This window comes from Mesorhizobium sp. L2C084A000 (assembly GCF_000502875.1).
Taxonomy (GTDB): Bacteria; Pseudomonadota; Alphaproteobacteria; order Rhizobiales; family Rhizobiaceae; genus Mesorhizobium.
The window spans coordinates 226428-284098 of sequence record NZ_AYWX01000006.1 but is presented as its reverse complement, the minus strand read 5'-3'; the positions used below and the strand labels follow the sequence as shown (position 1 = coordinate 284098).

Annotated in this window: 55 protein-coding genes and 1 pseudogene (2 of these 56 cut by a window edge); 35 read left to right on the top strand and 21 right to left on the bottom strand. The window is 62.8% G+C overall.

All coding sequences use genetic code 11. From position 1 onward, the window contains the following. Positions 1-286: the final stretch of an ABC transporter ATP-binding protein gene (locus X735_RS150475; protein ID WP_023811429.1), read on the top strand. Its footprint begins 464 nt before the window's first position; only the last 286 of its 750 coding nucleotides appear in the window; its start codon lies beyond the left edge, outside the window; the stop codon is at positions 284-286. Between the two features lie 37 nt (positions 287-323). Beyond that, positions 324-653, top strand: coding sequence for a hypothetical protein (locus tag X735_RS1000000167555; RefSeq protein ID WP_023811428.1), 330 nt, complete (start codon positions 324-326; stop codon positions 651-653). Here the strand turns inward: X735_RS1000000167555 and X735_RS150480 are convergent. From X735_RS150480 to X735_RS150490, 3 genes are read right to left on the bottom strand one after another with little or no spacing between them, the layout of a single operon-like run. Beyond that, entirely contained in the window at positions 650-3745 is a 3096-nt protein-coding gene (locus X735_RS150480) for an efflux RND transporter permease subunit (protein WP_023811427.1), read from the bottom strand. The two genes, X735_RS1000000167555 and X735_RS150480, sit on opposite strands and share 4 nt — an antisense overlap. Continuing rightward, positions 3742-4821 (bottom strand): efflux RND transporter periplasmic adaptor subunit, encoded by a 1080-nt coding sequence (locus X735_RS150485; protein ID WP_023811426.1) that lies wholly within the window; start codon positions 4819-4821, stop codon positions 3742-3744. Before X735_RS150485 ends, X735_RS150480 begins: the two co-directional genes overlap by 4 nt. Further along, positions 4818-5957, bottom strand: a complete 1140-nt coding sequence (locus X735_RS150490; RefSeq protein ID WP_023811425.1) for an efflux RND transporter periplasmic adaptor subunit — start codon at positions 5955-5957, stop codon at positions 4818-4820. The genes X735_RS150485 and X735_RS150490 overlap by 4 nt, the downstream gene beginning before the upstream one ends. A 242-nt stretch (positions 5958-6199) precedes the next feature. Between X735_RS150490 and X735_RS150495 the strand changes: the two genes are divergently transcribed. Beyond that, on the top strand, positions 6200-7477 hold the full coding sequence (locus X735_RS150495) for a 4-aminobutyrate--2-oxoglutarate transaminase (protein WP_023811424.1): 1278 nt from the start codon (positions 6200-6202) through the stop codon (positions 7475-7477). A gap of 116 nt (positions 7478-7593) precedes the next feature. Here the strand turns inward: X735_RS150495 and X735_RS150500 are convergent, their stop codons facing one another. Further along, positions 7594-8847 (bottom strand): FAD-dependent oxidoreductase, encoded by a 1254-nt coding sequence (locus X735_RS150500; protein ID WP_023811423.1) that lies wholly within the window; start codon positions 8845-8847, stop codon positions 7594-7596. Between the two features lie 433 nt (positions 8848-9280). Here X735_RS150500 and X735_RS150505 point away from each other — a divergent pair, with 433 nt between their 5' ends. From X735_RS150505 to X735_RS150585, 18 genes and pseudogenes are all read left to right on the top strand, one after another. Further along, complete coding sequence (locus X735_RS150505) at positions 9281-10570, top strand: imelysin family protein (RefSeq protein WP_023811422.1); 1290 nt, start codon at positions 9281-9283, stop codon at positions 10568-10570. A gap of 114 nt (positions 10571-10684) precedes the next feature. Then, positions 10685-10996 (top strand): (2Fe-2S)-binding protein, encoded by a 312-nt coding sequence (locus tag X735_RS150510; protein WP_023811421.1) that lies wholly within the window; start codon positions 10685-10687, stop codon positions 10994-10996. After that, on the top strand, positions 10962-11447 hold the full coding sequence (gene bfr, locus X735_RS150515) for a bacterioferritin (protein WP_013527914.1): 486 nt from the start codon (positions 10962-10964) through the stop codon (positions 11445-11447). The genes X735_RS150510 and bfr overlap by 35 nt, the downstream gene beginning before the upstream one ends. A gap of 12 nt (positions 11448-11459) precedes the next feature. Beyond that, positions 11460-13061, top strand: coding sequence for a di-heme oxidoredictase family protein (locus X735_RS150520; protein WP_023811420.1), 1602 nt, complete (start codon positions 11460-11462; stop codon positions 13059-13061). Next, positions 13061-14140, top strand: a complete 1080-nt coding sequence (locus X735_RS150525; RefSeq protein WP_023811419.1) for an imelysin family protein — start codon at positions 13061-13063, stop codon at positions 14138-14140. The genes X735_RS150520 and X735_RS150525 overlap by 1 nt, the downstream gene beginning before the upstream one ends. Positions 14141-14492: 352 nt before the next feature. Next, entirely contained in the window at positions 14493-15599 is a 1107-nt protein-coding gene (locus tag X735_RS150530) for a DUF1513 domain-containing protein (protein ID WP_023811418.1), read from the top strand. 95 nt (positions 15600-15694) lie between these two features. Next, positions 15695-16372, top strand: a complete 678-nt coding sequence (gene tsaB, locus X735_RS150535; RefSeq protein WP_023811417.1) for a tRNA (adenosine(37)-N6)-threonylcarbamoyltransferase complex dimerization subunit type 1 TsaB — start codon at positions 15695-15697, stop codon at positions 16370-16372. Next, positions 16373-16867, top strand: a complete 495-nt coding sequence (gene rimI / locus X735_RS150540; RefSeq protein ID WP_023811416.1) for a ribosomal protein S18-alanine N-acetyltransferase — start codon at positions 16373-16375, stop codon at positions 16865-16867. Between the two features lie 21 nt (positions 16868-16888). Next, a complete protein-coding gene (locus X735_RS150545) occupies positions 16889-17689 on the top strand; it encodes a 1-acyl-sn-glycerol-3-phosphate acyltransferase (protein WP_023811415.1) in 801 nt (266 codons plus the stop codon). Positions 17690-17761: 72 nt separating this feature from the next. Beyond that, the gene (miaB, locus tag X735_RS150550) at positions 17762-19183 is read left to right on the top strand and encodes a tRNA (N6-isopentenyl adenosine(37)-C2)-methylthiotransferase MiaB (RefSeq protein WP_023811414.1); all 1422 of its coding nucleotides are present in this window, start codon (positions 17762-17764) and stop codon (positions 19181-19183) included. An 83-nt stretch (positions 19184-19266) separates the two neighbouring features. Beyond that, on the top strand, positions 19267-20259 hold the full coding sequence (locus X735_RS150555; protein WP_023758127.1) for a PhoH family protein: 993 nt from the start codon (positions 19267-19269) through the stop codon (positions 20257-20259). A gap of 18 nt (positions 20260-20277) precedes the next feature. Beyond that, the gene (ybeY, locus tag X735_RS150560; protein WP_023811413.1) at positions 20278-20778 is read left to right on the top strand and encodes an rRNA maturation RNase YbeY; all 501 of its coding nucleotides are present in this window, start codon (positions 20278-20280) and stop codon (positions 20776-20778) included. A gap of 28 nt (positions 20779-20806) precedes the next feature. Beyond that, entirely contained in the window at positions 20807-21919 is a 1113-nt protein-coding gene (locus tag X735_RS150565) for a hemolysin family protein (protein WP_023811412.1), read from the top strand. A gap of 134 nt (positions 21920-22053) precedes the next feature. Beyond that, positions 22054-22523 (top strand): annotated as a pseudogene (locus X735_RS01000000165870) (VOC family protein). A gap of 102 nt (positions 22524-22625) precedes the next feature. Continuing rightward, on the top strand, positions 22626-24218 hold the full coding sequence (gene lnt, locus X735_RS150570) for an apolipoprotein N-acyltransferase (RefSeq protein WP_023811411.1): 1593 nt from the start codon (positions 22626-22628) through the stop codon (positions 24216-24218). Positions 24219-24359: 141 nt separating this feature from the next. Continuing rightward, on the top strand, positions 24360-24779 hold the full coding sequence (locus X735_RS150575) for a helix-turn-helix domain-containing protein (RefSeq protein WP_023811410.1): 420 nt from the start codon (positions 24360-24362) through the stop codon (positions 24777-24779). Between the two features lie 168 nt (positions 24780-24947). After that, positions 24948-26213, top strand: coding sequence for a methionine adenosyltransferase (metK, locus tag X735_RS150580; protein WP_023811409.1), 1266 nt, complete (start codon positions 24948-24950; stop codon positions 26211-26213). A gap of 23 nt (positions 26214-26236) precedes the next feature. Further along, positions 26237-26938, top strand: coding sequence for a tRNA (guanosine(46)-N(7))-methyltransferase TrmB (locus tag X735_RS150585; protein WP_023811408.1), 702 nt, complete (start codon positions 26237-26239; stop codon positions 26936-26938). Positions 26939-26948: 10 nt separating this feature from the next. Here X735_RS150585 and X735_RS14925 read toward each other — a convergent pair whose 3' ends face one another. After that, positions 26949-27116, bottom strand: a complete 168-nt coding sequence (locus X735_RS14925; protein WP_013527898.1) for a hypothetical protein — start codon at positions 27114-27116, stop codon at positions 26949-26951. A 297-nt stretch (positions 27117-27413) separates the two neighbouring features. Between X735_RS14925 and rimP the strand changes: the two genes are divergently transcribed. The 10 genes from rimP (at position 27414) to X735_RS150635 (ending at position 39672) form a co-directional block, all read left to right on the top strand. Further along, the gene (gene rimP, locus X735_RS150590) at positions 27414-28058 is read left to right on the top strand and encodes a ribosome maturation factor RimP (RefSeq protein ID WP_013527897.1); all 645 of its coding nucleotides are present in this window, start codon (positions 27414-27416) and stop codon (positions 28056-28058) included. Positions 28059-28107: 49 nt separating this feature from the next. Continuing rightward, on the top strand, positions 28108-29703 hold the full coding sequence (gene nusA, locus X735_RS150595) for a transcription termination factor NusA (RefSeq protein ID WP_013527896.1): 1596 nt from the start codon (positions 28108-28110) through the stop codon (positions 29701-29703). A 38-nt stretch (positions 29704-29741) separates the two neighbouring features. Then, positions 29742-30392 (top strand): RNA-binding protein, encoded by a 651-nt coding sequence (locus X735_RS150600; RefSeq protein WP_023811407.1) that lies wholly within the window; start codon positions 29742-29744, stop codon positions 30390-30392. Beyond that, positions 30389-32965 (top strand): translation initiation factor IF-2, encoded by a 2577-nt coding sequence (gene infB, locus X735_RS150605; protein ID WP_023811406.1) that lies wholly within the window; start codon positions 30389-30391, stop codon positions 32963-32965. The genes X735_RS150600 and infB overlap by 4 nt, the downstream gene beginning before the upstream one ends. Positions 32966-33090: 125 nt before the next feature. Beyond that, complete coding sequence (gene rbfA, locus X735_RS150610; protein ID WP_023811405.1) at positions 33091-33531, top strand: 30S ribosome-binding factor RbfA; 441 nt, start codon at positions 33091-33093, stop codon at positions 33529-33531. After that, entirely contained in the window at positions 33531-34538 is a 1008-nt protein-coding gene (truB, locus tag X735_RS150615; RefSeq protein ID WP_023811404.1) for a tRNA pseudouridine(55) synthase TruB, read from the top strand. Before rbfA ends, truB begins: the two co-directional genes overlap by 1 nt. 44 nt (positions 34539-34582) lie before the next feature. Further along, positions 34583-35677 carry a magnesium/cobalt transporter CorA gene (gene corA / locus X735_RS150620; protein WP_023811403.1) on the top strand — a complete coding sequence of 365 codons (1095 nt, stop codon included), beginning with the start codon at positions 34583-34585 and terminating at the stop codon, positions 35675-35677. Between the two features lie 140 nt (positions 35678-35817). Next, a complete protein-coding gene (rpsO, locus tag X735_RS150625) occupies positions 35818-36129 on the top strand; it encodes a 30S ribosomal protein S15 (protein ID WP_269470859.1) in 312 nt (103 codons plus the stop codon). Between the two features lie 276 nt (positions 36130-36405). Next, positions 36406-38553, top strand: coding sequence for a polyribonucleotide nucleotidyltransferase (gene pnp, locus X735_RS150630; protein WP_023811402.1), 2148 nt, complete (start codon positions 36406-36408; stop codon positions 38551-38553). A gap of 99 nt (positions 38554-38652) precedes the next feature. Continuing rightward, complete coding sequence (locus X735_RS150635; protein WP_023811401.1) at positions 38653-39672, top strand: class I SAM-dependent methyltransferase; 1020 nt, start codon at positions 38653-38655, stop codon at positions 39670-39672. A gap of 74 nt (positions 39673-39746) precedes the next feature. Here the strand turns inward: X735_RS150635 and X735_RS150640 are convergent, their stop codons facing one another. From X735_RS150640 to fabA, 4 genes are all read right to left on the bottom strand, one after another. Then, positions 39747-41291, bottom strand: coding sequence for a bifunctional diguanylate cyclase/phosphodiesterase (locus X735_RS150640; protein ID WP_023811400.1), 1545 nt, complete (start codon positions 41289-41291; stop codon positions 39747-39749). A gap of 206 nt (positions 41292-41497) precedes the next feature. Then, positions 41498-42310: an enoyl-ACP reductase FabI gene (fabI, locus tag X735_RS150645; RefSeq protein ID WP_023811399.1), complete on the bottom strand. Its 813-nt coding sequence runs from the start codon at positions 42308-42310 to the stop codon at positions 41498-41500. Positions 42311-42323: 13 nt separating this feature from the next. Beyond that, entirely contained in the window at positions 42324-43544 is a 1221-nt protein-coding gene (gene fabB / locus X735_RS150650) for a beta-ketoacyl-ACP synthase I (RefSeq protein WP_023811398.1), read from the bottom strand. A 50-nt stretch (positions 43545-43594) separates the two neighbouring features. Next, the gene (gene fabA / locus X735_RS150655) at positions 43595-44110 is read right to left on the bottom strand and encodes a 3-hydroxyacyl-[acyl-carrier-protein] dehydratase FabA (protein WP_013527885.1); all 516 of its coding nucleotides are present in this window, start codon (positions 44108-44110) and stop codon (positions 43595-43597) included. A gap of 242 nt (positions 44111-44352) precedes the next feature. Between fabA and irrA the strand changes: the two genes are divergently transcribed. Both irrA and X735_RS1000000167550 read left to right on the top strand, forming a co-directional pair. Then, positions 44353-44784, top strand: a complete 432-nt coding sequence (irrA, locus tag X735_RS150660; RefSeq protein WP_024503471.1) for an iron response transcriptional regulator IrrA — start codon at positions 44353-44355, stop codon at positions 44782-44784. Between the two features lie 71 nt (positions 44785-44855). Next, complete coding sequence (locus tag X735_RS1000000167550; protein ID WP_023811396.1) at positions 44856-44972, top strand: DUF4260 family protein; 117 nt, start codon at positions 44856-44858, stop codon at positions 44970-44972. Positions 44973-45001: 29 nt separating this feature from the next. Here X735_RS1000000167550 and X735_RS150665 read toward each other — a convergent pair whose 3' ends face one another. Further along, entirely contained in the window at positions 45002-45418 is a 417-nt protein-coding gene (locus X735_RS150665) for a DUF302 domain-containing protein (protein ID WP_164892952.1), read from the bottom strand. 25 nt (positions 45419-45443) lie between these two features. Further along, positions 45444-45983 carry a carboxymuconolactone decarboxylase family protein gene (locus X735_RS150670; protein WP_023811394.1) on the bottom strand — a complete coding sequence of 180 codons (540 nt, stop codon included), beginning with the start codon at positions 45981-45983 and terminating at the stop codon, positions 45444-45446. A gap of 116 nt (positions 45984-46099) precedes the next feature. On the opposite strand from X735_RS150670, the gene X735_RS150675 reads away from it, so the two are divergent. Beyond that, positions 46100-46957, top strand: coding sequence for a LysR family transcriptional regulator (locus tag X735_RS150675; protein ID WP_023811393.1), 858 nt, complete (start codon positions 46100-46102; stop codon positions 46955-46957). Positions 46958-47068: 111 nt separating this feature from the next. On the opposite strand, the gene X735_RS150680 is transcribed toward X735_RS150675, so the two are convergent. Then, positions 47069-47629, bottom strand: a complete 561-nt coding sequence (locus X735_RS150680; protein ID WP_023811392.1) for an SH3 domain-containing protein — start codon at positions 47627-47629, stop codon at positions 47069-47071. Positions 47630-47848: 219 nt separating this feature from the next. Between X735_RS150680 and X735_RS150685 the strand changes: the two genes are divergently transcribed. Further along, positions 47849-48850: a D-glycerate dehydrogenase gene (locus X735_RS150685; RefSeq protein ID WP_023811391.1), complete on the top strand. Its 1002-nt coding sequence runs from the start codon at positions 47849-47851 to the stop codon at positions 48848-48850. Between the two features lie 33 nt (positions 48851-48883). On the opposite strand, the gene X735_RS150690 is transcribed toward X735_RS150685, so the two are convergent. The 9 genes from X735_RS150690 to X735_RS150730 all read right to left on the bottom strand — a co-directional run. Then, positions 48884-49372 carry a GNAT family N-acetyltransferase gene (locus tag X735_RS150690; protein WP_023811390.1) on the bottom strand — a complete coding sequence of 163 codons (489 nt, stop codon included), beginning with the start codon at positions 49370-49372 and terminating at the stop codon, positions 48884-48886. Between the two features lie 4 nt (positions 49373-49376). Continuing rightward, positions 49377-50132, bottom strand: a complete 756-nt coding sequence (locus X735_RS150695) for a molybdopterin-synthase adenylyltransferase MoeB (protein ID WP_023811389.1) — start codon at positions 50130-50132, stop codon at positions 49377-49379. Between the two features lie 31 nt (positions 50133-50163). Next, on the bottom strand, positions 50164-51309 hold the full coding sequence (recF, locus tag X735_RS150700) for a DNA replication/repair protein RecF (protein WP_023811388.1): 1146 nt from the start codon (positions 51307-51309) through the stop codon (positions 50164-50166). 184 nt (positions 51310-51493) lie between these two features. Then, on the bottom strand, positions 51494-52612 hold the full coding sequence (gene dnaN / locus X735_RS150705; protein ID WP_023811387.1) for a DNA polymerase III subunit beta: 1119 nt from the start codon (positions 52610-52612) through the stop codon (positions 51494-51496). Between the two features lie 304 nt (positions 52613-52916). Beyond that, a complete protein-coding gene (dnaA, locus tag X735_RS150710) occupies positions 52917-54392 on the bottom strand; it encodes a chromosomal replication initiator protein DnaA (protein WP_023811386.1) in 1476 nt (491 codons plus the stop codon). 924 nt (positions 54393-55316) lie between these two features. Then, positions 55317-55583 (bottom strand): 30S ribosomal protein S20, encoded by a 267-nt coding sequence (gene rpsT, locus X735_RS150715; RefSeq protein WP_013533694.1) that lies wholly within the window; start codon positions 55581-55583, stop codon positions 55317-55319. A 182-nt stretch (positions 55584-55765) separates the two neighbouring features. Beyond that, positions 55766-56539 carry an enoyl-CoA hydratase gene (locus X735_RS150720; RefSeq protein WP_023811385.1) on the bottom strand — a complete coding sequence of 258 codons (774 nt, stop codon included), beginning with the start codon at positions 56537-56539 and terminating at the stop codon, positions 55766-55768. 134 nt (positions 56540-56673) lie between these two features. Further along, positions 56674-57564 (bottom strand): bifunctional DNA-formamidopyrimidine glycosylase/DNA-(apurinic or apyrimidinic site) lyase, encoded by an 891-nt coding sequence (gene mutM / locus X735_RS150725; RefSeq protein ID WP_023811384.1) that lies wholly within the window; start codon positions 57562-57564, stop codon positions 56674-56676. Next, positions 57557-57671 carry the 3' portion of a phosphopentomutase gene (locus tag X735_RS150730; RefSeq protein WP_023811383.1) on the bottom strand. The gene runs 1127 nt beyond the window's last position, so the window shows 115 of its 1242 coding nt (coding positions 1128-1242); its start codon lies off the right edge, out of view; it ends in the stop codon at positions 57557-57559. Before X735_RS150730 ends, mutM begins: the two co-directional genes overlap by 8 nt.

Genomic DNA, 57671 nt, shown 5'->3' with positions numbered 1-57671 from the left:
ACCTTCGATCCTGCTGCTCGACGAGCCGACCTCGGCGCTCGATGCCTCGGTGCAGGCGGAAGTGCTCAACCTGTTGGAAGAGGTACGCAAGCGGCGCAAGCTGACCTTCCTGATGGTCAGCCACGACCTCGCCATCATCACCCATATGTGCGAGCGGCTGATGGTGATGCAAAGCGGCGAGGCGGTGGAGAATCTGGCGGCGGCAGACCTTGTCGAACGCCGCGTGACCAAGGATTATACGCGCAATCTGTTGCGGGCCAGCGACGGGTTTGTGAGAACCGGTTGAAATCTTTGCCACATGACCACTGGTTCAGGGAATTCCCATGGAGGAATGGAAGTTTGCAGATCCACCCAATGTCGCGGTGTTTTTGGACAGAGGCATAGTCACCCGCGGTGATTGGATTGCGTACGTTGTGCATGACGATGACGACGGTAGTTGGCAATTCCACAACAGCGAAACTGGACTTGTTGGCGAAGGCGAAATTATGATCGTCAGCTTGCAAAATGTTTTGCGGCGGGATGAAAGCATCCTGGAATTGGCCGACTTACCAGAGGGTTGGCATGCCTGGCGCAGCTCAAAATCGGCACCATGGCAACGCGCCAAGTCGCGCCAACACCCTCCAACGACAATAACTGATCCGGCAAAGCCTTAAGTCTGAGCTTGCACCGGTTCGCCGCTCTCCACGGGTGGGTCTTCCCGATCTTTCGGCTCCTTGATCCTGAACCACGTCACATAAAGCGCCGGCAGGAACAGCAGCGTAATCGCCGTGCCGGCAATGATGCCGCCCATCATGGCATAGGCCATCGGGCCCCAGAACACTTCGCGCGCGATCGGGATCAGCGCCAGGCTGGCGGCGGCCGCCGTCAGCGCGATCGGGCGCATCCTGTGTTCCGTCGCCTCGATGACGGCCGCCCAGCGGTCCTTGCCTTCTCGGACGAGATCCTCGATCTGCACGATCAGGATGACCGAGTTGCGGATCAGGATGCCGATCAGCGCCAGCACCCCGAGGATGGCGACGAAGCCGAGCGGCGCGCCGCTCGGCACAAGGGCCGCCACAACGCCGATCAGGCCGAGCGGCGCCACCGCCACCACCAGGAACAGGCGCTGGAAACTCTGCAATTGCACCATCAGGATCGTCGCCATGACGAACAGCATCAACGGCACGACGGCGGCGATCGGTCCTTGGCTTTTGGCACTCTCCTCGACCGAGCCGGCGGTAGCGATCGAATAGCCCGGCGGCAGGTTGGCGGTGAAGGCGTCGACCGAGGGCTTCAATTCGTTGACGACGGTGGCCGGCAGCACGTCGCCGACCAGTCCGGCGCGCACGGTGATGGTCGGGATGCGGTCGCGTCGCCACACCGTTGGCTGCTCCAGATCGTAGCGGAAGTTGGCGACGGCCGCGAGCGGGATCGCCTCGCCGGTACTGGTCGGCAGCTGCATGTTCTGCAACGTTTCGATCGAGCCGCGTTCGGACCCACGCGAGCGCGCCACGACATTGATCAGATAGGTGGCGTCGCGCACCTGCGTGATGGTGGCGCCGCCGACCGTACTGTTCAGCGCGCTGGCGATGTCGGAGGAGGTGATACCGAGCTGGCGTGCCTTGTCCTGTAGCACGTCGACCCTCAGCACACGCTGCGGCTCGTTCCAGTCGAAGGTCGGCGCGGCTAGCTTCGGATTGGCGGAGATGACACCGGCGAATTGCTGCGCCAGTTCGCGCACCGTCTGGATGTCGGGACCGCCGATGCGATACTGCACCGGGCGGCCGACCGGGGGCCCGAGTTCGAGCGGCTTGACGAAGGCGTCGGTGCCGACGAACTCCTCGCGCAGCAGTTTTTCAAGCGCCGGCTTGACCCGGTTGCGGGCCGCGATGCTCTTGGTGACGATGACGGTCTGGCCGAAATAGGGGTTGGCCGGCTGCACGTCATAGGCGAGCACGAAACGCACCGCGCCCTGGCCGATATAGGACGAAAAATGGTCGATGTCGGGATTGCCGACCAGCGCCCGCTGCTCGAACCGCTCCATCTGGTCGCGCGTATCGGCGATCGAGGCATTCTGCGGCAGGTTCCAGTCGACGATCAGCTCCGGCCGGTCCGATGGCGGAAAGAACTGCTGCTGCACCAGCCCGAAGCCGGCGATCGAGCCGGCAAACAAAAGCACGGTGACGATGATGGTCAGCCAGTGATGGCGCACCGAGCCGACAAGCACGCGCCGGAAAAGCGAGGTGAAGCGGCCGGGCTGGTCGTGATGCTTGGTTTTCATCGTCGCCGGCAGGATGGTGACGCCGAGCAGTGGCGCAAACAGCACCGCCACGACCCATGACACCAGCAGCGAAACGGCGATGACCACGAACAGGGTGAAGGTATATTCGCCGGCGGCGCTGTTGTTGAGGCCGATCGGGATGAAGCCGGCGACCGTCACCAGCGTACCGGTCAGCATCGGAAAGGCGGTCGATGTGTAGACATAGGTCGCCGCCTTGCGCAGATTGTCGCCGACCTCCAGCCGCGCCACCATCATCTCGACCGCGATCATCGCGTCGTCGACCAGAAGCCCGAGCGCGATGATCAGCGCACCCAGGGAAATACGCTGCAGCGAAATGCCGAGATAGGCCATGACCGTGAAGGTGATGGCCAGCACCAGCGGGATCGACAGCGCCACGACGAAGCCGGCGCGCATGCCGAGGCTGATGAACGACACCGCGAGCACGATGGCGACCGCCTCGAACAGCGCGCGCGTAAAGCCCGAGACGGCCTCCTCGACAATGACCGGCTGGTCGGCCACCAGATGCACGCCGACACCGACCGGCAGGTCGGCCAGCACCTTGTCCATCTCCTTGTGCAGCGCCTCGCCGAATTCGAGCAGGTTGGCGTTGGGTTTCATGCCGATGGCGAGCCCGATCGCGTCCTGGCCGTTGAAGCGGAATAGCGCCGTAGGAGGATCGACATAGCCGCGCGTGATCGTCGCCACGTCGCTGAGGCGGAAGAAGCGGTCATTGACGCGCAGATTGATGGCGCGCAGGCTGTCCTCGGAGGTGAACTGCCCGCCGACACGCACGCTGATGCGCTCCGGCCCGGACTGAATGACGCCGGACGGCGTAATCGCGTTCTGCGCCTGCAGGCTCGCCACGATCGCTTGCTGGTTGAGGCCGAGGGCGGCGATCTGGCGGGTCGAGAATTCGAGATAGATCGCCTCGTCCTGGGCGCCGACCAGGTCGACCTTGCCGGCGTTGGGCACGGTCAGGATTTTTGTTCTGGCGTCCTCGACATAGTCGCGCAACTGGCGCGGCGTCAGCCCGTCCGATGTGAAGGCGTAGATGTTGCCATAGACGTCGCCGAAGCGGTCGTTGAAGAACGGTCCCTGCACCCCCTGCGGAAACTGCGCCCCGATGTCGTTGACCATGTTGCGCACCTGAATCCAGTTCGGCACGACATCGCGTGCCTTGGTGGTGTCCTTCAGGTTGACGAAGATGACGGTCTGGCCGGCCGTGGTGACGGACTTGGTGTAGTCGAGGCTGTCGAGTTCCTCGAGTTTCTTCTCGATACGGTCGGTCACCTGCTGCACGGTTTCCTTGACCGAGGCGCCCGGCCAGTTGGCCTGGATGATCATCGTCTTGATGGTGAAGTTGGGGTCTTCTTCACGGCCGAGATTGAGGTAGGAGAACACGCCAGCCACGACGAAGACCAGCATGAAATACCAGACCATGGAGCGGTGGTTGAGCGCCCAGTCGGAGAGATTGAAGCCTTTCATGAGGCGCCTCCCTCGAGCACTTTCACCTTCTGGCCTTCGCTCAGGCTGTGGACGCCCGCCGTGACGACACGCATGCCCGCGTCAAGCCCTTCGGCCACGGTGAAGATAACGCCATTCTTCGACGCGATCTTGATGTCGCGTGCGTTCACGCTGGATGTCTGCGGGTCGACGATCCACACTTTCGCGGAACCGTTCTTTTCGAACAGCGCCGACATCGGCAGTTCGATCGTCGGTGCCACCTTGGTCACGCGGGTCGCCGTCACCGTCGAGCCGAGCCGGAAGGCCTGTGGCGGATCCGTGAGCGTCAGCTTGACGCGCCGCGTGCGGGTCGAGCCCTCGGATTGCGGTGCGATCTCGCGCAGCTTGGCCCCGGTCTGGATCGTCGGCAGCGACTGCAGGATCACCTGGAAGGGCGTGCCGGCCTCAAGATCACCGGTCAATTGATCGGGAATGTCGACCACCGCCTCGCGCAGGTCCGAACGCGCCACGGTGACGATGGTCTGGCCGGGCGAGACCGTCTGGCCAACTTCGGCGCCCACCGCGGTGACGACACCGTCGAAATCAGAGAACAGCCTGGCATAGCCGAGCTGCTCCTGCGATTTGGCAAGCGAAGCCTTGGCCCGCTCGACACCTGCCTCCGCAGCTTTGCGCGCCTGCTGCGCGGCATCGAAGACAGCTTGCGTGGCGTTGGCCGAGGCGAGCAACTGGCGCTGCCGTTCCTCGCTGGCGGCGGCGTTGGCGAGCTGCGCCTCGGCATTGGACAGTTCCGCCTTGGCCGCCTGGAGGCCCAACTCCAGCGCGGTCGGATCGAGTGCCGCTATCGTCGTGCCCTTGCTGACGATGTCGCCGACCTGGACGTCGCGCGAGACGACCCGCCCAAGCAGGCGGAAGGCCAGGTCGGCGCTGACCTGCGGTTCGACGGATCCGGCAAAACCGAAGATTTGCGTGGTGCGCGGCTCGATCACCATCGACAGCACCGGTCGGATGATCTCTGGCGGCTTTTCCTCCGACTTGGAGCAGGATGCCAGCGCGCCGAGCATGAGCACGCCGAGCAGGATGCGTGGCGTTCGGCTCATTGGCCCGCTCCCGATATTTCGATCGTCTGTCCAGGGCTGAGCAGCTGTCCTCCAGCGGTGACGACGCTCTGGCCCGCGTCCAGCCCCTTGGCGATCACGACCGTGCCCGAATTGAACGCCAGCACTTCGACCGGCGCCATCGTCACCGCCTTGGTCGAGGGATCGACGATCCAGACCGCCGGCTTGCCGCCGCTGGACGTCAGCGCCTGCCAAGGCAGCAGGATCGCCTTCGCCGGTTTGGCGCTTACCGAGCCGATGACGGCTGCCCCCAGCGGCATGCCGGCGGGCGTGTCGGGAATGGCGACTTTGACCCGGATCGAGCCCGAAGCCGGGTCGACCGCAGGCGAGATTTCGCGGACCTTGCCCGTCGCCCTGACCTGCGGATCGGACAACAGCGTGATCGTCACCGCAGGCGATGCCGGTGTCTTGGCGATCAGCGTCTCCTGCACGTTGAATACCGCGTCGCGGTCCCCGTCCTCGGCGACGGTGAAGACGGTTTGCGCGGCTTGCACCACTTGGCCGGTTTCGACTTGGCGGGCGGTAATCACGCCGGCGGCACCGGCCTTGAGTTCGGTGAAGGACAGGTTTTGCTGGGCGTTGGAGAAAGCGCTCTGCGCGGCATCGACGCTGCCTTGTGCCATCTTCAGGGCCTGGTCCGCGGCGTCATAATCGCGCCTGGTGGTGAAACCCTGGGCGAGCAGCGTCTTCTGCCGTTCGAAGGCGGCGGCGGACTGGGTCAATTGCGCCTGTGCCGCGTCGAGATCGGCCTGCGCCGAGCGCAAATCGGATTCCTGCTCCTGCGGATCGATCCGGGCAAGCACCGTGCCTTGATCGACATGCTGGCCGACATCGACAAACCGTTCGGCGACGCGACCGCCGACCCGGAACGACAGATTGTTCAGCGTACGCGCCGCGATCACCCCGGTCAGCGAGGTCCTTGGCGCATAGTCGGCCATCGCCACCGTTTCGGTGCGCACCATGATCTGCAGTTTCTTGTCCACCGCTTCCTGCTTCTGGCAGCCGACCAAAAGCAGCGCAGCCGTGCAGGCGAAAAGCGCCGGGGCGGCTGGAAAAGACAAAAGACCGGGAGCTTGGACCGACGGCTGCGAGACGGGCGAAGTCACGTTCCTGCTCATGGGCTCCCCCGCCGCGGCGGCTCGCTGGTCGCGATGCCTCGTGGACATCCAGAGGATAGTCGATCCCCGGGAAAAGGAAACCGGTCTCGTACGTGTATCGCCTGACTGGTTAAGCGCCGGGATCTGCCCACCGCAGGCCCAATCGCCTGCCGGTGGTGCCGACTTGAGGAAAACGTGAAATAAGGTCAGAAGATGTCTCAACGGCATCAAACAGGACGGGCGCCGGCCCGGTGAGGGATACGATGAAGAATTCAGCCATTTCCGAACGCAAGAACCAATCGATTTCCCGCGGTGTCGGCATGACCACGCAGATCTATGCCGACCGGGCTGAAAATTCGGAAATCTGGGATGTCGAGGGGCGTCGCTATATCGATTTCTCGTCGGGCATCGCCGTCGTCAACACCGGGCATCGCCATCCCAGGGTGATCGAAGCGGTCAAGGCACAACTCGACCGCTTCACCCACACCTGCCACCAGGTGGTGCCCTATGAGAGCTATGTGCGCCTGGCCGAACGGCTGAACGGCATGCTGCCCGGCAAGTTCGAGAAGAAGACGATCTTCGTCACCACCGGGGCGGAGGCGGTAGAGAACGCCATCAAGATCGCCCGCAATGCCACCGGCCGTCAGGCGGTCATCGCCTTCGCCGGCGGTTTCCATGGCCGCACCTTCATGGGCATGGCACTGACCGGCAAGGTCGTGCCCTACAAGGTCGGCTTCGGCGCCATGCCGGGCGATGTCTATCATGCGCCGTTCCCGGTGCCGCTGCACGGTGTCTCGGTCGCCGACTCGCTGGCGGCGCTCGACCGGCTGTTCAAGGCCGATGTCGATCCGGCCCGCGTCGCCGCCATCATCATCGAGCCGGTTCAGGGCGAGGGCGGCTTCTACGACGCGCCGCGTGACTTCCTGGTTGCGCTGCGCAAGCTTTGCGACCAGCACGGCATGCTGCTGATCGCCGACGAAGTGCAGACCGGCTTTGCCCGCACCGGCAAGATGTTTGCGATGGATCACCATGAGGTGGCCGCCGACATCACCACCATGGCCAAGAGCCTTGCCGGCGGTTTCCCGCTGGCGGCGGTCACCGGCCGCGCCGAAATCATGGATGCGCCCGGGCCCGGCGGGCTCGGCGGCACCTATGGCGGCAGCCCGATCGGCGTTGCCGCCGCGCACGCCGTGCTCGACGTGATCGAGGACGAAAACCTGTGCGACCGCGCCAACACGCTGGGCGCAAGGCTGAAGCAGCGGCTGCAGTCGATCCGCGACGACGTGCCCGAGATCGTCGACATCAGAGGCCTCGGCTTCATGAACGCGGTCGAGTTCAACGACGTCAAGAAGGGCCTGCCGTCGGCCGAGATCGCCAATGCGATCCGGTTGAAGGCGCTCGACAAGGGCCTGATCCTGCTGACCTGCGGTGTCTACGGCAACGTCATCCGCTTCCTGGCGCCGATCACCATCCAGGACGAAGTCATGAACGAAGCACTCGACATCCTGGAAAGCTCGATCCGCGAAGTCTGCGCCGCCTGAACTTCTACCTCCCCCCTGTGGGGAGGTCGGACCGAAGGTCCGGGTGGGGGCCTCGCACAGACCCCCACCCCGCTGCTTCGCAGCGACCCTCCCCACAAGGGGAGGGTAAGCGGGGGCTAGCCCGCAGCCCTGGCAGGCTCATCCTGCTGAAACGCGGCCAGCGCCGCCTTCAAACCGTCAGGTCCCTCAGCAACCGTTTCCTGCGTCGGCGAAAAGCCGGCGCCGAGCATCTTGCGGCCAAGCATGTGGTCGCCGGGGCGGTTGACCGATTCGATGCCGAGCAGCCGGTCGCCGGCATAGTGGTAGATCGAGAATTTGTTTTCGGGCAGGTCGCCCAGCACGACATGGCTGTCGCCGCCGGCGGTCAGGCCGACCATCTGCAATTTCATGTCGCCGATGTCCGACCAGAACCATGGCACCGCCGAATAGGCGTCGGTGTGGCCTGATATCGTGCGCGCGGCAAGCCGCGCCTGATCGGTGGCGTTCTGCACCGATTCCAGCCGCACGTCGCCGCCGGTGAACCAGTGACGGTAGGAGGCAGCATCGCCAATGGCGAGAATCTCCGGCATCGACGTGCGCATCTGATGATCGACGCGGATGCCGTTGGCGATGCCGAGGCCTGCAGACTGCGCCAGTTCGACATTCGGCATGGCACCAATGCCGACGATGACCATGCGCGCCGGCAGCCTTTCGCCTGACGAGGTGATGGCGGCCGTGACATGACCGTTTTCGCCATCGAGCCTGGCGATCGAGGTGCCGGTGAGAATGCGCACGCCTGTCGCTTCCAGCCGTTGCCGGACGTGGCTCGCCACCACCGGCGCCACGGCGCGGCCGAGTAGCCGGTCCACGGCCTCCACCACTGTCACCGTGCGGCCGGTGGCCCGCAGTGTGGCTGCTATCTCCAACCCGATGAAACCGCCGCCGAGGATGACGATTTCGTCGCTTTGCGCGCTGAGGTCGCGGATCAGCCGCGCATCGGCCAGCGAGCGCAGCGACAGCACACCGGACAGGTCGGCACCGGGCAGCGGCAGCGTGCGCGGGCGCGAGCCTGTCGCCAGGATCAGATGGTCAAAGGCCAGCGCACCACCGCCGGCAATATCCAAACTGCGGCGTCGGGTATCGATCCGATCGATCCTGACGCCAGGCCGGTAATCGATGGCGCTGCCGGTGTAAAAGGCCTCGCCGCGCAAGGGTTGCGGCTTGGCCTCGGCATCCTTGATGAAAGTCTTCGACAGCGGCGGCTTGTGATAGGGAAGTTCGTCCTCATCCCCGACGAGGATCACCGGCCCGTCATAGCCGTCTTCGCGCAGACTGGCGGCCGCTTGCACGCCCGCATGACCCGCGCCGACAATGACCACACCGTTCTTCATCGCATTCCAATCCCGCTTCTATCCTAGGATGTCTCGCCAAGTGGCAATTGTCTGGTGCCGCCGCAAGAGAGCTTTTGCGGGTCGCACCCGGAATGGCAGCTGTCAATCGTACAGTTCAACGGCAAGACCGGTGCAGAAAGACGCATAAGTTGACAGTCGTAGTTTAGAATAATTCTAAACTGTTGTTTCAATTGACTTTTCCTACGGATTGTCATTGACATCCGACGATGTCGCAGCTTTATGGAAGCTCGCGCGTCAGCGCATCCCTTTAATGTCTGGGCCTTGAACCCTTTCGATTGGAGGCATTTTGGTGTCTTTCTTCCGCGAACCGCGCGCTAGCGCGGCATCTCTTGCGCCCAATGGCCCGCAGATGGCCTGGCGCCGGTTGCTGTGCGCGCCGTTTACAGAATTTCCGAGAAACTGGAGAGTGATTATGACAGCACGATATGGCAGCAGGCTTGCGGCGATCGGCGCCACTGCCCTGCTGACGGCGGCGGTATTCGTGTTGCCGGCAAAGGCGGAAACCGATGCAAAGGCCGTCATCAAGACCTATTCCGACATCGCGCTCGCCAAATATGAGGATTCGCTGACCACCGCGCAGGCGCTCGACAAGGCGGTCGACGCGCTGCTCGCCACGCCATCGGCGGAAACCCTCAACGCTGCCCGTGACGCCTGGAAGGCATCGCGCGTTCCCTACCAGCAGACCGAGGTCTACCGCTTCGGCAACAAGATCGTCGACGACTGGGAAGGCAAGGTGAATTCCTGGCCGCTGGATGAAGGTTTGATCGACTACGTCGCCAAGAGCTACGGCACCGAATCGGACGCGAATGCGCTCTACACGGCCAATGTGATCGCCAACAAGGAGATCGAGATCAACGGCAAGAAGGTCGATGCATCGAAGCTTTCGCCGGAATTCCTCTCCGGCACGCTGCAGGGAGCCGGCGGCATCGAGGCCAATGTCGCCACCGGCTACCACGCCATCGAATTCCTGCTCTGGGGCCAGGACCTGCATGGCACCGGGCCGGGTGCCGGCGAGCGCCCCTATACCGACTACGACCTCCAGAACTGCACCGGCGGCAATTGCGATCGCCGCGCCGAGTATCTGAAATCGGCCAGCGACCTTCTGGTTTCGGATCTTCAGGAGATGGTCGGCAACTGGAAGGAAGACGGCGCCGCCCGCAAGGCTCTCGTCGATGGCGAGCCGAACACGGCGATCTCGACCATCTTCACCGGCATGGGCTCGCTGTCCTACGGCGAACTGGCCGGCGAGCGCATGAAGCTCGGCCTGCTGCTGCATGATCCGGAAGAGGAGCACGATTGCTTCTCCGACAACACGTACAATTCGCATCTCTACGACGCCATCGGCATTCGCGCGGCCTATCATGCGAGCTACACGCGTCTCGACGGCACCGTCGTTTCGGGTCCCTCGGTGGCCGATATGGTGAAGGCGGCCGATCCGGCGATCGACAAGGAACTGTCTGACAAGCTCGATGTTTCGGTCGCCAAGATGGAGGCGATCAAGGCGCGTGCACTGGCCGGCGAGGCCTATGACCAGCAGATCGCCGAGGGCAACATTGAGGGCAACGCCACCGTGCAGGCGGCGATCGATGCGCTGATCGATCAGACCAAGTCGATTGAGCGCGCCGTCGGCTCCTTGAAGCTCAGCACCATCGCCTTCGAAGGGTCCGATAGCCTCGACGCGCCGGACAAGGTGTTCAAGTAAGGGTCGCAAGACAGGTGACTGATCCGGGAGCCGGAAAACCGGCTCTGGAACGGCCTCCGCTAGAAAATCAAGCCACACGGCGCGGGAGACGCCGTCAGCCAGCCGAGCAAGCCAATGCTGATTTGTCATTGCAATATCATCACCGAGAAGGAGATCGAGCAGACGATCGTCGGGCTGCTGGACCAGGATCCCTGGCAGCTGATCGTGCCGGCGAAGATCTATCATGCCATGCAAAAGCGCGGTCGCTGTTGCGGCTGCTTCCCAAATGTGGTGGAAACGATCATTCGGGTCACCGAAAATTACCACGCCCGCTCGGAGGCGAGCGGCGTGGATGTCGTTTCACACCTGGATCGCGTCAGAGGCCTGCGCGTCCAATACGGGAGCAGAATTCATGAAAGGCGATCCGCAGATCATCGAGCGGCTTAACGAGGCCCTTTTTCTGGAACTTGGGGCTGTCAATCAGTACTGGGTGCATTTCCGCCTGCTCGAGGACTGGGGATACGCCAAGCTGGCAAAGAAGGAGCGGGCGGAATCGATCGAGGAGATGCACCATGCCGACAAGCTCGTCGCCCGCATCATCTTCCTCGAAGGCCATCCGAACCTGCAGTCCGTGGCGCCGCTGCGCATCGGGCAGAACGTCAAGGAAGTGCTCGAATCCGACCTTGCCGGCGAATATGACGCACGTACCGCCTACAAGCGCTCGCGCGAAATCTGCAACGACGCCGGCGACTACGTGACGATGAAGCTGTTCGAGGAATTGCTGGCCGATGAGGAGGGTCACATCGACTTTCTCGAGACGCAGCTCGACCTGCTTGCCTCGATCGGCGAGGAGAAATACGGCCAGCTCAACGCCGCATCGGCGGACGAGGCGGAGTAAGGGCATGCGGGAATGCGGCGCCTGCTAGAATTCGTGCGCCGCTCGCGGCGGGCCGACGGCTCGCCGCTCCCTGAGAAGACGCCGGCCGGATTGGCGCGTCGGCGCTGTGTCGTGCTCGTGTTTGCGCTTGCCTCTTCGGCGATGGCCGGTGATCTTCAGCCGGCCGGGCTCGCCACCACGCGCACCGACCTCAATGCGAAGGATCAGGCGCGCGTCATCGCCGTCACCAGGCCGACCATGGATTTTTCCAGGCCAGAGCAGTTCGAACTGATGCAAGGTGGCGCCGGCACGTCCCGAAAGGACGTCAGCCGCGATTCCTTCTCGCAATCCTCGGCCAACATCACCTTCGAGGAAGAGGGCGACTTCAAGCTCGGCAATGCCCTTTTCCGCAAGAACTGGGTGTCGTCGCCATCCTCGACGCAGGCTTCGGACGGGCTCGGCCCGCTGTTCAACGAACGTGCCTGCCAGAACTGCCATCTGAAGGATGGCCGCGGCCGCCCGCCGCAAGGCGACGCCGGCACGACCTCGATGTTCCTGCGGCTGGCACGGGAGGCCAGCAACGCGGAAGAGAGGGCAGCGATTGCCGAACACAAGGTGCTCAACTTCCCCGACCCGGTCTACGGCACGCAATTGCAGGAGCTCGCCGTACCCGGTCTGCGCGGCGAAGGTGGGATGCATGTCGACTACCAGGAACGTAAGGCGGAGCTGACGGACGGCACCGTGATTTCCTTGCGCAAACCGAGCTATTCGGTCGTCGACCCTGCCTATGGACCACTCGACCCGCGCACCACGCTGTCGCCGCGACTGACGCCGCCAATGATCGGCCTGGGCCTGATCGAACAGATCGCGCCGGCTGATATTCTCGCCCACGCCGATCCGGACGACAGGGACGGCGACGGCATTTCCGGCAGGCCGAACATCGTGCGCGATAGCTTGAGCGGGGAACTGACGCTCGGCCGCTTCGGCTGGAAGGCGCAGACCGCGTCGATCCGCCAGCAGGCAGCGGATGCCTTTGCCGGCGACATCGGCATCTCGACGCCCGAAGAGCCGAAGCATTGGGGCGATTGCACTGCTGCGGAGGCAAAATGCATCGCCATGCCGAACGGCGTGCAGCAGCGTCTTGGCCCGGTCGAGGCGCCGCCGCCGGTGATGGATCTCGTCACCTTCTATTCGCAGAACCTGGCCGTGCCGGCGCGCCGCGACCTCGACACGCCGCAGGTGCTCATTGGCAAGAAAATCTTCTACGAGATCGGCTGCATCGCCTGCCATACGCCGAAATTCGTCACCCGTCGCGGCACGGCCCACAAGGCGCAGGCCTTCCAACTGATCTGGCCCTATTCCGACTTCCTGCTGCACGACATGGGGCCTGATCTGGCCGACGGCCAGGCCGTGGGAGATGCGACGGGCAATGAATGGCGCACGCCGCCGCTGTGGGGCATCGGCCTGACCGAGACGGTCAACGGCAATTCCTTCTTCCTGCATGACGGGCGCGCGCGCAGCTTGACCGAGGCGATCCTGTGGCATGGCGGCGAGGCGCAGAAAGCGCGCGACCGCTTTGCCGCAGCCAATGCGGCCGACCGCAATGCGCTGCTCAAATTCCTGGAGGCACTGTGATGTTCAAGCGCTCTGCATTGTTTCTCGTTCTTCCGCTGGCTCTGCTGGGCGTCGTCCCGGCGTCGGCGGCGGTCAAAGCCTCCGACATCATCCAGCGGGCGATCGATGGCTTTGTCCGCCCGGCCTATGCCGGCCTGCATCAGCATGCGGAAGCCTTGACGAAAGCGATGCACAAGCTCTGCGAAGCGCCCTCGCAAGGAGAACTCGATGCCGCACGCGCCGAATTCTCCGCCACCGTCTATGCCTGGTCGTCAGCCGAAATCATCGCCTTCGGACCGATCAAGGAGAACAACCGGCTGGAACGCATGCTGTTCTGGCCGGATCGCAAGAGCATCGGCCTGAAACAGGTACAGGCGGCGCTGTCCGACAAGGATCCGACCGCGACCGATCCGGCACAACTGGCTGGCAAGAGCGTTGCCATGCAGGGGCTGGGCGCGCTCGAATTCGTTCTTTACGGCGACGGCGCCGATGCACTTGCCGGCAAGGATGATCCCTACCGCTGCGCTTATGGCACTGCTGTTGCCGGCAACATCGAAACCATGGCCGGCGAGGTCAGCGCCGCCTGGAACAAGCCGGACGGCTTTCCAGCCCTTTGGGCCAATCCGGGGACGCAGAACCCGCTCTACCGCGACGGCAACGAAGCGGTGACCGAACTGGTCGGCGTCTTCATCAATGAGCTGGAAATGGTCCGCGACGTGCGCCTGAAAGGGTTTTTCGGCGGCAAGCCGGATGCGGACAAGCCGAAACAGGCGATCTACTGGCGCTCGCAAAACACCACCAATTCGCTGGCTGGAAATCTCTCCGGCATCGACACGCTGTTCCAGGCCTCGAAGCTTGGCGACGCCCTGCCGCCCGATGCGCGCTGGATGGCCCAATCGATCCATATCCAATTGGTCAACGGTGTCGCCACCGCAAAGTCCATTCAGGGCCCGATCGACAAGGCGCTCGCCGATCCGACACTGCGTGACAAACTCGACCATTTCGCGCTGATCACCTCCAGCCTGTCGACCTTGATCGGCACCAGGTTGACCGCTGAATTCGGCCTGACCGCCGGCTTCTCGTCGCTGGATGGGGACTGAGCATGACCTTGAGATTGGCCGAAACGCCCATAGCTTCGTCATCCTGGGGCGAAGCAAGGAGCGAAGCGACGCAGCGCAGACCCCGGGATCCATGCCGCGACTTCAAAGCGCTGCCGCGGTCCAGAATTTTGCTCCGTTGCACCCGACGGTCAAGGTCACGGCATGGATCCTCGGGTCTCCGCGACGGAGCTTCGCTCCTGCTCCGCCCGTGGATGACGAAGTTCCGGAGGCGTCGGCCAACTTCCAATGTCTGCGATGGATCATTCCAAGAATCGGTAGGTGCCAAGCGTCAGCTCCGATCCGTAATAATCACCGTGTCCTGGAGCGAGCCAGTGCAGGGGAGGATAGTCTCTTGAAAACCTCCCTCATCGATCGCCGCGATTTCCTGAGGGCTGCGGGTATCGGCTTTGCCGCGGCAATGGCGCCGTCGGCCTGGGCAACGACGCTTGCGGCCGACGCCGTCTTCGCCACCGCTTTCGTCAAACGCGACGGCAGCTTTGGCGCTGCCGTCCTGTCCGAGGCCGGCAAGCTCCTGCATGCGATCGACCTGCCCGATCGCGGCCACGATGTCACCTTCGATCCCATATCGAAACGCTCGGTGGTCTTCGCGCGTCAGCCCGGCACCTTCGCCGTGGTTTTCGATCACTCGGGCCGTGACGCGCCGCTGACCATCGCCAGCATCGCCGGCCGGCATTTCTTCGGCCATGGCGTGTTCTCGCCCGACGGGGCGCTGCTTTATGCCACCGAAAACGACTTCGAGAATGCTGCCGGCGTCGTCGGCGTCTACGACGCGCGGGCGAAATTCAGCCGCATCAGTGAGTTCCCGACCTACGGCATGGGTCCGCACGAGCTTCTGCTGCTGGGCGACGGCAGGACGATCGCTGTTGCCAATGGCGGCATCGAGACCCATCCGGATTACGGCCGCGCCGAGCTCAACATCGCCACCATGAAGCCGTCCTATGTGCTGATAGACCGCGTTACCGGCTATGTCATCGAGAAACACGAATTGCCGGCCGCACTGCATCAGCTGTCGATCCGCCACATGGACACCGATCCGGCCGGAAGCGTCTGGTTCGGCTGCCAGTACCGGGGACCGGGCAGCGATCGTCCATTGCTGGTCGGTCGCGCCGCGCGCGGCAAGGATCTGCAGTTGCTCGACATGCCGCAGGACGTTTTGTCCGGCTTCCGCAACTACATAGGCTCGGTCGCGGCCAATCGGGCTGCCGGAACCGTCGCCGTTTCCTCGCCGGAAGGCAACTCGCTTGTCGTGATCGATGCGGCCAGCGGCCGGGTCGTTGCGAACAGCGCGTTGGTCGAGGTCTGCGGCGTGGCCCCCGATGGAACCGGCTTCATGGCCACCACCGGCGCCGGCGAGATCGTCGAGGGCAGCGGCGCGACACGCTCCGAACCGGACTATGTCTGGGACAACCACATGCTGCGCATCGAACAGGCCGCATAGTCTACCAGCGAAGCCGTTTAACGAATTATGCACTATCCCCTTGCGGTGGCGGGCCGTGGCGGGCACAGGGAATTGTTTTTCGAACCGGTTGCCTCATGAAATTGCTTGCCATCGACTGTGCCGCCAACCTTTGCGCCGCTTGCGTCTATGATGCTGTGGCGAAGCGGGAGCTTGGCCGCTCGGTGCTCGATCTCGGCAAGGGCCATGCCGAGCACCTGATGGCGGTCACAGCCGAAGCGCTGGAGGCAAGCGCAACCGACTATGCCGGTCTTGGCGCCATTGCCGTCTCTGTCGGCCCCGGTTCCTTCACCGGTCTGCGGGTCGGCGTCTCGACCGCGCGTGGCCTGGCGCTGGCGCTGAAGATACCGGCGATCGGGGTGACGACCCTGGAGGCGCTGGCCGCCGAAGCAGCAGCCGCATTTCCCGGTCGCGCCGTGCTGGCGGCGCTCGATGCCGGCCGTGAGGAGATCCACGCCGCCTTTTACGACGAAACGTCAGCCTTGGCTTACGGTCCGGCCGTGGCCACGCTGGCTGACGTGGTGGCCATGGCGATGGAAACGTCTCCGGTGCTTGCCGGCACCGCGGCAGCGCTCATCAGCGCATCGGCCGGGCGCGAATTTGATGTCGGCCCTCGGACAGCCACCGCCGACATTGTCACCTACGCCCGCCTGGCTGCCGCCAAGGGCGCAGGCGAACGGCCGAAACCACTCTATATGCGCGGCGCCGACGCCAAGCCGCAGGCTGGCTTTATTCTATCAAGGCAAGAAAGATAAATGCGCATACCTTTTCTCCAACCACGCCGCCGGGACTACGCGCTCGAGCCGCTGAGGATCGCCGACAGTCCGGCGGTCTCGCTGCTGCATCGCGAGGACTTTGTCCGCCCCTGGACCGATGGCGAATTCGCCGCCCTGCTCGAACAGGACACCGTGTTCGGCTATGCCGCGCGCGAAACCGGGCAGGGCTCCAAGCCGCCCGTCGGCTTCGTGCTGGCGAGGCTTGCGGCAGGCGAGGGCGAGATCCTGACCGTCGCGGTGGCGCGATCGCATCGTCGCCAGGGGTTGGGCTGGCAATTGATGGACGCGGTGTTGCGCGAACTGCACGCGCAGCGCGCCGAAGCGCTGTTCCTCGAGGTCGATGAGACCAATGTCGCGGCGATCGCGCTTTATCGTCGGCTGGGCTTCCATGAGGTCGGCAAGCGGCCGAATTACTACAGATCGGCCGAACACGGACCGACCGGCGCGCTTGTCATGCGCCGCGATCTTCGCTAGCGACACGGCCGGGATGAGGCGATGATCAAGAAAATCAGGATTTTCCTGGCGCTGGGCCTCGTTGTCGCCGGTTCGCTGGTCCTCGTGCCGTTACAGATCCTGTCGATGAAGACCGGCTGGTGGCCGGAAACCTTCATCCTCAAGATCTGGCACAGGCTGATCGTCAGGGCGCTCGGCATGCGCATCCATGTCAAGGGAACGCTGTCCGACAAGCGCCCGCTGCTGGTTGCGTCCAATCACATCTCCTGGACCGACATCATGGTGCTCGGCTCTTTTGCCGACGTAAAGTTCATCGCCAGGGCGGATATGGAAGGCTGGCCGCTGATCGGCATGCTGTCGAAGCTGCAGCGCACCGTGTTCATCGAGCGCGAGCGCAAGCGATCGTCGGGCGACCAGGCAAGCGAGATTGCCAGCCGCATGGCCAAGGGCGATGCGATGGTGCTGTTTGCCGAGGGCTCGACCGGCGACGGCAATATGGTCCTGCCGTTCAAGAGCACGCTGTTCGGCGCCGCCTCGATGGCGATTTCCGAAGGCGCGGCGGAACAGGTGTTCATCCAGCCGGTGGCGATCGCCTATACGCGTCTGCACGGCGTGCCGCTCGGCCGCCGGCATCGCCCGCTTGCCGCCTGGATCGGCGATGAGGATCTGATGCCGCATCTCAAGGTATTGCTCGCTGAGGGCGCGCTCGACGTCGAGGTGCATTTCGGCGAGGCAATCGCCTTTTCCAAGGGTTCGAACCGCAAGGAGACGTCGAAACTGATGGAAAGCCAGGTGCGTGAGATGATGCAGGCGGCGCTTGCCGACCCGCGGCCGAGCCGGTAGCTCCGGCATGCCCTTGCTGGCGCGCCGAGAATCGTCTGTTTTTTGTCACGGAAAGGCGTTAGAAGCCGCCTTATGGACTTGAACACGATAGAAAGCGACGACATCGGCACTACGGCTGGACAGCCGGCGGTGCTTCCCGCGGCAGCGAGAAAAGTCTTCATCAAGACCTATGGCTGCCAGATGAATGTCTATGATTCACAGCGTATGGCCGATGCGCTGGCTGCCGACGGCTATTCCGCGACCGATGCCATTGGCGAGGCCGACCTGGTGTTGCTGAACACCTGTCATATCAGGGAGAAGGCGGCCGAAAAGGTCTATTCCGAGCTCGGCCGTATCCGCGACATGAAAGCCGAGCGTGCCCTGGCCGGCCGTGAGATGCTGGTCGGCGTCGCCGGCTGCGTGGCGCAGGCCGAAGGCGCCGAGATCATCCGCCGTTCGCCTGCCGTCGACCTGGTCATCGGTCCGCAGACCTATCACCGGCTCCCGGACGTGCTGGCGCGGGTGCGCGGCGGCGAAAAGATCGTCGAGACCGACTACGCCATCGAGGACAAGTTCGAGCATCTGCCGCAGCCCAAGCGCGCCGAGGTCATCAAGCGCGGCGTCACCGCCTTCCTCACCGTGCAGGAAGGCTGCGACAAGTTCTGCACCTTCTGCGTTGTGCCCTACACAAGGGGCTCCGAAGTCTCCCGGCCGGTGGCGCAGATTGTCGCGGAGGCTGAGCGCCTGGCCGAAGCCGGCGTGCGCGAAGTGACGCTGCTTGGCCAGAACGTCAATGCCTGGCATGGCCGGGGCGAGGCCAAAGGGGGCAAGACCGAGGAGTGGGGCCTTGGCCGCCTGCTCTTCAGGCTGGCCGAAATCCCCGGGCTGGCGCGTCTGCGCTACACCACCAGCCACCCGCGCGACATGGATGACGAACTGATAGCGGCCCATCGCGATCTGCCGGCGTTGATGCCCTATCTGCATCTTCCGGTGCAATCCGGCTCCGACCGCATCCTCAAGGCGATGAATCGCCGGCACACGGCGAGGGATTATCTGGCGCTGCTCGACCGTATCCGTGCCGCGCGGCCTGACATCGCGCTCTCCGGCGATTTCATCGTTGGCTTCCCCGGCGAGACAGAAGCGGATTTCGAGGCGACGATGGAGTTGGTGCGTCAGGTGAATTACGCCTCGGCCTTCTCGTTCAAATATTCGCCGCGCCCCGGCACGCCGGGCGCCGAAATGTCCGATCATGTGCCCGAAACGGTCAAGGACGAGCGCTTGCAGCGGCTGCAGGCTCTGCTTGTGAAGCAGCAGCAGGATTTCGGCTTGAGCCTCGTTGGAAGCACCATCGACACGCTGATCGAGAAGCCCGGCCGTCAGGCTGGCCAGAAGGTTGGCCGCTCACCTTGGCTGCAGCCGGTTATTGTTGATGAAAAGGCCGGCGAAATCGGTGACATTATCCAGGTGCGAATCACGAAGACGGGCTACAATAGCCTGTTCGCCGAATTGGCCTGAGGGTCTCGGCAGATGAGGAGAGACGGTTGAGCGCAGCAGAGCTGAAGAACCTGCCCCCGGTACCGGCATCTGGGGCTTCTGACATGGCGCACATCGTTCTGACTTTCGACAACAACAAGCTTGCCAGCGCCCTTTATGGTCAGTTCGACGAAAACCTCGCCAGGCTGGAGCAGAAGCTTGGCGTCGACATCCGCTCACGCGGCAACCAGCTGACCATCAAGGGTTCGGCGTCGGCCGCCGAGCAGGCGCGCCGCGCGCTCGACAATCTCTACGGCATTCTCCAGAAGGGCGTCGATATCGGCCAGTCCGACGTCGATGGCGCCGTGCGCATGGCGATTGCCGCCGACGATCAGCTGACCCTGCCGACGCTGGAGCGTAAGGGCAAGGTTTCCGCCGCCCAGATCGCCACCCGCAAGAAGACGATCTATGCCCGTTCACTCAACCAGGACGCCTATATGCGGGCGCTGGAACGGTCGGAACTGGTGTTCGGCATCGGCCCGGCCGGCACCGGCAAGACCTATCTGGCGGTGGCGCATGCGGCGATGCTGCTCGAGCGCGGCATGGTCGAGCGCATCATTCTCTCGCGGCCTGCGGTCGAGGCCGGCGAACGGCTGGGCTTCCTGCCCGGCGACATGAAGGAGAAGGTCGATCCCTATCTGCGGCCGCTCTATGATGCGCTCTACGACATGATGCCCGCCGACAAGGTTGAGCGCGCCATTGCCGCCGAAGTGATCGAGATCGCGCCGCTCGCCTTCATGCGCGGCCGCACGCTGGCGCATGCCGCCGTCATCCTCGACGAGGCGCAGAACACCACGCCGATGCAGATGAAGATGTTCCTGACGCGTCTGGGCGAAAATTCGCGCATGATCGTCACCGGCGACCCGACCCAGATCGACCTTCCCTCCAACACCAAATCGGGCCTGGTCGAAGCCTTGCGCGTGCTGGACGGTGTGGCGGGCGCGGTCACCGTGCGCTTCAACGACGGCGATGTGGTCCGCCATCCACTGGTGGCGGAAATCGTCAGGGCCTACGACCGGGACGCCAAGCTGGCGCGCGGCCTCGGCGCCGAGAATTGATGTTGACGATGCGGCTTCATGCCTGAGGACATAATATCCGGCGACGGGAATGTTCCCGTCGACATCGACATATCGGTTGAGGCGGGCAACTGGCCCGACGAGGTAAGCCTGACGCGGCTGGTCGATGGCGCGGTCAAGGCGGCTTTTGCCGAAACCGGCGTGGCGGGCCGTTCCGAACTCAGCCTCGTTTTTACCGACGACGCCCATGTCCAGCTCCTCAATGCCGGCTGGCGCGGCAAGGACAAGCCGACCAACGTCTTGTCTTTCCCGGCTTTTCCGTTTGCGCAAGGCGGTCCGTTGCCGCCGATGCTGGGCGACATCGTGCTGGCCGCCGAAACGGTCGCCCATGAAGCGGCACTGGAAGACAAGCCGGTCGAGAACCATATCACCCATCTCGTCATCCACGGCCTGCTGCATTTGCTGGGCTACGATCACGAGACCGAGGCCGAGGCCGAGGCGATGGAAGCCGTCGAACGCGCGGCGCTTGCAAGGCTTGCCATTCCCGACCCCTACGCGTAACTACATCTGATCAATTGACCGGACGACGATGAACGACAAACCAGAGACTGCCGCCCGCCCCGACGCCGGCAGTGCGAACAAGGCTTCCGACACGTCGGAAGAGGGATCAAGTCCGAGTACCGTTACGTCTGGCGCTAGCAGTACCTCTGCTGCTGCCGGTGCTGGCAGCGCTGCCAGCGAGACGTTGCCTGCCGGTCCCTCACTGTTCGACCGCGTTCTGGGCCTGTTCAGGCAACGCAACGGAACCAGCCTGCGTGAGGAAATTGCCGGCGCGCTAGCCGAGACGACGAGCGATGCCGGCGCCTTCTCGCCCGGCGAACGCGCCATGCTCAACAACATCCTGCGGCTGCGCGAAGTGCGCGTCGAGGACGTCATGGTACCGCGCGCCGACATTCAGGGGGTCGAAATCACGACGACGCTCGGCGATCTCCTGGGCACTTTCGAACAATCCGGCCATTCGCGCATGCCGGTCTATTCCGAGACGCTCGATGATCCGCGCGGCATGGTCCATATCCGTGACGTGCTGGCCCACATCACCAAGATCGCGCGCGTCAAGAAGGGCCGCACGACCAGGAAAACCCCCGCTGCCACGGTTCTCGATCTTGCCCAGGTCGACCTCGCACGCACCATTGGCGACCTCAATCTGATCCGCCCGGTGCTGTTCGTGCCGCCGTCGATGCTTGCCTCCGACCTGATGGGCCGCATGCAGACGACGCGCACCCAGATGGCGCTGGTCATCGACGAATATGGCGGCACCGACGGCCTCGCCTCGCTGGAAGACATCGTCGAGATGGTGGTCGGCGACATCGAGGACGAGCATGACGACGACGAGCCGATGATCACCCAGAGCGGCGACGGCGTGTTCATCGTCGACGGCAAGGCCGAGATCGACGACGTCGCCAAGATGATCGGCGGGGATTTCGCCGCCGGTGAACATGGCGAATATGTCGACACGATCGGCGGCATGATTTTCAACACGCTTGGCCGTGTTCCGGCCCGCGGCGAGGTGGTGCAGGCCATACCCGGCTTCGAGTTCCACGTCCTCGACGCCGATCCGCGCCGCGTCAAGCGCGTGCGCATCGTGCAGAGCCAGAAGGGTGAGCGCCGCCGGCGCGCCACCGCGCGCACCGAACAGGCGTAAGCATGATGCCGAAAAGTTGCAGACTTTTTGGATGAACATCATGCGGCAAAACCAGGGCTTAAGCATGATGCCGAAAAGTTGCAGACTTTTCGAATGAACATCATGCGGCAAAACCAGAATCCAGGCGCTTAGGGATGGCGGTCGAGGACCCCTTCAAGCATCCAAGTCTGGGGTCCGGTGTTTTCTATAAGGACCCTCGTGCCGCGCTGGACTGGCTGGAAGCAGCCTTAGGCTTCGCGCGCAGCATGGTGGTCAGCGATGCCGAGGGAAACTCGTCCATGCAGAGATGCGATTCGGCGACAGCTACATCATCGTAGATTCCGAATGGAGCGATTATGTTGCCAGCCCGGCTTCGGTCTTGGGCAAGAACACGCAGTCGATCTATGTCAGGCTGAAGCGCGGCCTGGATGCGCATTGCGAGCAGGCGCGGGCGGTCGACGCTGATATAATCCAGGAGCCGGCGGATCAGTTCTACGGCGAGCGCCAGTATCGTGCACGCGACCCCGAAGGCCATGTCTGGACCTTCACGCAGACCATCCGTTCGGTTCCGCGCGAGGAGGCCGAGCGGCTGGGCGGCGTCCAAATCGAGGGTTGGCACCGGTAGGGCAGGGCCGAAGCTGTGCATCTCAGCCAGCCCATCCGCCGTTTGGAGCGCGGAGCGCAGCCTGTTAAATCTTGTGTCCTGATTCGCGACTCGGAAGTATGCATGGAGCGCCTCACCGGCCGGATAATTCTGCTTTGGGGTTGGCGGCGTGCGCTCGTGGCGTTTCTCGCAGGCGCTTTTGCCGTGCTTGGGCAGGCGCCTTACGATTTCTTCGCCGCCTGTTTCGTCTCGTTTCCGCTGCTGGTCTGGCTGCTCGACGGCGCCACCGGCGAAGCTTCCGGCAGCCTGTTCCAGCGCCTGCGGCCGGCTTTCGCCGTCGGTTGGTGGTTCGGTTTCGGCTATTTCCTCGCCGGCCTCTGGTGGATCGGCTCGGCGCTGCTGGTCGAGGCCGACAGTTTTGCCTGGGCGCTTCCCTTCGCGGTGGTCGGCATTCCTTTCATGCTCGCCTTTTTCTACGGCTTTGCGGCAATCGTTGCCCGGCTGCTGTGGAGCAACGACATTGGCCGCATCGCCGCCCTTGCCTTCGGCTTCGGCCTGGCGGAATGGCTGCGCGATTGCCTGTTCACCGGTTTTCCCTGGAATGCCGTCGGCTACGCGGCCATGCCCGTGCCGCTGCTGATGCAGAGCGTCTCGGTGACGGGCATGATCGGCATGAACGCGCTCGCGGTGTTCGTCTTCGCATTGCCGGCACTGCTGGCGGCACGTCGGCATCTGCGCCTCGGCGCGGCACTGTTTGTCGTGCTCGCCGCCGCCCATGTCGGCTTCGGCTATGTCAGGCTTGCCGCTCCCGAACCGCCAGCTTCACGCAGCCTGGATGTCCGCATCGTCCAGCCGGCCGTTGACCTGTCGGAAAAATGGGATGCCTCGGTGCGCGACCGCATCTTCGCGGTCCTGATGGGGCTCTCGGCCAAGGCGCCGGACCCAGGCCATCAAAAGCCGCAACTGATCTTGTGGCCCGAAACCTCGGTGCCGTTCCTCTTCACCGAGCGTCCGGACGCATTGACGGCGCTGGGGGACATGCTCGGACCCGGCCAGATGCTGATTGCCGGCGTCGTTCGCGAGGAAGGCGGTTCGGCCGCGAATGCCGACAGCCGTTACTACAACTCCGTGGTGGCGATCGACGACAAGGGTGAAATCGCTGACGCCGTCGACAAGGTTCACCTGGTGCCGTTCGGCGAATACCTGCCTTTCGCCGATCTGCTCCAGCGTTTCGGCATCGAGCAACTGGTTGCCGGGCCGATGAGTTTCGCGGCCGGCAATGAGCGCCACGCCATCACGCTGCCCGATGGCATCCGTGCGCTGCCATTTATCTGTTATGAGGTGATCTTTCCCGATCTTGTGGCAGTTGACGCTGCGTCAGCGCAGCTTATTGTGAACGTTACCAACGATGCGTGGTTCGGCGACACGCCGGGTCCGTATCAGCATTTCAGGCAGGCCCAGATCCGTGCGGTGGAAAATGGATTGCCATTGGTGCGTGCTGCCAACAACGGCATCTCGGCCGTCGTCGATCCGCGTGGGCGCATCGTCGATGCGCTTGCGATCGACGCACGCGGCGCCATCGACGCCCACATACCGATTTCCGGACAGGCGCTCATATCTCCCGGCCAACGGCGCATTAACGGAATGCTGATCATGTTGCTGTTTGCCGTTGGGGCAGCGCTGTTGAACGTAAGGCAAAGGCTACGGGTGAATTGACAGCCCACACATTAGAAACTCATACTGTAAGTGCCTGAAAATTTCTCGAAGCCGGTGGATCGTTCTGTTGGGGCAGTTGCCTCCGGCTTTGTTTGGGCAGGAAAAAAATAGAGAAAGCCGAAAAAATTCGGCGAGGAAAAAATGACAGAAGACAACAAGAAGAAACCGAATCCGATCGACATCCATGTTGGCAGTCGCATCCGGCTTCGCCGCAACATGCTGGGAATGAGCCAGGAAAAGCTGGGAGAAAACCTCGGCATCACATTTCAACAGATTCAGAAATATGAAAAAGGCACCAACCGCGTCGGCGCCAGCCGATTGCAGGCGATAGCGTCCATACTCGGCGTGCCTGTCGCCTTCTTTTTCGAGGATGCGCCCGGCCAGGAGCCCGTGGCGGGCCGCGGATTTGCCGAGGACGCGTCGATGGCTTTCGCCGTCGAATTCTGCGGCAGTCCCGAAGGACTCCAGCTCAACCGGGCCTTTGTCAAGATCGCGGACGCCAAGGTGCGCCGCAGGATCATAGACCTGGTCAAGTCCCTCTCCACCGACGATCCCGACTGATCGGCAATCACGCCAGGACTGGCGGCGTCTTGCCGCCGGTGGCACAAGATAACTGCATCGACATCATGCCAGAACCGAAGCACCGCTTGACGAGCGGCGCTTCGCCCCGCTAACACGTGGCGCGCCAAAATCGGCAGCCTGCCGATCGTTTTTCAAGAGGGGACACCCGTGACGCGGCAGAACTACTTCTTTACCTCGGAATCCGTTGCCGAGGGCCATCCCGACAAAGTCTGTGACCGGATTTCCGACGAGATCGTCGATCTGGTGTATCGCGAAGCCAAGAAGACCGGCATGGACCCGTGGAAAGTCCGTGTCGCCTGCGAGACGCTGGCCACCACCAACCGTGTCGTGATCGCCGGCGAAGTGCGTGTTCCCGACACGTTGCTCAAGCGGGACAAGGCCGGCAATATTCTCAAGGATGCCGCCGGGCATTCGGTCGTCAATCCGGCCAAGTTCAAATCGGTCGCCCGCAAGGCGATCCGCGAAATCGGCTACGAGCAGGCCGGCTTTCATTGGAAAACGGCGAAGATCGAGGTTCTGCTGCACGGCCAGTCGCCTGACATCGGCCAGGGCGTCGACAATGCCTCCGACCGTCAGGGCGAAGAGGGTGCCGGCGACCAGGGCATCATGTTCGGTTACGCCTGTCGCGAGACGCCGGATCTGATGCCGGCGCCGATCTACTACAGCCACAAGATCCTCGAACTGCTGGCTGCCGCCCGTCACGAAGGCAGCGGTGAAGCCGGCAAGCTCGGGCCGGATGCCAAGAGCCAAGTCACCGTTCGCTATGTCGACGGCAAGGCCGCCGAGGCGACGCAGATCGTGCTGTCCACACAGCATCTCGATGCGAGCTGGGATTCGAAGAAGGTCCGCAAGGTCGTCGAACCCTATATCCGAGAGGCGCTGGGCGACCTCAAGATCGCCGACGATTGCATGTGGTACATCAATCCGACCGGCAAGTTCGTCATTGGCGGGCCGGACGGCGATGCCGGACTGACCGGCCGCAAGATCATCGTCGACACCTATGGTGGTGCCGCACCCCATGGCGGCGGCGCCTTCTCCGGCAAGGACACCACCAAGGTGGATCGTTCGGCGGCCTATGCGGCGCGCTACCTGGCCAAGAACGTCGTGGCGGCGAAACTCGCCGACCGCTGCACCATCCAGCTTTCCTACGCCATCGGCGTTGCTCAGCCGCTGTCGGTCTATGTCGACTTGCACGGTACCGGCAAGGTCGACGAGGCAAAGCTCGAGGACGCGTTGCGCACGGTGATGGATCTGTCGCCGTCGGGCATCCGCCGTCACCTCGATCTCAACAAACCGATCTACGCCAAGACGTCGTCCTACGGCCATTTCGGCCGCAAGGCCGGCCGTGATGGGTCTTTCTCCTGGGAAAAGACCGATCTCGCCAAGGCACTCAAGGACGCGGTCGCCGCCTGACAGCGGCACCGCAAAGTCCCGCCATGGATCCGAAGGACAGACCAAGCCGCGCGACCGAAGCCTTTTTCGGTCGCCGGCGCGGCAAGACCATGCGCCCGCAGCAGGCGGCCGCGCTGGAAAGCGGCTTCGGCACATATCGGCTCGATCTGGCGGCCGAGCCGCCGGCTGATCTCAGCGCTTTGTTTGAGACGGATGTCCGCGCGGTTCGCCTCGAGATTGGCTTCGGCGGTGGCGAGCATCTCCTGCATCGTGCGACCGAGGCCCCAGCGATCGGCTTTATCGGCGTCGAGCCCTTCGTCAACGGCATGGCCAAGATGATGATGGCGGTGCGCGAGAAACCGCTCGGCAATTTGCGGGTTTATGACGACGACGCCACAAGGCTGCTCGACTGGCTGCCGCAAGCCTCGCTCGACGGCATCGATCTGCTCTATCCCGATCCCTGGCCGAAGAAGAAACACTGGAAGCGGCGCTTCGTCAGCCCGGTCAATCTCGAGCGGTTCGCGCGTGTGCTGAAGCCTGGTTCAAAATTCCGCTTTGCGTCCGACATCGACACCTATGTCAACTGGACCCTGCTGCATTGCCGCGCGCATGGCGCGTTCGCATGGCAGGCTTGCGAGGCGGCGGACTGGCACCGGCCCTATGAAGGCTGGCCGGGCACCCGTTACGAGGTCAAGGCCATTCGTGAGGGCCGGCGGCCGGCCTATCTTACCTTCATTCGGAAATAAGCTTGCAGTCTTAGAAGCGGCGGCCGATGCGATCGAAGGCGGCAGGCTCGACGCCGAGGTTGCGCAGGTCGTCGGCGCGCGGCCTGCGACCGGCTTCCACGGCCCGTGAAGCGGCCACGGCGCTGCCGAATACGGTGAAGAAGTCGCCTATTGCAGAAAATATCTTGCGATTGCTCATGATCATGTCCTTTCGCGCACGTGTGACCCACGGCCACATTTGTGCAGCGCAACATAGGTAGGTGCGTTTCGGCGCCAATCCCATGGGGGTCGCCGCATAGGCGCCATGCACCCCATGCAACGCTGGCGCGGGCCGCCTCGATGGCGGCGTTGCCCGACCAGCATAGCGGGCTTGAAACACAGGCCATGATCGTTTATATCAGCCTCAAATTCTTGGTCGGTATGACGAAGAGTGGGTCCACCCGGTCCCGCTCTTTTTTATTACCTGCCGATAACCTAGTAGAACGACAGGGCTTCAATGACTGCAACGGCAAGCGAGGGCGACGATCGCATCATCCGCGAAAGCGGCATCGATGCGCGCATCGCGCTGATCGTCCAGCCGGTCCTGCGTGGCATCGGCTTCCGCCTCGTGCGGGTGCATCTGTCGGGCCAGAACGGGCTGACGCTGCAGATCATGGCCGAACGCGAGGACGGCACCATGACCGTCGAGGATTGCGAAGAGGTCAGCCGCGCGGTGTCGCCGGCGCTCGACGTCGACGATCCGATCGAAAAGGCCTATCATCTTGAAGTCTCATCGCCCGGCATCGACCGGCCGCTGGTCCGCAAATCGGATTTCACGACCTGGACGGGTCATCTGGTGAAGATGGAAACATCGATCGTCGTTGCCGACCGCAAGCGCTTCAAGGGCAAGATCGCCGAAGCCGGCGAAGACGATGTGCTGATCGAGCGCGACAAGGCCGCCTATGGCGAGGAGCCGACGGTGCGCGTCCCCTATGATGCGATTGCCGATGTGCGCTTGATCCTGACAGACGATCTTATCCGCGATGCCCTGTCGAAGGACAACAGGGCGCGCAAGGAAGCCAAGAAACGCCGCGGCGAACCGGACGACGACGAGTCGGGTGCGGAAGCGGACGCCACGGAAGAACACGAACAGGAACTATGATTGAGCTGCCGGGCGCAAAGGTCCGGCAAACAGGCTCGGGAGAAAAACGATGGTTGTAAGCGCCAACAGACTTGAATTGCTGCAGATCGCCGACGCGGTCGCGCGTGAAAAGTCGATCGACAAGTCGATCGTCATCGCCGCCATGGCCGATGCGATCCAGAAGGCGGCGCGCTCGCGTTACGGTCAGGAGACCAACATCCGCGCCGACATCAACCCGAACACCGGTGAGATGAAGCTGCAGCGGCTGATGGAAGTCGTCGAGAAGGTCGATGACTACGCCACGCAGATCGCCATTTCCTCGGCGCGCGAGCGCAATCCCGACGCTCAGCTCGGCGACTTCATCGCTGAACAGCTGCCGCCCATGGATTTCGGCCGCATCGCCGCCCAGTCGGCCAAGCAGGTCATCGTGCAGAAGGTCCGCGAGGCCGAACGCGACCGCCAGTATGACGAGTACAAGGACCGCATCGGCGAGATCGTCAACGGTACCGTCAAGCGCGTCGAATACGGCAACGTCATCGTCGATCTCGGCCGCGGCGAAGCGATCATCCGCCGCGATGAGCTGATCCCGCGCGAGAACTACAAATATGGCGACCGCGTCCGCGCCTATGTCTACGATGTGCGCCGCGAGCAGCGCGGCCCGCAGATCTTCCTGTCGCGTACTCATCCGCAGTTCATGGCCAAGCTGTTCACCATGGAAGTGCCGGAAATCTATGACGGCATCATCGAGATCAAGTCGGTCGCCCGCGACCCGGGTTCGCGCGCCAAGATCGCCGTCATCTCGCGCGACAGCTCGATCGATCCGGTCGGCGCCTGCGTCGGCATGCGCGGCAGCCGCGTCCAGGCCGTCGTCGGCGAATTGCAGGGCGAGAAGATCGACATCATTCCGTGGTCGCCTTCGGCGGCGTCCTTCATCGTCAACGCGCTGCAGCCGGCGGAAGTCGCCAAGGTCGTGCTCGACGAGGATGCCGAACGCATCGAAGTCGTGGTTCCCGACGACCAGCTGTCGCTGGCCATCGGCCGCCGCGGCCAGAACGTGCGCCTGGCTTCGCAGCTGACCGGTTGGGATATCGACATCCTGACCGAGGCCGAAGAATCCGAGCGCCGCCAGAAGGAATTCGTCGAGCGTTCGTCGCTGTTCATGGAAGCCCTCGACGTCGACGAGATGGTCGGCCAGGTGCTGGCCTCCGAAGGCTTCACCAGCGTCGAGGAAGTCGCTTATGTCGATTCCGGCGAGATCGCCTCTATCGACGGTTTCGACGAGGACACCGCTTCGGAAATCCAGACCCGCGCTCGCGAATATCTGGAGAAGATCGAGGCCGAGCACGACGACAAGCGCAAGGCGCTCGGCGTTTCGGACGAATTGCGCGAAATCCCCGGCGTCACCACCGCCATGATGGTGACGCTTGGCGAGGACGGCGTGAAGACGATCGAGGATTTCGCCGGCTATGCCGCCGACGACCTGACCGGCTGGAAGGAACGCAAGGACGGCGAGACAAAAGTCTATCCGGGCGTGCTCGCCAATCATGGCGTGACCCGCGCAGACGCCGAACAAATGGTTCTGGCCGCCCGCCTCAAGGCCGGCTGGATCACCGAAGACGAGCTTGCAGCCGAAGAAGTCTCGGCTGACGAAGCCGTTGGTGCGTGAGGTGAAACCGCATCGCACCGAACCCGCCCTTGGACGAGATGAACGATCGCACCTGCATCGTTACGCGCAAACAAGCCGAACCGGATGATCTGATCCGGTTTGTCGTCGGCCCGGATTCGGCCGTCGTTCCCGACATCAAGAGAAATCTGCCCGGCCGCGGTTGCTGGGTGAGCGCCGACCGCCTACATATCGACAAGGCTGCGGCGAAGAACCTCTTTGCCCGCGCCTTCAAGGCACAGGTGGTCGTGCCGCCCGATCTTGGCGGCATGATCGACGGGCTACTTTCCAGGCACGCTCTGGGCATGCTTGGTCTTGCCCGCAAGGCAGGCGCAATTTCGCTTGGTGCTACCAAGGTCGAAAGTGCTGTCCGCGGTGGATTGGCGCTTTTCGTGCTCCACGCGACCGAGGCGTCCGACGACGGCGTGCGCAAGATCAGCCAGGCGCGACGGGCGACAGTCCATCTCGGCGGGCCCGCCATCCTTGCCTACAAACTTTTCTCCGAGGCCGAGTTGAGCTTGGCATTGGGGGGTACAAATGTGATACATGCTGCCGTTCTCGCGGGAGACGCGGGCAGGGCGGTCCAGAAGCGCATGGTTGCGCTCGACCGGTATCGGGGCGGTTCCCCGGACGATCTGGCAATGCTTGCGGCTGTTGCTGACGAAGATGATGCCGCAGAGGATATGGAATGAGCGATACGAAATCGGGTGACGACAATACGCTGAGTGTGACGCCGAAGAAGACCTTGACGCTGAAGCGGCCCGGTATGGAACAGGGCACTGTGCGCCAGAACTTCTCGCACGGCCGCACCAAGCAGGTCGTCGTCGAAACCAAGAAGCGCAAATTCTCGATGCCCGGCGACAAGCCGGAGCCCGTTGCCGCCCCCGTCTTCACACCGAAGCCGGCGGTCGTGGCCGCGCCCGTCGTCGTGCCGGAAGCACCGAAGGCGCCGCCACCCCCGCCGCCACCGGCCCCCGTCGAGCGCAGCGGCATGGTGCTGAACGAACTTTCGCGCAGTGAAATGGAAGCACGCCGCAGGGCCCTCGAGGGCTCGAAAGTTCGCGAGGTCGAGGACCGCCAGCGCGCCGCCGAGGATGCCAAGCGTCGCGCCGAGGACGAAGAGCGCCGCAAGCGCGAACGCGATGAATCCGCACGCCGCCAGGCCGAGGAAGAGGCGCGGTTGCAGACCGAAGCCGAATCCCGCCGTCGGGCTGAGGAAGAGGCCCGTCGACGCGCGCCATTGGCTGCCGAACTGGCAACAGTCGATGATGAGGAAGTGGCCAAGCCGAAGCGTGTTGGTGCCGGCGCACCGGTGCGCCGTCCGGTCACGCCCGAAGTGGCGCGTCCGGCCAAGCCGACCAAGGCCGAGGAAGACCGCCGCCGCGGCAAACTGACGCTGAATTCAGCATTGTCCGACGAAGACGCGCGAGCCCGGTCGCTGTCGTCGATGCGTCGCCGCCAGGAAAAATTCAAGCGCGCGATGCACAATGAGCCGCGCGAGAAAGTCATGCGCGAAGTGATCCTGCCAGAGACCATTACCATCCAGGAACTGGCGCAACGCATGTCCGAGCGCGCGGTCGACCTGGTCAAGTTCTTCATGAAGCAGGGCCAGATCCTGAAGCCGGGCGACGTCATCGACGCCGACACGGCCGAGCTGGTTGCTACCGAATTCGGCCACACGGTCCGCCGCGTCGCCGAGTCCGACATCGAGGAAGGCCTGTTCAACATCGCCGACAATGCCGAGGATCTGGTTTCGCGTCCGCCGGTCGTGACGATCATGGGTCACGTCGATCACGGCAAGACCTCGCTGCTCGACGCGATCCGCAACGCCAATGTCGTCTCCGGCGAAGCCGGCGGCATCACCCAGCACATCGGCGCCTACCAGGTCGAGAAGAACGGTCACAAGATCACCTTCATCGACACGCCCGGCCACGCCGCCTTCACGGCGATGCGTGCTCGTGGCGCCCAGGCGACCGACATCGCCATCCTGGTGGTTGCGGCCGATGACAGCGTCATGCCCCAGACGATCGAATCGATCAGCCATGCCAAGGCGGCCGGCGTTCCGATCATCGTGGCGATCAACAAGATCGACAAGCATGATGCCGATCCGCAGAAAGTGCGCTCCGAACTGCTGCGCCACGAGGTTTTCGTCGAATCCATGGGGGGTGAAGTTCTGGACGTCGAAGTGTCGGCGACCAAGGGCACCAATCTCGACAAACTGCTCGAGGCGATCCTGCTGCAGGCCGAAATTCTTGACCTGAAGGCCAATCCGGATCGTACCGCCGAAGGCGTCGTCATCGAAGCCCAGCTCGACAAGGGCCGTGGCCCCGTCGCCACCGTGCTGGTGCAGACCGGCACGCTGATGCCGGGCGACATCCTGGTTGCCGGCAACGAATGGGGCCGGGTGCGTGCGCTGGTCAACGATCGTGGCACGCAGATCAAGGAAGCGCCGCCGGCGATGCCGGTGGAAGTGCTTGGCTTGCAGGGCACCCCGCAGGCCGGCGACCGCTTCGCCGTGGTCAACAACGAGGCCCGTGCCCGCGAGATCACCGAATACCGCCAGCGTCTGGCGCGCGAGAAGGCGGTTGCCAAGCATGCCGGCCAGCGCGGTTCGCTCGAGCAGATGATGTCGCAATTGCAGACAAGCGGGCTGAAGGAATTCCCGCTGGTCATCAAGGGCGACGTGCAGGGCTCGATCGAGGCGATCAACGCCGCGCTCGACAAGCTCGGCACCGACGAGGTGCGTGCGCGCATCGTCCATGCCGGTGCCGGCGCCATCACCGAAAGCGATGTGTCGCTGGCGGAGACTTCGGGTGCCGCGATCATCGGCTTCAACGTCCGCGCCAACGTCCAGGCACGTGCCGCCGCAGCGGCGGCTGGCATCGAGATCCGCTACTACTCGATCATCTACAACCTCGTGGATGACGTGAAGGCGGCTCTGTCGGGCCTGCTGTCGCCGGAGCGTCGCGAGACCTTCATTGGCAACGCGCAGATCCTCGAGATCTTCGACATCACCAAGGTCGGCAAGATCGCCGGCTGCCGTGTCACCGAAGGCAAGGTCGAACGCGGTGCGGGGGTGCGCCTGATCCGCGACAACGTCGTCATCCACGAAGGGACGCTGAAGACGCTGAAGCGCTTCAAGGACGAAGTTTCGGAAGTCCCCGGCGGCCAGGAGTGCGGCATGGCCTTCCAGAACTACGAGGACATGCGCGTCGGCGACGTCATCGAGTGCTTCCGCGTCGAGATGGTGACCCGGACACTCTGAGTTCGAGTGACTTGTCCATACCGGGCGGTGGCCGAGAGGCCGCCGCCCGAGGTCTATTGAGAACGACCCATATGAGACATGCGGCACGGTCCCATCCCGCGCCTCACGCTTTCAGGATAGAGAAAATGCCCCGTCCAACCACATCCAGCCCATCCCAGCGCATGCTGCGCGTCGCCGAACAGGTGCGCCATGCGCTATCCGAAACCCTGCAGCGCGGCGAGATCATCGATCCGCTGATCGAGAGCACCGTGGTGTCGGTTTCGGAAGTGCGCATGTCGCCCGATTTGAAGGTCGCTACCGCTTTCGTCTCGCCGCTCGGCGCCAAGGATACCGATGCGGTGGTCGAGGCGCTGAACAAGCATGCGAAATTCGTCCGTGGCCGTGTCTCCGGCGCGCTGCGGCAGATGAAGTTCATGCCGGAGTTCCGCTTCAAGCTCGACACCTCCTTCGACAATTTTGCCAGGATCAATGACCTGTTGAAGTCACCTGAAGTGGCGCGCGATCTGGGTCCTGAGGACCAGGAAAACGCGGATCAGGGCAAAGACGACAACAAGGACACCGAATAGTGGCGCGCCGCGGCAAGAAGAAGGGCCGGCCGATCTCGGGCTGGCTGATCCTGGACAAGCCGGTCGGCATGGGCTCGACCGAAGCCGTCTCCAAGATCAAATGGCTGTTCCAGGCCGAAAAGGCCGGCCATGCCGGCACGCTCGACCCGCTGGCGTCCGGTATGCTGCCGATCGCGCTTGGCGAGGCCACCAAGACCGTTCCCTACGTGCAGGACGGCGCAAAGATCTATCGCTTCACCGTTGCCTGGGGGCAGGAGCGCTCCACCGATGACCTCGAAGGTCCGGTGACGAAAGAGTCCGACCTGCGCCCGTCGCAAGCCCAAGTGCTCGCCCTGCTGCCGAAATACACTGGCGTCATCATGCAGACGCCGCCGCAATTCTCGGCCATCAAGATCGCGGGCGAGCGTGCCTATGATCTGGCCCGCGACGGCGCGACAGTCGACATACCCGCGCGCGAGATCGAGATCGGCCGTCTGGACGTTGTCGAGCATGGCGCCGACCATACTGTTTTCGAGGTCGAATGCGGCAAGGGCACCTATGTGCGCGCGCTGGCCCGCGACATGGGCCGCGACATGGGCTGTTTCGGCCACATTTCCGAATTGCGCCGGGTCGAGGTCGAGCCGTTCACGGCGGAGGATTTCGTCACCATTGCCGAACTGGAAGCCGCCCGTTTCGGTGTCCAGGACGAAGACAGCACGACGGACGTCACGGACGCAACGGAAGCCGCTGACACGACAGAGGCTGTCGACAAGGTGGAAGTACCAATCGACTTCGACGCCATCGATGCGCTTCTGGTCGATACATCGGCCGCCCTTGACTGCCTGCCGCAGATCGCCATCAGCGACGATGCGGCGACCAAGGTCCGCCTCGGCAATCCAGTCATCATCCGCGGCCGTGATGCACCGGTGGTAGCCGAGGAAGCCTGCGCCACGGCGCGCGGCAAGCTGGTCGCCATCGGTGCCATCGAGCAAGGCATGTTCAAGCCCAAGCGGGTCTTTGCCGGGTGACTCCTGTCGTCTAATGTCGAGGCGAGGACTCGCACGAGGGGCATATGGCAAAGGCTGAGACCGTGAAGACGCGGGCACCAGTGAAAACGCGGCGGCCGCCGGTCGGTGCGTCGCCCGGCACGCTGATCGCCGATCCCTCGGCGCGGCGCAGCGAACTCAGGCTGACGCTGATCTCGCCCGAAAAATTCAAGACTATCGAAAATGCCAGCATCGACGACCTCAACACCCATTGCGACAAGTGGCCGGTTATCTGGCTCGATTGTACCGGCCTCGCCAACATCCCGCTGATCGAGGAGATCGGCCGCATTTTCAGCCTGCATCCGCTGGCGCTGGAGGACGTCGTCAACACCGGCCAGCGGCCGAAGGTCGACTTTTTCGAGGATCATGCCTTCGTCGTCGTCAGGATGATCGACGACGTCGCCTCGCACCGCTATGAGCAGATCGCCGTCTTCTTCGGCAATAATTTCGTCGTCACCTTCCAGGAGCGTGAAGGCGATCCGTTCGATCCCGTGCGCAAGCGCATCGAAAGCTCAGCGCCCAACCGGTTGCGCGCGCGCGGTGCCGATTACCTCGCCTATGCGCTGATCGACGCCATCGTCGACAGCTACTTTCCGCCGATCGAGGCCGCCGGCGATACGGTCGACAGCATCGAGGACCAGATGCTGCATTCGCCGCACAAGCATCAGATGCGGCAGCTGCATGAATTGCGGCGCGACGCCAACGTGCTGAAAGGCGTGCTGTGGCCGATGCGCGATGCGCTGGCGACGCTGATCCGCAACGATGTGCCCTATGTGAAGGCCGAGACCAAGATCTTCCTCAACGACACGCTCGACCATGCGCTACGGTTGATCGAGCTGGTCGAAACCCAGCGCGACATGCTGACCGGCCTGATCGAGATGCACCTGTCGCTGAGCCAGGCGCGCACCAACGACGTCATCAGCTATCTCACCATCGTCTCGGTCATCTTCATGCCGCTCACCTTCCTGGTCGGCATCTGGGGCATGAATTTCGATCCGGAGTCTTCGCCCTGGAACATGCCGGAACTGAAGGCCTATTATGGCTATCCCTTGTCGCTGTTGTTCATGGCGCTTGTCGCGTTCGGGCTGATCGCCTTCTTCAAATGGAAGAAATGGCTTTGACAAGGCTAAAACTCGCCATTTCGGGCTGAAAAGCCGGCTTGTGAATTGGGCTGGTGTTTTCCGGGGAATTGCACTATATGCGCCGCAGCATAGCGCTATGACGTTTTGCTTGCACCGGCCCCTGCTGGACGACATCCCGGCTGAGGGCGACCCGTTTCCTCAAACAGATAAGGAAAAACACGATGTCGATTACTGCCGAGCGCAAACAGGAATTGATGGGTGAATTCGCAACCGCCAAGGGCGATACCGGGTCTCCGGAAGTCCAGGTGGCCATCCTTTCCGAGCGCATCAAGAACCTGACCGACCATTTCAAGGACCACAAGAAGGATAACCATTCCCGCCGTGGTCTGCTTGCTCTCGTCTCCCAGCGCCGCAGCCTGCTTGATTATCTCAAGCGCAAGGACGACGCGCGCTACCAGACGCTGATCGAGAAGCTCGGTCTGCGCCGTTGACGAATTGACCGGCGGGCTTTCGAAGGAGAGCCCGCCGGTCGCGCATTCTGCCAGTCGCATCGACTGGCCAGACCCGGTTTCGATCGTGCAGAGGGCACTCGAAACCGCCCATGGACGGTCATGGGGCAGGATTGCAGGACGCTCGCGCGCGCACCGCGCCGAAATCACCCGAGCTTCCCGTTGTCTTGCCCGTGGCTGCCCGAGAAAGGAAGCCAGGGAAAGGGCATCCGCGCACCGTGAAACGGCGCGGCCCTTTCCTCATATTAAGGACAAGACATGTTCAATCACCACAAAGTGGAAATCGAATGGGGCGGCCGTCCGCTCATCCTCGAAACCGGCAAGATCGCACGCCAGGCTGACGGCGCGGTGCTCGCCACCTACGGCGAGACCAAGGTTCTCGCCACCGTCGTTTCGATGAAGGAGCCGAAGCCCGGCCTCGATTTCTTCCCGCTGACCGTCAACTACCAGGAAAAGACCTACGCCGCCGGCAAGATCCCGGGTGGCTATTTCAAGCGTGAAGGCCGTCCGAGCGAGAAGGAAACGCTGGTTTCCCGCCTCATCGACCGCCCGATCCGCCCGCTCTTCGCCTCCGGCTACAAGAACGACACCCAGATCGTCGTCACCGTCGTCCAGCACGATCTCGAGAACGATCCGGACATCCTGTCGATCGTTGCCACTTCGGCCGCCCTGACGCTCTCCGGCGTTCCCTTCATGGGCCCGATCGGCGGCGCTCGCGTCGGCTATATCAACGGCGAATATGTGCTCAACCCGCATGTCGACGAGATGCAGGAATCGAAGCTCGATCTGATCGTCGCCGGCACCACAGATGCCGTGCTGATGGTCGAGTCCGAAGCCAAGGAACTCGGCGAAGAGCTGATGCTCGGCGCGGTCATGTTCGGCCACAAGGGCTTCCAGCCGGTTATCGACGCCATCATCAAGCTGGCCGAAGTTGCCGCCAAGGAGCCGCGCGACTTCACCGCGCCGGACTATTCCGCGCTTGAAGCCGAGATGCTGAAGATCGTCGGCGACGAACTCAGCAATGCCTACAAGAACGTCGACAAGCAGAAGCGTTACGCCGCCGTCGACGCCGTCAAGGCGAAGGTCAAGGCAGCGTTTGCCCCGGCCGAAGGTGAAGACGCCAAATACACTTCCGAGCAGATCGGCAGCGTGTTCAAGGAACTCCAGGCCAAGGTCGTGCGCTGGAACATCCTGGACACCGGTTCGCGCATCGACGGTCGTGACCTGAGCACGGTTCGCAAGATCGTTTCCGAAGTCGGCGTTCTGCCGCGCACCCACGGTTCGGCGCTGTTCACCCGCGGCGAGACCCAGGCGCTGGTCGTTGCCACGCTCGGCACCGGCGAGGACGAGCAGTATGTCGACTCGCTGACCGGCATGTACAAGGAGAAGTTCCTCCTTCACTACAACTTCCCTCCCTACTCCGTCGGCGAGACCGGCCGCATGGGTTCGCCGGGCCGCCGCGAAATCGGCCATGGCAAGCTCGCCTGGCGCGCGATTCGCCCGATGCTGCCGAGTGCCGACCAGTTCCCCTACACGCTGCGCGTCGTCTCGGAGATCACCGAGTCCAACGGTTCGTCGTCGATGGCCACTGTCTGCGGCACCTCGCTGGCGCTGATGGATGCAGGCGTGCCGCTGGCCAAGCCGGTCGCCGGTATCGCCATGGGCCTGATCAAGGAAGGCGAGCGTTTCGCCGTTCTGTCCGACATCCTGGGTGACGAAGATCACCTCGGCGATATGGACTTCAAGGTCGCCGGCACCGCCAGCGGCATCACCTCGCTGCAGATGGATATCAAGATCGAAGGCATCACCGAGGAGATCATGAAGATCGCGCTGGACCAGGCCAAGGATGGCCGCCAGCACATCCTCGGCGAGATGGCGCATGCTCTGACCGGCGCGCGTTCGGAACTGGGTGAGTTCGCACCGCGCATCGAAGTGATGCACATCCCGACCGACAAGATCCGTGACGTGATCGGCTCGGGCGGCAAGGTGATCCGCGAGATCGTCGAAAAGACCGGCGCCAAGATCAACATCGAGGACGACGGCACGGTCAAGATCGCTTCGTCCAACGCCAAGGAGATCGAGGCGGCGAAGAAGTGGATCCACACCATTGTCGCCGAGCCGGAAGTCGGCGAGATCTACGAAGGTACGGTCGTCAAGACCGCGGACTTCGGCGCTTTCGTCAACTTCTTCGGTCCGCGTGACGGCCTAGTCCACATCTCGCAGCTTGCCAACGACCGGGTCGCCAAGACCTCGGACGTGGTCAAGGAAGGCGACAAGGTCTGGGTCAAGCTGATGGGCTTCGACGAGCGCGGCAAGGTCCGCCTGTCGATGAAAGTCGTCGATCAGGCCACCGGCAAGGAACTCGCCCGCGACAAGAAGACCGAAGGCGAAGAAAACGCCGCCTGATTGGTCTGAGCCATGAATCGAAACGGGCGCGGCTTATGTCGCGCCCGTTTTCATTTTCAGCCTGGGTTTCAAAGCGCTTAGACAAGTCGAGATCGAACAATGTCCGCCGAGCCGTTGAAGACGCTTTTCCATCCCTTCGAGGCCGAGGCTGTTCCTCTGCCGGGAAAGGGCACGCGCGCCCTGTTTCTCGGCGCTGAGCCGGGTTTTCGCCTGCCTGAAGGCTTTGAGGCGACCCTTCACCTCGTGCAGGGCTTCCGGCCGCATTTTAGCGCGCTGCAGGCGTCGGGCTTCGTCGTCACCGCGCAAGTGGAAGGCGATGGCTTCGATATGGCACTTGTGCTTGCCGGCCGGCATCGCGGCCTGAACGAAGTGCGCCTCGCGCAGGCGCTTGAGCGCGTGGCGCCGGGCGGCCTGGTCGTCATTGCCGGCGGCAAGGACGATGGCATTGCCAGCCTGCGCAAGCGCGTTGACGAGCTTGTGCCGCTTGAAGGCCATTTGCCCAAATATCACGGCATTGCCTTCTGGTTGCGACGTCCCGCCGATCTGGCCGCCGCGGAAGAATTGCGCGCCGCCAATCCCGCTCTGCTGGTTGAAAGCCGGTTCCACACCGCGCCCGGCATGTTTTCCTTCGACCGGATCGATACTGGCTCGAAATTGCTGGTCGAGAATCTGCCCAATGATCTGCGTGGCAACATTGCCGATTTCTGCGCCGGCTGGGGCTATGTAGCTGCCGAGATCGCCGCCCGCTCCCCCGGCGTTCAGGCGCTCGACCTCTATGAGGCCGATTTCGCCGCGCTCGAAGCCGCAAAGCTCAATCTGACAGGGGTCACCCAGTCGATCGCCAGAAACTTCTTCTGGATCGATCTGTTGAAGGAACCAGTCGAGAAGCGCTACGACGCGATTGCGATGAACCCGCCCTTTCATCGCAGCCGGGCGGCCGAGCCGGAGATCGGCGCCGGCATGATCCGCGCGGCGGCCAAGGCCTTGAAGCCGGGTGGGCGGCTGCTCATGGTCGCCAACCGTCAGCTTCCCTATGAGCCGATCCTGGCGGCTGCCTTTTCGAGCCATGCCGAACTCGCCCGCGACGGCATGTTCAAGGTGCTTTCCGCTCGTCGTTGAAGCATGATCCCGAAAAGTGGATACCGGTTTTCGGAAAAGATCATGCTCAGACAGAAGCAGGCATCGCGTCGCACTCAATGCAGATTGGCGACGCGCCGGACCTCATCGGTGACATGCACGTCGCCGACCCTGATCTTGAGGGGGGCGGGCCTGCCGTAAAGATAGCCTTGCACCACCTCGCAGCCGGCCGCCCTGAGCAGCGTCGCCTGGCTTTCGGTCTCGACGCCTTCGGCAATGATGCTGACGCCGAGCGCGCGCGAAAGCCCGACGATGGTCGAGACGACAGCGCCGGAGCTGGAATCGGTGTCGAGGCGGCTGACGAAGGACCGGTCGATCTTCAGCTTGCCGAATGAGAAATCGATCAGGTAGCTCAAATTGGAATAGCCGGTACCGAAATCGTCGACGGCGACCGAGATGCCCATATCCGCAAGCTCCTTCAGGATGGCGGCGGCGCGGTCGCGGTCCTGCATCATCGCCGTCTCGGTCACTTCCAGCTCCAGCCGCGACGGCTTGATGCCGGTGCTCGTCATAGTGTCGCGCACGATGCCGACGAAGTCCTTGGTCATGAACTGGACGGGCGAGATGTTGACGGCGACGAAGCAATCATCGGGCAGATGCTGTGCGTCGCTGCAGGCTTTGCGCAGCACCCATTCGCCGATCGGGCCGATCATGCCGGTTTCCTCGGCGATCGGAATGAACTCCATCGGCGGGATCATGCCGCGTTCCGGATGCCGCCAGCGGATAAGCGCTTCATACCCGACGATGCGGCCGGTCGGGAGATCGAGCTGCGGCTGGTAATGAAGGTCGAAGTCGCCACGCTCGAAGGCTATATGCAGTTCGGATTCGATCCATTGGCGATGGTCGGCGACCCTGCCCATTTCGGCATGGAAGACCGACCAGTTGCCGACGCCACTGGCGCGCGCGTTCTGCAGCGCCAGATTGGAGCGGCGCAGGATGAGGACCGGATCGACGCCGTCCTTTGGCATCGCCACGATGCCGACCGACAGGCTGACCGATTGCAGGTGCGTACCGAGATCATAGGGCTCCATCATCTCGTCGATGAGCCTCTCGACGGTGCTTTCCAGCGATCCGGACACCTGATTGTCGGGCAGCAGGATCGCGAATTCACCGGCGCCGATGCGTCCGATCAGAGCGCGCGGCGGCACGCACGTCTTTAAGCGCTTGGTGAAGGCGCGGATCAACTCGTCGCCCTGGCTGTAGCCGATGGCGTCATTGATCTGCTTGAAGCGGTCAATGTCGATATCGATGAGGAACATCGGCTCGCCGGTCCGGCTGGTCGCGCATGCCGCCTCGGCAATCTTGCCGACCATCGCCGGGCGTGCCACCAGGCCGGTCAGCTTGTCGAAATGGGTTTCCGTGAAGACGAAATCCGCCGATTCATCGACGCCGGCGAAAAAGGACATCGCGGCGACCGAGGCCGCCAGTGCGCAAAGAGCGGCCATCACCGAGACCATCATATCCGCGGAGATGCCGGCAAAACCATCGCCGAGACCGAGCTTCAAGCCCCAGAGCCCGAGGACGAAACTGCCGAGACCCGAACTCGCTATGGTGAGCAGTCGGAACACCGGTGTTCGCTTCGGGTTGCTGACGGCGAGCATTGAAAGTTCCCCTGAGTACGGGGCTTTCTAGCGGATATCTCCTTAAAATGAGTTTCCGCGAATGAATCCAATTTTATTGGACCGAAAGTATTTCTTGAGCGGATCAATACGCCTGGCGCTGAAACGGATTCAGTTGGCGCGCTTTAAGCTTCGTGTCTTCAAATGTCGCCATTCCAAAACCGCCGCGCACCTTTGGGCGACAGGCGTTAGTCTCGTCCGCCGTCGGTCTGCTTCAATTCGTCGAGTGTCGGCATGGAAACGATGTGATAGCCGGAATCGACATAGTGGATCTCGCCGGTAACCCCGGAAGACAGATCCGACAACAGATAAAGTGCCGAGCCGCCGACCTCGTCGATGGTCACCGTGCGGCGCAGCGGCGAGTTTCGCTGCTGGTAGGAGAACATATGGCGCGCATCGGAAATACCGGCGCCGGCGAGCGTGCGCACGGGTCCAGCCGATATGCCGTTCACCCTGATGCCACGCGGACCGTAATCGTTGGCGAGGTAGCGGACACTCGCCTCCAGCCCTGCCTTGGCGACGCCCATGACATTGTAGTTCGGCATGACGCGGACGGAGCCCGCATAGGTCAGCGTGATCATCGATCCGCCGTCCTGCATCAAGGTGGCTGCATGGCGGGCGACCTCGGTGAAGGAGTAGCAAGAGATCACCATGGTACGGACGAAATTGTCCCGGCTGGTGTCGGCGTAGAGGCCTTTCAACTCGTTTTTGTCGGAAAAGCCGATGGCGTGGACGATGAAATCCAGCCCGCCCCATTCCTTGCCCAGGGTCTCGAATGTGGCGGCGACCGAAGCGCTGTCCTCGACGTCGCACGGCACCACCAGCGAGGCGCCGAGCTTGTCGGCCAGCGGCTTGACCCGGCGTCCGAAGGCATCGCCCTGATAGGTGAAGGCGAGTTCCGCCCCATGTTCGGACAATTTCCGGGCAATTCCCCAAGCGATCGAATGATCGTTGGCGACACCCATGACAAGCCCGCGCTTGCCCTTCATCAATCCGTCCATGGCCGGCAAATCCTTATGCGGAATAGCGCTGGAAAACGAGCGTGGCGTTGGTGCCGCCGAAGCCGAACGAATTGGACAAGACAGTATCGATCCTGGCGTCGTCGATGCGCTTTCGCACGATCGGCATGCCCTCGAATTCGGGGTCGAGGGTCTCGATATGGGCGCTTTCGCCGATGAAGCCGCCCTGCATCATCAGGATCGAATAGATGGATTCCTGCACGCCGGCCGCGCCCAGCGAATGGCCGGTCAGCGACTTCGTCGAGGTGATATACGGCATCTCTGGGCCGAACACCTCGCGGATCGCTCCCATTTCCTTGGAATCTCCCACCGGCGTCGAGGTGCCATGGGTGTTGATGTAGTCGACCGGTGTGGAAACCGTGGCCAGCGCCTGGCGCATGCAGCGGACCGCGCCCTCGCCTGAAGGAGCAACCATGTCGTAGCCATCCGACGTCGCGCCATAGCCGACGATCTCGGCATAGATCTTGGCGCCGCGCGCCTTGGCATGCTCAAGCTCTTCCAGCACCAGCACCCCGGCGCCGCCAGCGATGACGAAGCCGTCGCGATTGGCGTCATAGGCGCGGGAAGCGGTCGATGCCTTGTCGTTGAATTTCGACGACATCGCGCCCATGGCGTCGAACAGGTCCGACATCGTCCAGTCGAGATCCTCGTGGCCGCCGGCAAAGATGATGTCCTGCTTGCCCCACTGGATCAATTCGTAGCCATTGCCGATGCAGTGCGCCGAGGTCGAACAGGCCGACGAGATCGAGTAGTTGACGCCGTGGATCTTGAACCAGGTGGCAAGCGTTGCCGATGCGGTTGATGACATTGCCTTCGGCACCGCGAACGGACCGATGCGCTTGGGACTGCCATTCTTCAGCGTCGTTTCGGCAGCTTCGACGATGGTGCGGGTGGATGGTCCGCCCGATCCCATGACGATGCCGGTGCGCTCATTGGTGATGTCGCTCTCGCCGAGGCCCGCATCCGCGATCGCCTGATCCATGGCGACATGGTTCCAGGCAGCCCCCTGGCTCAGGAAGCGCATCGCACGGCGGTCGATCATGGCCGATGGATCGAGCGTCGGCGCTCCCCAGACCTGGCAACGGAAGCCGTGTTCGGCGAAGGAATCGGAGAAGCTGATGCCGGATTTGGCGTCATGCAGAGAGGTCTGCACCTCGTTGGCATTGTTGCCGATCGACGACACAACGCCGATGCCTGTGACTACGACACGTCTCATTCGCAACTCCTTCCAGGGATGCTGGCCAGAGAGCTGGCCAGGGATGCCGGTCAGCCAACCGCCGACTGCTTGGACAGACCGACTTTCAAATCCGTTGCCGCGTATATGGGTTCGCCATCCGCCTTCAGCCAGCCATCGGCGATGCCGAGCACCAGCCGGCCCCGCATCACGCGCTTGAAGTCGATGCCATATTCGACCTTCTTCACCGAGGGCGTGACCATGCCCTTGAATTTCACTTCACCGGTCGACAGCGCCATCCCCTTGCCGGGTTCGCCCAGCCAGCCAAGATAGAAGCCCGTCAATTGCCACATGGCGTCGAGGCCGAGGCACCCCGGCATGATCGGATTGCCGATGAAATGGCAGGCAAAGAACCACAGGTCCGGCTTGATGTCGAACTCCGCGCGGATGAAACCCTTCTCGAAGGCGCCGCCCGTCTCGCTGATCTCGGTGATGCGGTCGAACATCAGCATCGGCGGATAAGGAAGCTGGGCGTTGCCCGGTCCGAACAGTTCGCCGCGGGCGCAGGCCAGCAATTCGTCGTACTCGTAGCTGGATTTACCCGCCATCAATCTCATCCCATATCGTTCCGGGCTATCGGGTGCCCTTGTCGTTGGTTTCCTAACACAATCTGTTTCAGGCCGGAAACCGGCGTTTGCGCTTAGCCTGCTCGTCTGCCTGGGTCAATGCGCGCTATTGATCGCATTCGGACGACAGAATATATGTCCTGAGAGGTCCGGTTTCGGCAGACGTTCATTTTTTTGCCATTCTGGGCGTGTCTTGGGGCGGAACTGTGGGGTTCGACGAGAAGATGGACCTGGACGGCCGGAAGGAAAATGTCGCTGTGGACAAGCGGGTCCGTGAAGCCGGCCTGAGGCCGACGCGTCAGCGCATTGCGCTGGCCGATCTGCTTTTCGCCAAGGGCGACCGGCATCTGTCGGCCGAGGAACTGCACGAGGAGGCGGTTGCCGCCGGCGTGCCGGTGTCGCTGGCCACCGTCTACAATGCCCTTCACCAGTTTACCCAGGCGGGACTTTTGCGCATCCTCGCCGTCGAGGGCGCGAAAACCTATTTCGACACCAATACCTCCGACCACCACCATTTCTACATCGAAGGCGAAAACCGCATATTCGACATCGACAGCGGTCCGGTGACGGTTGCCAACCTGCCGGAGCCTCCGGAAGGGATGGAGATCGCCAATGTCGACATCGTGGTGAGGCTGCGCCCCAAACGCCGCGAATGACCGGCGAGGCCCCCTGACCGTGCCCGCGCTGTTGCTGCTCGCCGGGCACATGTGGGGCAATGCGATGGCGGTTGCTGATCTGGATCGCCCACATCGCCATCGACCGTGCGCTGGGCTATGGCCTGAAGCTGTCGACCGGCTTTCCGGACACCATCTCGGCCGCATCGGGACTAGATGACCACGCCTGATGCAGGCGGCCGGACCGCTCATGGCTCCGCTAGATATCGCCTCCCGACACCGGCATCGTGGAAACCGTCTCGAGCATTCGCTCCGTCGCGTCGAACAGTTCATGGGCGAGACCAAAAAGCCGGGGATATGGCGAGAACACCAAAATCGGGTTCAAGGCGCAGACCGTCACGCCGGCTGCTTGTTCGCTGACCACGAACTTGAACGGCGCTTCGGGCACGGCGCCAGGATCGGTCAGCAACAGGCGCGCCATGTATCGCGGGTGGAACCAAAGCAGTTGACGGAGCCGAATGGTGGAGATCCCGCCTTTCCTGAGCAGGGCCTGCGGATCGATCTCATGGATGATCCATAGCTCGGCAGCAGCGATGGCGTCGCGAAGCCGTTGCAGTGTCTCATCGAAACCATAGCTGGAGGAAACGACGATCTGGTGACGCGGAATGGTCGCCATCGAACTCGGATCGAGGGTCACGAGGTCAGTCATTGAGAAGCACTGTCCGTGGAAAGTCGAGTTCTGGCTGGGCGAAGTGATTGAGGATGTTGGAATAGAAGTTGAGTGCGACATGCGCGATCACCTCTGCCAGTTCCTCGTCGTCGAGCCCCGCGGCCCTGGCGGCGCCGAATGCCTGGTCGGTGACGGCTCCGCGGCTACGCGCCACATCCGCAGCCAACGCCAGCGTGGCCGCCACTCTGGCATCGCTTGAATCGCCCCTGCGATTTAGCTCCAATTCCGTATCGGAGATGCCGATCTTGGATCCGCGAAATGCGTGGGCCGAAACGCAGTATTCGCAGCGGTTCACCTCAGCAGTTATCAGGGCGATCTGCTCGCGCAATTTCGAACTGAGACGGCCGCTCTGCAGCGACTCGCGAAATTGCAGATAACCTTTGAGAGCGACCGGAGAGTTGGCCAGGACGCGATAGAGGTTCGGGACGCGTCCGAGCTGGCGTCGCGTTTCCGCCAGAAGCTTGCCGGCTTCCGTGTCGGAATCTTCGTTTATTGGCGATAGGCGAGACATCTAATCATTCTCCTTCCGGGTCAGCCGGCAACCGCCGTGCTTCGTCGGAATCCATATGACTCGACGAGGAGCATTTGGAAATGTCATAGTAGCTGTCTCTATGATATGAGTACGAAATGAAGCATCTTGCCATCGAACAGCTTCGCAGCTTCGTGCTTGTTGCCGACTGCGAGAGCTTCACCACCGCGGCCGATCTTCTCGGGACCACCCAGTCGGCGATCAGCCTGCGGGTCCGCAAGCTCGAGCAAGCGATGGAGCGGCGTCTCCTGGCGCGGACGCCGCGCGCGGTTTCGCTGACGCCCGAAGGCGCGCGGTTCCTTGCTTCGGCGCGGCAGGTCCTCGAGGCTCATGACCGGGCCGTGGCTACATTCGATGCTGGCACGCAAACCACCACGCTCCGGGCGGCCATCGGCGATCACGCCGCCGGTGCGCTTCTGGAGTCGGCGTTTGGGCGTCTGAGCCAAGTCTTTCCGGAATTGCTGCTGGAAGTGTCGGTGGGTCTCTCAGCCGAGATGCAGGCCCGCTACGACGCAGGCAAGGCCGATTTTGCCGTCGTGCGCATGGATATCAGCCGGCGCCAGGGCATCCCGCTCTACCGAGACCAGCTTGTCTGGTGTGCAAGGTCGCCTGACGTCTGGCGGTCGTCTGCCGCGTTGCCGCTGTTGGCATTGCCCGGATCCTGCACCGTCCGACTGGCAGCGGAACGCGCGCTCGATGGCAGCAATACCGCCTGGCGCCTCGCCTTCACCGGCGGTTCGGTGACTGCGTTGCAATCGGCCGCCAGCGCGGGCTTGGGAGTGGCGGCGATCGGGCAGAGCCAGGTACCGGCCGATTGCGTGATACTGAACCGGTCGCATGGATTGCCGGATTTGCCAGCCAGCCGGATTACGCTCCTGACACGGTTGAGCAACCCGCTGAGAGGCGCAATCGCTGCCGCATTCGCAACGGACGCGAGCGATCGGCGGCGTGAATGACAATGCTGCAATTGAGTTTGATGAAGCGGAGGCGCAAGCACCTTGTTGCCGTATCCGTGATTGCCGGCCTATTTCTGATCCCGAGTTCTTCCGAGCCTCGCGATGAAGTTGTCAGTCCTTGACCCGTTCGCCGGGATAGGCGCCCCAGACAACCGACTGGGCAAGCCAGCCGGTGTGGCCGTCGAACGTCATTTCGCACCACTGGCCGTCGCAGGATTTGATCGTACCCATGACGCCAGGTTCAATCATCGCGACCACTCTTGCGTCCTTGTCGGGACTGTTGAGAAGGTCGATCTGGGCGCCCTTGCCGCGCTGCCATGGTGCGACGATTGCCGTGCGTCGGCCGGAAAGCAGCGACTGGTTGATCCAGCCTTCCGAACCATCGGCATCGCGCACGCGGCGCCATGTGTCGAATTCCTGGATGATCTCCATCGGCAGGCCGGCCTTCATATACATCCAGTCGACCGAGTAGTTGGCCCCGGGACCGACGCGCGAGTTGACGCGGCCGGATTTCAGGCTGACGAAGCGCGGCAGCGGCAGGCCGCTCGGACCAAGCGTGACGACGCCCTGGGCAGGTGCTGCGGCACTCTGCGCGCCCGCAAGCGGAGAATAAAGCAGAGCGCCGAGAAATGCTGCGCTGAGGGTCAGGCGAAGCGACGCGAAACCAGACACTTTCATTCCTTTCGGCGCTTGCCCATCGGCCTCGGCGCCCCTTTTTCTTTGTCTTCGGCGGCACCGCTTGTTACAGGGAGTAATCGGCACCGCGACCGGCTTTCAGTTTCGCCGGTCTTGGTTAAAGAGGTCTCAACGAGATCGGGTTAGAAGCAATTCCAGCAAAAGTGTGAAGCGGTTTTGCGTTCGGAATTGCGGCAAGTACTCGAGAGGGAAACAATGGCAGGCAAAAAGAAGCCTCTCGTCGTCATCACGCGAAAGCTGCCCGACCCCGTCGAGACCCGCATGCGCGAGTTGTTCGACGCAAGGCTGAATGTCGAGGACCGGCCGATGACGCAGCCGGAACTGGTCGCGGCGGTCAAGGAGGCCGACGTGCTGGTGCCGACGGTAACCGACCAGATCGATGCCGCACTGATCGCCCAGGCCGGCGACAACCTCAAACTGATCGCGAATTTTGGCAATGGCGTCGACAAGATCGATGTCGCGGCCGCGGCCAAGAGGGGCATCACCGTCACCAACACGCCGAATGTCCTGACCGAGGACACCGCCGACATGACCATGGCGCTGATGCTGGCGGTGCCGCGGCGGCTGGCGGAAGGCGCCAATGTGCTCACCGGTGACAAGAAATGGGCCGGCTGGTCGCCGACCTGGATGCTGGGCCGGCGCATCTGGGGCAAGCGGCTCGGCATTGTCGGCATGGGCCGCATCGGCACCGCCGTCGCCAGGCGGGCCAAGGCCTTCGGACTGTCGATCCATTATCACAATCGCCACCGCGTGCTGCCGGCCGTGGAAGACGGGTTGGAGGCGACCTATTGGGAAAGCCTCGACCAGATGCTGGCCCGCATGGATATCATCTCGGTCAACTGTCCCTCGACGCCGGCAACCTTCCATCTGCTTTCGGCGCGGCGGCTGGCGCTGCTGCAGCCGACTGCCTATGTCGTCAACACCGCACGTGGCGACATCATCGACGAGGAAGCGCTGGTCAAGCTGATCCAGGACGGCAAGATCGCCGGCGCCGGGCTCGATGTCTACGAGCATGAGCCGGCCTTGAACAGCAAGCTGCTGAAGCTCGCCGCCAAGAACAAGGTCGTGCTTTTGCCGCATATGGGCTCGGCGACGCTCGAGGGCCGCATCGACATGGGTGAAAAGGTCATCATCAATATCCGCGCCTTCGTTGACGGCCACCGCCCACCAGACCGCGTGCTGCCGCTCAGGACCTGACGCTGTCGCGGCCCACAAACCGTAAGATAAACCTTACGGGATAGCTTTGCGCATGGTGATCGAGGTCGGCCTGGCATAGCCCTCGTGCGCCGTCCGTTCAGTTTCGCGAAAGCCGAGGCGAGCAAAGGCCGCATGATTCCCGGTCAGCTCGATCCGCGTCTGAAGCTCGATTGCCGCCTTGCCGCGGCTGCGGGCAAGGTCTTCGACCGCCTGCATCAGCCGCCGGCCAATGCCTTGTCCCTGGCAGTCCGGCGCGACCGCGAGCTTGCCGACATAGAACTCTGTCACCTTTTCAAGGGCAAAGACGCAGCCGACGATCCGATCGCCCTTGAGCGCCACGAAGCCGGTCTCCCACCGCGCCTTGTCCCGCAGAGTGTCGGTGGTCAAAAGGTGGGCCGAGGAGGGCGGGTCGATGACGCCGTCCATCGAGGCGAAAGCGCGCATGATCAATGCGAGCACATCGTCCCAGCGGTCGAAATCGGTCGGGATCCGCGTGATGGAGGCAGCTTCGATCCGGTCCAAGAATTCAGCTTCTCTTGTAGCGGATGGTGTCGAAGCGCGCCGCCAGCCCGTCATAGAGCAGCAGCCGGCCGACCAGCGGTTCGCCGACGCCGGTGATCAGCTTGATCGCCTCCATGGCCTGCAGCGTGCCGACGACGCCGGTCAGCGCGCCAAGCACGCCGGCTTCGGCGCAGGACGGCACCAGGCCCGGCGGCGGCGCCTCGGGAAACAGATCGCGATAGCCTGGATTGGGTTTGCCGTCCTTGCCGTCTTCGAATGGCTTCAGCACCGTTACCGAACCATCGAAGCGTCCGACGGCGGCATGCACCAGCGGCTTGCCTTCGCTCGCGCAGGCATCGGCCACGGCATAGCGCGTTTCGAAATTGTCGGAACCGTCGACGACGATGTCATAGCGGGCGACGAGGGCGGGCGCATTGTCCGTGGTCAGCCGGATTGCGTGCGCTTCAACAATTGTGTTGGGATTGATGCGAACGATTGCCGCCTTGGCGCTATCGGTTTTCAGCAGGCCGACAGTGTCGGTACCGTGAATGACCTGGCGCTGCAGATTGGACAGCGAAACGGTGTCGTCATCGACCACGCCTAGTGTGCCGACGCCGGCGGCGGCGAGATATTCAAGCACCGGCGCGCCCAGCCCGCCAGCGCCGATGACCAGCACCCGGGCCTGTTTCAGCCTTTGCTGGCCGGCTCCGCCGATCTCCGGCAGCACGATGTGGCGGGCATAGCGTTCGATCTCGTCTGCGGTCAGGGCGGCAGTGGTCATTGCCTGATCATACAGGGACTGAAAAACCTTGTCAGTGGTCTTCGGTTGGCCCAACCGTCCCATGGTCGACAGTCAGGAATTGCGCGCGTCCCTGGAGACTGGAAAACAGCGCAGCATCGGTTCCTGTCATGAACGCCTGGCAGTTCAGTTCCTCCAGGATGGAAAACAGCGCCGTGCGGCGCCGGCTGTCGAGATGCGCGGCGATCTCGTCGAGCAGCAGGATCGGCGTCATGCCCGACATTTCGCCGGTCAGCCTTGCATGCGACAGCACGATGCCGACCAGCAGCGCCTTTTGCTCGCCTGTCGAGCAAAGCTCGGCCGGCATCGCCTTGGGGCGGTGCCGAACCATCAGGTCCGAACGATGCGGGCCCTCGAGCGTGCGCCCGGCAGCGCGATCGCGGTCACGACCCTCGACAAGGGTTCGGCGGAAGCGCTCCTCGACATCGACTGCCGGCGCGGTCGCAATTTCGGCTTCCAGGTCTCCCGAAAGGCCAATATCGGCCTGCGGAAATGGCCCCGTGTCGGGCAGCCTGTCGATCATGGCGGTCAGAAGGCGCACCATCTCGGCTCGCGCGGCGGCGATCGCCACACCGGTTTCGGCCATCTGCGTCTCGATTGCGTCGAACCAGCGGTCGTCTCGAGAGCCTTCAGTAAGCAAGCGGTTACGGCCACGCATCGCCTTCTCGTAATCGATCGCACGTTGCCCGTGGCCGGGATCGATCGCCAGCACCAGCCGGTCGAGAAAGCGCCGGCGATCCGCGGCCGGCCCGGTGAACAACGCGTCCATGGCCGGCGTCAGCCACACCACGCGCAGCCATTCCAGCATGTCCTCGGCCGAACGCGCCGGAGCTCCGTTGATGCGCACCCGCCTGCCGCCTTCGCCGGCGGTGTCGCCGCCGGAAATGCCTGTTCCGATCTCGACTTGGCCGTCAGGTCCGTCGAGCCGGGCATGCAATGCAAAGCCGCCGTCGCCGCCCTCGCGTGCGACATCCGCGTAAGGGGCGCGGCGCAAGCCACGCCCCGGTGTCAAAAAGGAGATCGCTTCGAGGAGATTGGTCTTGCCGGCGCCGTTGTCGCCGGAAAAAACCACGGCACCTGGCGCCAGATCGATCGTCAGCGCCGCATAGTTGCGGAAATTAGTAAGTGTTAGCTTACTTATATGGTTCTGTCCCGGCAACCGCTATCCGCCTATAGAGCGCTCCATCGTTTCACGGAAACGCAGGACCGCTCTATCTCTTTGTTTTGACGCAACTCCGTACGGAAAACCGCTTCACACTTTTCCTGGAATTGCTCTAGGAGTTGCCGTAAATATCGCGCTTGCCGCCGGTCCACAACAGGACCGAAGTGCTGACACCGTGCCGCTACACCCGCATCGGCATCAGCACATAGAGTGCGGTCTCGTCGGCCATGTCGTGGATCAGCGTCGGCGAACCGGCGTCGGCCAGCATGAACTTGGCTTCCGTGCCGGTCAGTTGCGCGGCAACGTCGAGCAGGTACTTGGCGTTGAAGCCGATCTCGATCGGATCGGATGAATAGTCGGCGGACAGCTCTTCGGTGGCGCTGCCTGAATCGGGATTGTTGACCGCAAGCGTCACCTGACCCTCGCTGATCGACAGCTTCACCGCGCGGCCGCGTTCGGAAGAGATGGTCGAGACGCGATCGACGGCGGCGGCAAAACTCTGGCGGTCGATGATGAGCTTCTTGTCGTTGCCGGTCGGAATGACCCGCTGATAGTCGGGGAAGGTGCCGTCGATCAGCTTCGAGGTCAAAACCACGCTGCCGATGGTGAAGCGGATTTTGGTGTCCGACAGTTCGGTGGTGACCGCGACATCCGGATCGTCGACGAGCTTCTGCAGCTCGCTCACCGTCTTGCGCGGAATGATGATGCCCGGCATGCCTTCGGAACCCGCTGGCGCATCGATCTCGGCGCGCGCCAGGCGGTGGCCGTCGGTCGCCACCGAGCGCAGCTTCAGCTTGCCGCCGACCTCATGCGTGTGCAGGTAGATGCCGTTCAGGTAATAGCGCGTCTCCTCGGTGGAGATGGCGAATTGGGTCTTCTCGATCAGGCCTTTCAGGGCAACCGAGTCGAGACGGAAGATATGCGAGAAGGATCCGGCCGAGAGCTCCGGGAAGTCGGATTGCGGCAGACACTGAAGGCGGAAGCTCGAGCGGCCAGACGTCACCGTCATGGCGTTGCCGTCCTCGTCCGTCTTCAGCATCACCTCGGCGCCATCGGCAAGCTTGCGCACGATGTCGTAGAGCAGATGTGCCGGGACTGTCGTCGCCCCGCCGCGCTCCACCTTGGCGGGCGTCGCTTCGGTCACCTCGAGGTCGAGATCGGTCGCCTTCATTTCAAGGCTGGCGCCTTCGGCGCTGAGCAGCACGTTGGACAGGATCGGTATGGTGTTTCGCCGCTCGACCACACGATGGACGTGGTTGAGCGACTTCAGGAGATTTGACCGTTCCAGGATAACACGCATGACGAAACAGGCTCGCTTGAATGAATGACGGGTCACCAGTGGGCGGCGTCCCGCGAAAGGTCTGAACAGGCTCAGAATCTGCGTAAACTGACAGGAAAAAACCAGCAAACGCAAGCCCGCGCCACCGGTTCAGGCCGGCTAGGCGGGCTTTCTGGGGATAACGCGCCCGAAGTCCGCTAGCCAGTGTCGTAAAACCGAAATCCAGATCGCTCCCAGGCGGCGCCACGAGCCCGATCCAGGCCCAGCGCCGCACTGGCAAGCCATTGAATTCCGGTATTGTTCCGGCTCTGCCATCCCCGGAGGATCAGGCCTGGTCGTTGATCAACCGCCTCAGAAGCTCAAGTTCCTGCGCCAGCGTGTTGTCGTTGCCGGAAAGGTCCTCGATCTTGCGCACGGCATGCAGCACCGTGGTGTGATCGCGGCCGCCGAAACGCCGTCCGATCTCAGGCAGCGAGCGCGGCGTCATCACCTTCGACAGGTACATGGCGACCTGCCGCGGCTTGACGATGGTGCGCGTGCGCCGGTTGGACAGCAATTCGGTCTTCGACACATTGTAGTGACGCGCCACGATGCGCTGGATGTCCTCAATACGGACACGCTTCGGCTCGCCGGTGCGATAGATGTGGCCGAGGATTTCGTCGATCCGGTCGATGGTGATCTGCGGCTCGAAGGATTGACGGAACAAAAGCTGATTGAAGGCGCCTTCCAGCTCGCGTCCGCTGCCGGTCACGGTGCGGGCGACGTGATTGAGGATCTCCTCCGAAATGTCGAGCGACGCGTCGTCGCTCCTGGCCGTGGCAAGGCGCAATTTGAGCATGCCGAGGCGCATGGCGAAATCGGGCGCCGACATTTCAAGCGCGACACCGCCATTGAGGCGCGAACGGACCCGCGGTTCGAGCGATTCCAGTTCCGATGGCGGCCGGTCGGCGGCGACGACGACCTGCTTGGCGCTGTCGAGCAGCATGTTGATGAGGTGGCAGAATTCGTGCTGGATCGACTTGCCCTGCAGAAACTGCATGTCGTCGATGATGAGCAGGTCGATGTCGCGCAGCTGTTCCTTGAGCGTCAGCGCGTTGTTGTCGCGGATCGCGGTGGCAAAGCGCCACATGAAATACTCGGCCGTGAGATAGACGACGCGCGACTTGGGGTTCTGCTTCAGCGATTCCGCGGCGATGGCCTGCAGCAAATGTGTCTTGCCGAGCCCGACGGTTGCGTGAAGGAAAAGCGGATTGAAGCGCACCGCGCTCGATTGCGATTCCGCCACTGCCTTGGCGGCGGCGAAGGCCACCCGGTTCGACGGTCCCTCGATGAAGGAGCCGAACGTGTAGCGCGGATCGAGCGGTGATCCCAAAACGTTGTGGCGGAATTCGCTCTCGATCGGTGTGCCCGGACGCGGAGCCGGTGCGCGCTCCACCCGGCTGGGGCTGACTGTGCCGGCGGCAAGCGCCGTCTGCGTCTGCCGTGTCACCTTGCTGCGTGCTGGCGTTACCTCTGGCTCGGCCTGGCTGCGTCCCTGACGGGTTGCCGTGCGCACGACGATGTCGATCTTGAGGAGATCGGGATCCTCCTGCTTCCACAACTCGGAGATGAGGTCGAGATAGTGGCCGTTGATCCATGAGCGCAGGAAGGCAGTAGGCACCGAGATGCGGACGATGCCCTTGGAAGCCTCGGCGACCTTCATGCGGCCAAACCAGCTCGAATAGACTTCGGTTCCCAGGCGCGCCTTCAACTGGGCTTTGACCCGGTCGAATTTCTGTTCCGCGTCGCTGGACACCGCCATGTCGTTTGCTCCGATCAAAGTTCCAGGAAATGGGAGGTCGCCCGTAAGCTCCCTTTCGATGCCGCTCTGCATGATCTTTTCCTTGTTCTTCCGTACCTGTTTCCACCGGGGATGCGCCTCCTGCATCCGGTTCCGGCGACCTAAGTCTTTGCTACGATGTCCGCTGCCGCCGCCGGCAGATGAACGTCGCCCATTATCTGCGGGAACCGGTGCCGGCCCATGGAAGCCAGTCCGCGTTGGGTATGTCAGGGCAATACAACACCGTCCGGCGAAAGGAGCGCCGGCGCGCCGTCTACCTGCCATGTCTAGTTACGCCAGTCCCCTACCGTATCGAAAAAGACAAACCAAACCCGTCCGCGGACTTGATCCGCGTTGCAAATCCCGCCAATTTAAGCTGGCCGATTCAGGCTTGGGTTAAGAGCCAGAGCCCGTCCCTTTCGATAGATCGACACTACCGAAATCGCTGTGGATAGGGCAAGGCCACGTCTAACGGATTTTTAAGGAATCTGGTTACTGGAGGCGGGTTCGAGTGGCGTGCCGTGACGGCACATTTTAACAAAGCCATTGTGATTCAAACCCTTTTCCGGCGAATATGAAAAACCGGACGCTGAGAGAAATATTCTGAAATAATTCGCTTGACAGCGACTTGTCCCCGATCGGGTCGGCCCGGTGTGGACAAGCTGTGGATCACCATCAGTAAGTGTCTGAAAATTATAAGCTATTTCTGACAGTTAAGAATCATTAAGCTGGCCCTTTTCAAGCATGCCGATCAACAGCAGGCATGCATATGCCGGCAAACTATTCCCAATTGTGAAATCCGCCTAAGACGCCGTTTCCGGACATTCTTTTTAAGTGCTTGCCGGCAAACGAAAAAACCCGGCACAAACGGCCGGGTTCGAAGAACGTCAGTCTAGGCAAGTAATGTCAGGCCGACAGTACCTTGACCCGCTGAGCCAGTCGCGACACCTTGCGGGACGCCGTGTTCTTGTGAATCACGCCCTTGGTCGCGGCGCGCATCAATTCCGGCTCCGCGATCTTGAAGGCAGCCTGTGCGGCAGCCTTGTCGCCGGAGGCAAGCGCCTCTTCGACCTGGCGGATATAGGTGCGGACGCGCGAGCGGCGGTTCTTGTTGATCGCTGCGCGGCGGACGATCTTGCGCGTTGCCTTTTTGGCCGAGGATGTATTGGCCATGATGCCTCTCTTCTGATCTGGTCGGCGCATGCGGAATGCCGCAGGGCGCAAAAAACAAACGGGCAGCCACGGGGCCGCCTCGGTTGGTGCGGCTTATAGTTCAGCTTTTCCGGCGCGTCAACGCTGCCCGGTCTTCTTTTTGGCGGCCAACAGCCATCTTCTTCGCGGCCAAGGGATTGGCGTCAGCGGTTGGTGAAATTCGGCTTCCGCTTCTCGGCAAAGGCCGCCATGCCTTCCTTCTGATCGTCCAGTGCAAACAGCGAGTGAAACAGCCGGCGCTCGAACCGCAATCCCTCGGCAAGCGTCGTCTCGAAGGCGCGGTTGACAGCCTCCTTCGCCATCATCACCGATGGTAGTGAGAAAGCGGCGATCTTGGCTGCGGCCTTCAGCGCCTCCTCGACAAGCTCGCCGGCAGGCACGACCCGCGACACCAGACCAGAACGCTCGGCCTCGGCGGCATCCATCATCCGCCCGGTCAGGCACATGTCCATCGCTTTCGACTTGCCGACGAAGCGGGTCAGCCTTTGTGACCCGCCCATGCCTGGAATGACGCCGAGGGTGATCTCGGGCTGGCCAAATTTGGCCGTGTCGGCGGCGATAATGAAATCGCACATCATCGCCAGCTCGCAGCCGCCGCCGAGTGCATAGCCCGCCACCGCCGCGATAATAGGCTTTCGCGCCCGCGTCAGTTCCTCCCAGCCGACGAAGAAGTCTTGAGCGTAGGCGTCCGCGTAGGAGATGGACTGCATCTCCTTGATATCGGCGCCGGCGGCGAAAGCCTTTTCGGAACCCGTGATGACCATGGCGCCGATATCTGGATCGGCGCTGAACCCGTTCACGGCTGCCACCACTTCGGTCAGAATCTGCGAATTCAGCGCGTTGAGCGCCTGCGGCCTGTTCAGCGTGATCAGCCCAACCTTGCCGTGCGTCTCGGTGATGATCGTCTCATAGGCCATGGCTGCTTCTCCTTGCTCACGCTCGTCTAGAGCGGTTCATCGTTTCACGGAAACGCAGAACCGCTCCCATCTCCTTGTCTCGACGCAATTCTCGACGGAAAACCGTTTCACACTTTTCCTGGAATTGCTCAAACTCACCGCTGACATGTCCGGCAATAAAAGGTCGATCGGCCGCTCTGCACGATCCGTTCGATGTGGCCGCCGCAGCCGGGCTTGGAGCAGGCCTCGCCTTCGCGGTCGTAGACGGCGAAGGCGTGCTGGAAATAGCCCAGCGACCCATCGGTCTGCATATAGTCCCGCAGTGAGGAGCCGCCGGCTGCGATCGCATCCGATATCACCGAACGAATGGCTTGCGCGAGGTGTTCGCTTTGGGCTTGGGCTTTCTTTCCGGGCCTGGCGATCGTGCCCGCCTCGCGCAGCGGCGACAGGCCGGCACGCCACAACGCCTCCGACACATAGATGTTGCCGAGCCCGGCGATCAGCCTCTGGTCGAGAAGCGCTGCCTTCAGTGGTGATCGCCGCCCCTTCATCAATGAGGCGAGCAGCGCACCGTCCAATGTGTTGCCCGTAGGCTCGACGCCAAGTCCAGCCAGCATCGGGTGAACGTCCGGCAGTCCCTCCGCAAACAACATGAAGCCGAAGCGGCGCGGATCATTGAAGATCACGCGGGACCGGGCACCGGTTGGAGACTCGACATGGAAGACGACGTGGTCGTGATTGGAGCTTTTCGAGCGGTCGTGCCGGAAGATGCCGGGCATGTCGCTGCCATCGGCCGTCTCGACGCGGAATGAGCCCGACATGCCGAGATGGCAGATCAGCACGGGCCCGCCTTCCAGGTCCATCGTCAGATACTTGGCCCGGCGGCCGAGTGCCGTGATCGTCTTGCCGGTCAGCCGCTGCGCGAATTTCTCGGGAAATGGAAAGCGCAGATCCGGTCGGCGCGCCTCGACGCGGGCGATGGTGGCGCCTTCCAGAACCGGCTGAAGTCCGCGCCGGACGGTTTCGACTTCCGGCAATTCAGGCATGACCGCCGATCGCCGTATAGAAAGAAGTGCCGTAGCGTCCGGGCGCCAGCCCGAGATGCTCGGCCAGGGTCTCGCCAATGTCGGCGAATGTCGTTCTCAGTCCGATG

Bases quoted from the DNA above. Each gene is read 5' to 3' on its own strand.
- X735_RS150640 (WP_023811400.1), bottom strand. From the start codon at position 41,291: ATGCTCGCCGTCAGCAACCCGAAGCGAACACCGGTGTTCCGACTGCTC.
- X735_RS150670 (WP_023811394.1), bottom strand. From the start codon at position 45,983: ATGTCTCGCCTATCGCCAATAAACGAAGATTCCGACACGGAAGCCGGC.
- X735_RS1000000167555 (WP_023811428.1), top strand. From the start codon at position 324: ATGGAGGAATGGAAGTTTGCAGATCCACCCAATGTCGCGGTGTTTTTG.
- fabA (WP_013527885.1), bottom strand. From the start codon at position 44,110: ATGGCGGGTAAATCCAGCTACGAGTACGACGAATTGCTGGCCTGCGCC.
- X735_RS150490 (WP_023811425.1), bottom strand. From the start codon at position 5,957: ATGAGCAGGAACGTGACTTCGCCCGTCTCGCAGCCGTCGGTCCAAGCT.
- X735_RS150665 (WP_164892952.1), bottom strand. From the start codon at position 45,418: ATGGCGACCATTCCGCGTCACCAGATCGTCGTTTCCTCCAGCTATGGT.
- dnaN (WP_023811387.1), bottom strand. From the start codon at position 52,612: ATGCGTGTTATCCTGGAACGGTCAAATCTCCTGAAGTCGCTCAACCAC.
- X735_RS150635 (WP_023811401.1), top strand. From the start codon at position 38,653: ATGTCCGCCGAGCCGTTGAAGACGCTTTTCCATCCCTTCGAGGCCGAG.
- X735_RS150500 (WP_023811423.1), bottom strand. From the start codon at position 8,847: ATGAAGAACGGTGTGGTCATTGTCGGCGCGGGTCATGCGGGCGTGCAA.
- X735_RS150695 (WP_023811389.1), bottom strand. From the start codon at position 50,132: ATGACCACTGCCGCCCTGACCGCAGACGAGATCGAACGCTATGCCCGC.
- tsaB (WP_023811417.1), top strand. From the start codon at position 15,695: ATGAAATTGCTTGCCATCGACTGTGCCGCCAACCTTTGCGCCGCTTGC.
- X735_RS150520 (WP_023811420.1), top strand. From the start codon at position 11,460: ATGCGGCGCCTGCTAGAATTCGTGCGCCGCTCGCGGCGGGCCGACGGC.
- lnt (WP_023811411.1), top strand. From the start codon at position 22,626: ATGGAGCGCCTCACCGGCCGGATAATTCTGCTTTGGGGTTGGCGGCGT.
- X735_RS14925 (WP_013527898.1), bottom strand. From the start codon at position 27,116: ATGAGCAATCGCAAGATATTTTCTGCAATAGGCGACTTCTTCACCGTA.
- X735_RS150685 (WP_023811391.1), top strand. From the start codon at position 47,849: ATGGCAGGCAAAAAGAAGCCTCTCGTCGTCATCACGCGAAAGCTGCCC.
- X735_RS150720 (WP_023811385.1), bottom strand. From the start codon at position 56,539: ATGGCCTATGAGACGATCATCACCGAGACGCACGGCAAGGTTGGGCTG.
- fabB (WP_023811398.1), bottom strand. From the start codon at position 43,544: ATGAGACGTGTCGTAGTCACAGGCATCGGCGTTGTGTCGTCGATCGGC.
- bfr (WP_013527914.1), top strand. From the start codon at position 10,962: ATGAAAGGCGATCCGCAGATCATCGAGCGGCTTAACGAGGCCCTTTTT.
- X735_RS150495 (WP_023811424.1), top strand. From the start codon at position 6,200: ATGAAGAATTCAGCCATTTCCGAACGCAAGAACCAATCGATTTCCCGC.
- X735_RS150585 (WP_023811408.1), top strand. From the start codon at position 26,237: ATGGATCCGAAGGACAGACCAAGCCGCGCGACCGAAGCCTTTTTCGGT.
- X735_RS150545 (WP_023811415.1), top strand. From the start codon at position 16,889: ATGATCAAGAAAATCAGGATTTTCCTGGCGCTGGGCCTCGTTGTCGCC.
- irrA (WP_024503471.1), top strand. From the start codon at position 44,353: ATGGACCTGGACGGCCGGAAGGAAAATGTCGCTGTGGACAAGCGGGTC.
- X735_RS150485 (WP_023811426.1), bottom strand. From the start codon at position 4,821: ATGAGCCGAACGCCACGCATCCTGCTCGGCGTGCTCATGCTCGGCGCG.
- rbfA (WP_023811405.1), top strand. From the start codon at position 33,091: ATGCCCCGTCCAACCACATCCAGCCCATCCCAGCGCATGCTGCGCGTC.
- rpsT (WP_013533694.1), bottom strand. From the start codon at position 55,583: ATGGCCAATACATCCTCGGCCAAAAAGGCAACGCGCAAGATCGTCCGC.
- X735_RS150525 (WP_023811419.1), top strand. From the start codon at position 13,061: ATGTTCAAGCGCTCTGCATTGTTTCTCGTTCTTCCGCTGGCTCTGCTG.
- X735_RS150565 (WP_023811412.1), top strand. From the start codon at position 20,807: ATGAACGACAAACCAGAGACTGCCGCCCGCCCCGACGCCGGCAGTGCG.
- X735_RS150505 (WP_023811422.1), top strand. From the start codon at position 9,281: ATGACAGCACGATATGGCAGCAGGCTTGCGGCGATCGGCGCCACTGCC.
- rimP (WP_013527897.1), top strand. From the start codon at position 27,414: ATGACTGCAACGGCAAGCGAGGGCGACGATCGCATCATCCGCGAAAGC.
- pnp (WP_023811402.1), top strand. From the start codon at position 36,406: ATGTTCAATCACCACAAAGTGGAAATCGAATGGGGCGGCCGTCCGCTC.
- nusA (WP_013527896.1), top strand. From the start codon at position 28,108: ATGGTTGTAAGCGCCAACAGACTTGAATTGCTGCAGATCGCCGACGCG.
- X735_RS150575 (WP_023811410.1), top strand. From the start codon at position 24,360: ATGACAGAAGACAACAAGAAGAAACCGAATCCGATCGACATCCATGTT.
- infB (WP_023811406.1), top strand. From the start codon at position 30,389: ATGAGCGATACGAAATCGGGTGACGACAATACGCTGAGTGTGACGCCG.
- X735_RS150600 (WP_023811407.1), top strand. From the start codon at position 29,742: ATGAACGATCGCACCTGCATCGTTACGCGCAAACAAGCCGAACCGGAT.
- corA (WP_023811403.1), top strand. From the start codon at position 34,583: ATGGCAAAGGCTGAGACCGTGAAGACGCGGGCACCAGTGAAAACGCGG.
- X735_RS150480 (WP_023811427.1), bottom strand. From the start codon at position 3,745: ATGAAAGGCTTCAATCTCTCCGACTGGGCGCTCAACCACCGCTCCATG.
- miaB (WP_023811414.1), top strand. From the start codon at position 17,762: ATGGACTTGAACACGATAGAAAGCGACGACATCGGCACTACGGCTGGA.
- dnaA (WP_023811386.1), bottom strand. From the start codon at position 54,392: ATGGCGGTGTCCAGCGACGCGGAACAGAAATTCGACCGGGTCAAAGCC.
- fabI (WP_023811399.1), bottom strand. From the start codon at position 42,310: ATGGACGGATTGATGAAGGGCAAGCGCGGGCTTGTCATGGGTGTCGCC.
- X735_RS150510 (WP_023811421.1), top strand. From the start codon at position 10,685: ATGCTGATTTGTCATTGCAATATCATCACCGAGAAGGAGATCGAGCAG.
- mutM (WP_023811384.1), bottom strand. From the start codon at position 57,564: ATGCCTGAATTGCCGGAAGTCGAAACCGTCCGGCGCGGACTTCAGCCG.
- X735_RS150555 (WP_023758127.1), top strand. From the start codon at position 19,267: ATGGCGCACATCGTTCTGACTTTCGACAACAACAAGCTTGCCAGCGCC.
- X735_RS150675 (WP_023811393.1), top strand. From the start codon at position 46,100: ATGAAGCATCTTGCCATCGAACAGCTTCGCAGCTTCGTGCTTGTTGCC.
- ybeY (WP_023811413.1), top strand. From the start codon at position 20,278: ATGCCTGAGGACATAATATCCGGCGACGGGAATGTTCCCGTCGACATC.
- rimI (WP_023811416.1), top strand. From the start codon at position 16,373: ATGCGCATACCTTTTCTCCAACCACGCCGCCGGGACTACGCGCTCGAG.